The sequence below is a fragment of the Embleya sp. NPDC056575 genome (genome assembly GCF_042793325.1).
Lineage (GTDB): Bacteria > Actinomycetota > Actinomycetes > Streptomycetales > Streptomycetaceae > Embleya.
Genome location: NZ_JBHTVA010000079.1, coordinates 1 through 46,907 on the forward strand (window position 1 = coordinate 1; position 46,907 = coordinate 46,907).

Here is a 46,907-nt window from a genome sequence, read left to right on the forward strand (position 1 = left end):
CCGCCAGGCCGAGCCCGCCGGCCGCCGCCGCCCCCGCCGCGGCGGCGCCGGCGGCCACGGCGGTACCGCTGAGGAAGATCGGCGAGGTGATGCCGATCAGCGCGAGCGCGATCGGCCCGTACCGGTCGCGCACGTCGGCCATCTCCGCGTAGGTGTCGTGACACCTGCTGCACTTCTTCAGGTGCGCGTCGATGCTCTCCCGGCGCCGCTCCGAGTCCATGCGGTTGCGCAGGTGCCGGCCGTAGTGCCGGGTGAACTTCCTGCACTTCTCGTCGTCGACACCGCCGGTGGCGAACGCCACGAAGTAGTTGTCCTTGAGTTCCTGGCGGGCCCGCTCCAGGATCTTGCGCACGTTGTCCGGGTTCTCGCCGACCAACGGGGCGACCTGGACGGCCTGTTCGCCCTCGATGTCCACGTGCCAGAGCACCGTCCGGGAGCGCTCGGGCAACTCCCGGAACGCCTGGTACGCCAGTCGCGTGTCGTCGGCCCTCACCAGGGGATCCTGGTTCTCGCACGCCGATTCGAAGAGGGCGAAGTCCTCGGTGAGCCATTCGCGCCGATTGTTCCGGGTCCAGCTGATCGCCAGGTGGCGCACGGTGGTGAGCAGGTAGGCCCGGAACGCCTCCCGGGGCCCGCCGCCCGCCCGCAGCGCCTCCAGGGTGGCCGCGAAAGCGTCGGCGCACAGGTCGTCGGCGGCCTCGGGGGTGCGGGTGCAGGTGCGGGCGAAGGCCCGTACCGAGCGCACGTGTCGCTGGTACAGCGGACCGTAGGCGTTGCCGTCGCCGGCGCGTACCCGCTCGGCCAACTCCAGGTCCGAGGGCCCCTCGCACACGGGTACCGCCTCGTCGTCCCGCGCTGGGCGCCAGGCACGGTCGACGCCCGATTCGGGCGTGAAGGGGTCGGTCGTTGCGGCGTGGGCCGACCCGGGCTGGGCCGGTTCGGCTGCGGCCGGCTCGGCGGGCCCGAAGTCGCCGTCGTACGTCCGAGGGTGATGCACGCCGCGCTGGCCGGGGACGAAGGGGGCGCCGGATCCGGTCGCCTCCGCGGCGCCGCCACCCATGTCGCCGCCGCTGGGGTCCGGGGTCGCCGAGTCGTCCTCGCGTGCCACCGTTTGCCCCCTTGTGCCCTTGCCGTGCCCGATCGTTCGCACAGCATCGTGACCATCCGGCCACGGTCTGTCCAGAAGCGGTGGGCCCCGGCAAGGCACCCGGAGTGCGCTCCGGCGCAGGTGGTGCGACACGGGCGCGGATGGTCGAGGTCCGCGCCCGTGTCGACGGTGGAACCGCGGCCGGGGTGACGCTGCGTCGTTCGGGTGACGAACGGGGGTGCGAAGAGGTGGTTCGTCACGGTGCTATCGCCCCGTCGTGCCCGGTGCGGTGGTCAGGCGCACGCTCGACCGGGGGATCCGCGGCGCGCCGCCGGGCGCTCCGCCGGGGCCGTCCAGGGGGTCGACGGGGGCGCGGCACAACCGGTCGAGCCGGTCGGGCAGTTCCGGGTCGTCGCCGTCGAGCAGGGCCATCAGCCGGCCGGGCGGCACCGCGTAGGCGAGGTCGCCCAGGGTCCGTTCCAGGTGGCGGGCGGTGAGCAGCAGGTGGCGCAGGTGCCCCCACAGCAGCGACTCGGGCACCTCCAGGCGCACCACGACGATGCGCACGTGTTCGCCGGCGGCGGTGCGCTCGACGAGGCGCTGCTGGAGGAGGGCGGCGGAGGGGAGTTCGGTGATCGGGTCGGTGCCGGGGGGCAGGGTGCCGGGCGGGTTGGCCCGGGCGCGGGTGCTCAGGTAGGCCTGGACGAGCGGGCCGGGGGCGCTGTGCGCGAGGCCGCACAGGAACAGCGCGTCCAGTTCGGCCAGGGCCACGTCCAGCGGGATCTCGGCGGCGGCCCGGTCCCGGGCCAGGGCCAGGCAGGCGGCGTGGACCAGGCCGCCGCGGACGAAGGCGTCCAGGCACTGCTCGACGGCGTCGCTGTGCCAGGCGACCCGGGTGGGCCAACCGGCCCGCAAGGTCACCCGCTGCCACTCGCCTCGGAGCCAGTCGCGGTCGGGTTGGGCGGTGATCGGGGTGTCACACTCGGTACGCATGGCGGTCGAGAGCAGTCTTTGCGACGAACGTGACAAAGTTCGCCGAAGATTTCTTGAATGTGACCCAGGTCACATTCGCGCCTGTGCGCCCGGCGCGTTCCGGAGCGACCCTTTCGAGTGGCCGGCCGCCGTCCTCAGGTGGAGATTTCGGGCATCACCGGCGGGCGGCGAGCACGTCGAGCAGCCGGTGCACCGGCCCGGTGAGGCCCCACTGCCGGCGCAGCGCGTCCAGCGCCTGCGGATCGGCCGGTTCGGTGGGCAGCGGCCGGTCCCACTCGGCCGCCGGCGGCAGCGGGACGTCGCGCACCACGCGCACCACGCCGGGCGCCACGTCGAGGTAGTCGCTCGCCTCGACGATCCGCGCCCGCCGGGCCGGGGTGAGCCTGGCCCGGGGGTCGGCCGCCGCCCGGCGCACCCCCGCCAGGTCGCCGTATTCGACGATCAACTGGGCGGCGGTCTTGTCCCCGATGCCCTTGACCCCCGGCAGCCCGTCGCTGGCGTCGCCGCGCAGCGTGGCGAAGTCGGCGTAGGCCGACGCGGGTACGCCGTAGCGGGCCAGCACCGCCGCCTCGTCGATCACCTCGTGCGCGGCCACACCCTTGACCGTGTAGAGCACCCGGACCGAGCGCGCGTCGTCGACGAGCTGGAACAGGTCCCGGTCGCCGGTGACGACGTCCACCGCCGTCGGCGCCCGGGTGGCCAGCGTGGCGATCACGTCGTCGGCCTCGAAGCCCGCGACCCCCACGCGCGGGATGCCCAGCGCGTCCAACGTCTGTTCGATCACCGGCACCTGCGGGCCGAGCGTGTCCGGGATCTCCTCCTCGTCGGGACCGATCTCCTCGGCGACCCGGTGCGCCTTGTAGGACGGGATCGCGTCGACCCTGAACTGCGGTCGCCAGTCGGCGTCCATGCACGCGACCAGCCGGGTCGGCTCGCGGTCCTCGACCAGGCGGGTGATGAAGTCGAGCAGGCCGCGTACGGCGTTGACGGGCGTGCCGTCGGGGGCCTTGACGGATTCCGGGACGCCGAAGTAGGCGCGGAAGTACAGGGACGCGGTGTCGAGGAGCATCAGACGTTCGGTCACGAGCCCGATCATGCCGCACCGCACCGACGCGGGACCCTATCTTCGTGCGGTCGTGCGTCGTGCGGTCGTGCGGTCGTGCGGGTCGCGCCGGCCCGCCCGCCGGCGCCGGCGTCAGTCGGCGAACTCGTCCAGGACTTCCTGGAGGGTGTCGCGCACCCCGAGGACGTCGATCAGGCCGGTCATCCGCAACGTCGCCCGCACGTTGCGGTCGGGCGCGGCCAGCCGCAGTTCGCCGGAGAACGCGTGCATCGACTTGAACGCGTCTATCAGCACACCCAGGCCGACCGAGTCGCAGAAGTTCAGCCCGGTGGCGTCCACCACCACCCGGCGACACCCGCCGTCGATCAACTCGATCAGGGTGCGGTGCAACAACGGGGCGTTGTGCAGGTCCAGTTCGCCGGCCAGGTGGACGACCGCACAACCGCGCCAGATCGTCACCCCGGTGACGGGATGTTCCTGCCCGAGGGTGCCCAAGCGCGCGATCATGGCTGCGACCTTTCACCGGCCGGACGTACCGCCGCGCCGATACGGCGCCGGCAATGGGCATTGTGGGCCATCCGGAGTGGTGCCGGACAGCCCCTCAACGGGTCGTTTTTTGTGTGGTGGGTCGAACGAGTGGGTCTTGTCCGGGTAATGGCAGGTCGGTTCGGGTGCCGGCGGCCGATCCGAAGGGCCGCGTCGGGTCCGGGTTTCGGGTTCGCGGCCTACAGGAACGTGTGGCCCTCGCCCCGATACGTGGGCACCGTACGCACCACCCGGTCGCCCTCGACCAGATGCAGCGCGTCGAAACGCTCGCACAACTCGCCTGCCTTCGCGTGCCGGAACCACACCGAGTCGCCGATCCGCAGATCGTCGGCCGGCGCGCCGCGCAGCGGGGTCTGCACCTCGCCCGCGGCCTCCTGCGCGTGGTACGTCAGGCCCGCGGGCAGGTACGGCTGGGGCAGCCGGTCGGGCGCGGGTACGCCGGACGCGGGGTAGCCGCCGCCGAGCACGGTCACGCAGCCGTGGCCGGGCCGGCGCACCACCGGCAGGGCGAACAGCGCGGCGGGCCGGCCCCGGAAGGCGCTGTAGTGGTCGAACAGGCGCGGCTGGAACAGCCCGGAGCCGGCTGCGACCTCGGTGATCGAGGTCTCCGCCACGGTGCGCTCCACGCTGCCGGTACCGCCGCCGTTGACGAACTCCAGCGGCGCGACCGCCCGCACCGCGCGCACGATGTCCGCCCGGCGTCGGCGCAGTTCGACGCCCGAGCGCGCCTGCATCACCCGCACCACCCGGCCATACAGCGCGCGGCCCTCGGGCGCGTCGCCGACACCCGCGATGTGCGCCTCGTAGGCCATCAGGCCGACCAGCCGAAAGCCCGGCCGCCGCACGACCGCCTCGGCGACCGCGGCCACCTGCTCCGGGGTGCGCAGCGGCGAGCGGTGCGCGCCGATGTGCACCCGGCCGCCGAGGAGCTGCCAGGAGGTGTCGATGTCCAGGCACACCCGCACCTCGGCCCGGGGCCGCACGTCGGCGAGCGCGCGCTCGATCAGGTCCAGCTGCGCCGGGTCGTCGATCATGACCGTCACCCGCGCGGCGGCCTCGGCGTCGGCCGCCAGCCGGCGATACGCCGCGCGGTCGACGGAGGGGTAGGCCACCAGGATGTCGGTGACGCCCTCGGCGGCCAGCCACAGGCCCTCGGGCAGGGTGAAGGCCATCACGCCGCGGTAGCCGTCCATGGCCAGCACCTCGCGCAGCAGCGGCAGGCAGCGCACCGACTTGCTGGCCACCCGCACCGGCGTGCCGGCCGCGCGGCGCACCAGGTCCGCGGCGTTGGCCCGGAAGGCGTCCAGGTCGACGATCGCGAAGGGGGCGTCCAGGTGCGCGGTGGCCCGGTCGTAGCGGGACCGGTCGGCGCTCGCGGTCGGCGTCGGGGCGGGAGCGGACACGGGGGGCGCGGCGGAGACCATTGCCGCAGCCTGCCAGATCGACGTACCGATCGGTAGCACTCACGGGTAGGACTTGCCGGGAGGAAGTGGGGGTGGGGCTCGTGGTGGCTTGTGGTCACTCGTGATGGCTCGTGATGACTTGTGATGGCTCATGGTGGCTCGTGATTACTTGTGATGGCTCATGGTGGCTCGTGATGACTCGTGATGACTCGTGATGGTTCGTGATGACTCGTGATGGCTCGTGGTGGCTCGTCGGGCGGTCCGGGTCCGGCTGCGCCGAGTCGCGCCGACGGGGCGTTGACGGTGCGTTAGCTTGACCGTATGAGTCACCCCGAGCGGGTGCGGGCGCTCGACCTGATCGACCGGGTCCTGGACCCGGGCAGCTTCCGGGCCTGGAACGACCCGCTGCCGACGCTCGCCGCCCCGGACCCGGACTACGCGGCCGAACTGGCGGCGGCCCGCGAGCGCACCGGCCTGGACGAGGCGCTGGTCACCGGCGAGGGCCGCATCCACGCGCGCCGGGTCGCGGTGGTGGCCTGCGAGTTCGACTTCCTGGCCGGCTCGATCGGCGTCGCCGGGGCGGAACGGCTCACCCTCGCGGTCGAACGCGCCACCGCCGAGCGCCTGCCGCTGGTCGCCTCGCCCACCTCGGGCGGCACCCGCATGCAGGAGGGCACCGTCGCGTTCCTGCAGATGGTCAAGATCTCCGCGGCGGTGGCCGCGCACCGCGCCGCGGGTCTGCCGTACCTGGTCTATCTGCGCCACCCCACCACGGGCGGCGTGTTCGCGTCCTGGGGCTCGCTCGGCCACGTCACCGCCGCCCAGCCCGGCGCGCTGATCGGCTTCCTCGGGCCGCGGGTGTTCCAGGCCCTGCACGATCGCCCGTTCCCCGGCGGGGTCCAGGTCGCGGAGAACCTGTACGAGCACGGGCTGATCGACGCGGTGGTGCCGCCGGAGGAACTGCGCCGGGTGGTGATCCGGGTCTTCGACGTGCTCGGCCCGGGCGCCGCGCCGCCGGGGCCGCCGGGGTCGTCCGTAGCGCCCGTGCCGCCCGTGCCGCGGGGGCCGTCGGGGCCGTCCGGGTCGGCCGCCGAGGTCGTGGCCGAACCGGCGCCCGACGTGCCGGCCTGGACGTCGGTGCGGCGCTCGCGCGATCCGCGCCGGCCGGGCCTGCGCACGCTGCTGCGACACGGCGCGTGCTCGGTCACCCCGCTGCGCGGGACGGGGGAGGGGGAGAGCGAACCGGCGCTGCGCCTGGTGCTGGCCCGGTTCGGGGTCGGGGCCGGCCCCGGGGCGCCGTGCGTGGTGCTGGGCCAGGACCGCACCCGGCAGAGCGAACACGGTCCGTTCGGCCCGGCGGGGCTGCGCCAGGCCCGGCGCGGAATGCGGCTGGCGGCCGAGTTGGGGCTGCCGCTGGTGACCGTGGTGGACACCGCCGGGGCGGCGCTGTCCCCGGAGGCGGAGGAGGGTGGGCTGGCCGGGGAGATCGCCCGGTGCCTGGCCGAGCTGGTGCTGTTGCCCGCGCCGACGGTGTGCCTGCTGCTGGGACAGGGCTCCGGCGGCGGCGCCCTCGCGCTGCTGCCGGCCGACCGGGTCGTCTGCGCCCAACACGGCTGGCTGTCGCCGCTGCCCCCCGAGGGCGCGTCGGCGATCCTGTACCGCACCACCGATCGCGCCGCCGAGATCGCCGGCCGCCAGGGCATCCGGGCCGCCGACCTGCAGCGCAACGCCATCGTCGACCGCGTGGTCCCCGAACACCCGGACGCGGCCACCGAACCTGTGGCGTTCGTACGACGAGTGGCGGAAGCGCTTCGGGAGGAACTCGACAGTCTGCGAACGATGGACACGTCGACTCGGTTGGCGGGCAGGCGATTGCGTTACCGGGGGTTGGGGCTTTGATCACGTGACCAGGGGGGTGGGCGGCCTTGGCCTCGGCTCGGGCTCCGGCCCCGGCTCCGGCCTCGGCCTCGGCTCCGGCCCTGGCCTCGGCTCCGGCCCTGGCCTCGGCCCCGGCCTCGGCTCCGGTCTTGGCCTCGGCTCCGGCCCTGGCCTTGGCCCCGGCCTCGGCTCCGGTCTTGGCCTCGGCCTCGGCTCGGGCTCCGGCTCCGGCCTCGGTTCCGGCCTCGGCTCGGGCTCCGGCTCCGGCTCCGGCCTCGGTTCCGGCCCCGGCTCGGGCTCCGGCCCCGGCCTCGGCTCCGGCTCCGGCCTCGGCTCCGGCCCCGGCTCGGGCTCCGGCCCCGGCCTCGGCTCCGGCTCCGGCCTCCGCCCCGCCCCCATCTCGACGCGGCATACCGGAACGGCCTCCGGCTGCGACTCGGACATGCACGGAAGGCGTGGCGGGGCGCTCCTTGGGGCGCGTCAGCGGCCCCGCGACTTGGGCTGCCTCGCGCATCTGGGGGCGCGGCTTTGTGGTGTGTCAGCGGCCTGCGGCTTGGGCTGCTTCGCGCATCTGGTGGGCACACGTTTGTAGCGCGTGGGCATCCTGCGACTCGGCCGCCCTACACCCGACGTGTATTCCCGTTGGCGCGTCAGCGCCCACGACTCGGGCCGACCCTGGAGATCGACGCGCGGAGCGCGGAGAGCGGCGGAGCCGCGAAGTTCGGGTCGGGTGGCCCGGAGCGAAGCGGAAGGACGCCCGGCCCCGAGCGAGGGGCCGCTTTTTTCTCGGAGGAGCGAAGCGGGGGAGAGAAAAAAGTGGTGCCTCGCGAGCCGGCGCGAAGCGCCCGATAAGAAGCAAGGGCGCGGGATACGAGTTTGGTTGTTTGGGTGGCTTGTGTTGCGGGTGTGGTTGCTTGGGTGGCTTCTCTTGCGAGTTTGGTTGTTTGGGTGGCTTGTGTTGCGGGTGTGGTTGCTTGGATGGCTCTCCTGCGAGTTTGGTTGCTTGGTCGGCTCGTGTCGCGATCCTGGCTTCGCGCCTTGCTCGCCCCGCGACTCCGGCCGGGCCATGGCGGCCTCCGGGGTCCTGTCGGGGTGGTTGTGGAGTGGTTGCTCCTCCGCTGCGCTCCGTCGGGGGCGGAAGCGCGGGGGGCGTTGCCGCTGCGCGGCGCCTTGGGGATTCCGGCTCCGCTTCGCTCCACCGGTGGCGGAGGGGCGCGGCTCCGCTTCGCTCCACCGAGGAGCCTTCGTCCGCCCGCCTTGTGCCCCGGGTGGCCGGGTTGCCTCGTGCCGTCTCGTTGGTGTGTCGAACCCGGTGCCTCGGTGGGCGCCTGTGCACGATGGATGCCTGCGCGGCAGGGGCGGGGCAAGTGGGTGACCTTGGATTCACTCGAATGGGTGAGCGTGGTGGGAGTCCCCAACGGCAAATCCCGTCGGACCTACGCTGAACGCGGTTCGGGATCCGCGCCGGTTTCAGCCCGATCCGTCCGAGCACGGGCCAGGACGGGCCGGCTCGGCCCGGCGCCTCGTCCGGCTTCCCGGGGCCGTGGCGGCTCGATCGCGCCGTCGCGGGTCGGGTGCGGGGCGGGCGGAGCCGGACCTCGATAGGGAGGTCGCGGGTCGGCAAGTGGTCGCCGACCCGCGATGCTCCCGGGGGCCGGTCCGGGGTGGTGGCGGCGGTTGGGCGGTGGCCTACAGTCGACGGGTGGATTTCAGCGGCAAGAGCATTCCCGACACCGGATTCCCCGACGACGACGGCAGCGCGCACCCCGCGCTGGCACAGGCGCTGGCGGCGCCGGAGGTGGACGACGAGGCGGTCTCCCGGGCCCTGTGCGAGGCGCGACTGCTGGTCCCGGTGGTGGCGATCCTGACCGAGGAGGAGGACGTCGCCCCGGGGGAGTTGCGGCGGGAGAAGTCCAGCGACATGGCGGTGCCCACGATCCAGGGTCCGGATGGGCGGCGGGCGCTGCCGGCGTTCACCTCGGTTGCGGCGCTGGCGCGTTGGCGGGCGGACGCCCGGCCGATCCCGGTCGAGGCCGCGCGCGCCGCGCACGCCGCGTACGCGGAGGAGGCGGACACGCTGTTGCTCGACCTGGCCGGGCCTCATCCGTACGAGGTTTCGGGCAGTCGGCTGCGGGCGGTGGCCGAGGGGCGGGCGCATCTGGCTCCGCACCGGGATCCGGAGGTGCTGGGCGCGGTGCGGGAGGCGGTGCACTCCGAGAGCGCTGTGTCGGCGGTGTACCTGACTGAGAGCGGCGGCAACGATCTGACGCTGAGCCTGGTGGCGGCGGCGTCGCCGATCGAGGTGACGGAGGCCGCGCGGCGGATCGTGGGGCGGTTGGCCGAGGATGACGTGATTCGGGCCCGGCTGGATCGTGGGCTCGACCTGGCGATGTTGCCGCCGGGTGCTTCGCTGGAGGTGGAGCCGCTCTTTTCGCGATAGACGCGACCGGGGTTCGTTCTCGAGCGGTGGATGGGCTGGTGGGGTCGGGTTGCCCCCGGGGCTGGGGTGCGGCTTGTTTTTCCTCGAGTGTCGGGTGGGCTGGATTGGGGCTGGGGCGTTTGGTTTTTGGGGGTGGGGTGGGGTGGTGGGGTTGGGGGCCGGGCCGGGTGGGCCGGCCCGGCTTGGGGTTAGTGGACTGGGCCTGTGAGTTTTTCGCCTGGGCCCTTTCCGGGGACGTCCGGGTATGTGGAGGCTTCGCGGAAGGCCAGCTGGAGGGTTTTGAGGCCGTCGCGCAGGGGGGCCGCGTGATGGGAGCCGACTTCCGGGGCCGCGGCGGTGACCAGGCCCGCCAGGGCGGTGATCAGTTTGCGGGCCTCGTCGAGGTCCTTGTGCGCCTCGCCGTCCTCGGCCAGGCCCAGTTTGACCGCCGCCGCGCTCATCAGGTGGACGGTCACCGTGGTGATGACCTCGATGGCCGGTACATCCGCGATGTCGCGGGTCTTCGCGTCGACGTCGCCGGTCGGGCCGGGTGCAATATGGGGGGCGCTCTCGCTCATGGGGACCAGTCTCGGGTATGCCCCCGAATCGGGGAACAACGGGGCCCTTCGGCATGTTCGAGCCAGTGGTAGAGTGGTGTATCGACCGACCGGGCATCTGCATGCCCGGCCTGCAAGCGGAGGCTCCGTCTCCCACCCGATCGACCTCACGGACGACGGGTACCGGTCCGGTGCGACGCACTTCGTGTGCGTCCGTTCCACGTTTGCCGCCCTGTGGGCGGCTTCGTCAGCCGGTGGTGGAGCCTCGCATGCAACCGTGCGAGGCTTTTTCGCGTTGCCTGGATGGCTTTGCGGAGAACCTGGCTCGGGGGGAAGTGACACCGAGACACATGTGACCGCTTCGCCCGCGGTCGCTTCAGGTATGAGGAGGCCCCATCAGCGCCGAGCCCCGCATCAACGACCGGATTCGCGTCCCCGAGGTGCGACTCGTTGGTCCTGGCGGCGAGCAGGTCGGAATCGTCCCGCTGGCCAAGGCCATGGAACTTGCCCAGGAGTACGACCTCGACCTCGTAGAGGTCGCGGCCAACGCCCGGCCGCCGGTCTGCAAGCTCATGGACTACGGCAAGTTCAAGTACGAGTCGGCCATGAAGGCCCGTGAGGCGCGCAAGAACCAGGCGCACACGGTCATCAAGGAGATGAAGCTCCGGCCGAAGATCGACCCGCACGACTACGACACCAAGAAGGGTCACGTCGAGCGGTTCCTGAAGCAGGGCGACAAGGTCAAGATCACGATCATGTTCCGTGGTCGCGAGCAGTCCCGGCCCGAACTGGGTTACCGACTGCTGCAGCGTCTCGCGACGGACGTCCAGGAGCTCGGGTTCATCGAATCGAACCCGAAGCAGGACGGCCGCAACATGATCATGGTTCTCGGCCCGCACAAGAAGAAGACCGAGGCCATGGCCGAGGCTCGCGAGGCCCAGGCGGCGCGCAAGGACGCGCGTCGGGTGGCCGTCGAGTCCGGGGACGAACGCCCCGACGAGTCGGAAGCCGGCAAGGCCGAGGCCGCCGCTCAGGCCGCCGAAGCCCCCGTCGAGTCCGACGCGGAGCCGAAGGCCGAAGAGCAGGTCTGACCCGGAACGGGTCGCCCCGCGCCGATTTGCACACACACCTGTGCCTGCCCGGTGGTACCGGGCGGGTACGGCACGACGAGGAGACTGCGGCGACATGCCGAAGAACAAGACCCACAGCGGTGCCAGCAAGCGCTTTCGTATCACCGGCTCCGGCAAGGTGCTGCGCCAGCGTGCGGGTCGCCGTCACCTTCTCGAACACAAGCCCTCGACCCTGACCCGGCGCCTCGCCGGTGTCGTCGAGGTGGCCCCGGCCGACGCCAAGAAGATCAAGAAGCTGCTCAAGAAGTAGTAGTAGGCAGCAGTCGTCGCACCGGCTGACGAGAACCCACCGGTCGGCGACAGGCGACGGTCCCAGACTTACCCGGGCCGCGGTCGACACACCGCGGTCTGACATCAAGGAGTTCATCAAGTGGCACGCGTCAAGCGGTCGGTCAACGCCCACAAGAAGCGCCGCGTCATCCTCGAGCGGGCGTCCGGCTACCGCGGCCAGCGGTCCCGTCTGTACAGGAAGGCCAAGGAGCAGGTCACCCACTCCATGGTCTACAACTACAACGACCGCAAGAAGCGGAAGGGGGACTTCCGTCAGCTGTGGATCCAGCGCATCAACGCCGCTGCCCGCCTGAACGGGATGACCTACAACCGCTTCGTGCAGGGCCTCAAGGCCGCCGGTGTGGAGATCGACCGCAAGATGCTCGCCGAGCTCGCGGTCAACGACGCCCCGGCGTTCGCCGCCCTCGTCGAGGTAGCGCAGAAGGCCCTCCCGGCCGACGTCAACGCGAAGAAGGAAGACGCCGCGGCCTGATCGTCGACAAACGTCGTCGATGTCGCAGCACTTCCCAGACCGTTGCAGGTCGAGAGCAGAGAACGGTAACGCGATGGCGAGCCCCGAGCTGACGTCCACCCGATCACCACGAGTGGCGGCGGCTCGGCGGCTCGCCAAACGCGCTTTCCGGGCCCGGGAGCGGTTGTTCCTGGCCGAGGGACCGCAGGCGGTGCGCGAGGCGGTGGCCCTGCCGGGCACGCTGCGTGAGATGTACATCACCCCCGAGGTGGCCGAGCGCTATCCCGATCTGGTCGCCGGCGCGCACGAGGCCCGGGTGCCGGTGTTCACCGCCACCGACGAGGTCGTCGCCGCGATCAGCCAGACCGTCACCCCCCAGGGCGTGGTGGCGCTGTGCCGGTTCGTGGACGTGCCCCTGGAACACGCGATGGCCGCGCGGCCGCACCTGGTCGCGGTGTTGGCCAACGTGCGTGACCCCGGCAACGCGGGCACCGTACTGCGCGCGGCGGACGCGGCCGGCGCCGAGGCGGTCGTCCTCACCGACGCCTCCGTGGACCCGTACAACCCCAAGGCCGTGCGCGCCTCGGTGGGCAGCCTCTTTCATCTGCCTGTCGTCACCGGCGCCCGGATCGAGGACACCGTCGCCGCGTTGCGCGCCGCCGGGATGCGGATCCTGGCCGCGGACGGCGCGGGCGAGGCCGATCTGGACGGCGAACTGGACGCGGGCGGGCTCGCCGGACCCACCGCGTGGATATTCGGCAACGAGGCGTGGGGGCTCCCCGAGGAGACCCGCGCGCTGGCCGACGCCGTGGTGCGGGTGCCGATCCACGGACGGGCCGAGAGTCTGAACCTGGCGACCGCCGCGGCCGTTTGTCTGTATGCCTCCGCCCGCGCGCAACGCGGACACGGGGGCTGCCGCTCCGGCGCGCGAAACGCGCGATGACCCCGACGTACTCGGCTTGACCGGCGAGTGCCGGGGAACGAGTCGGTTGCGTCCGGCGCACCCGGACGGCACGCTGCGCCTTGGGATAGTGTGTCCGGCCCGGAACTCCCTCGGGCCCGAAACGGGAAGGGGGCCGATGGACGCCGACATGCTGCCCGACGGCCTGGTGGTCGCCGACGAGAACGGCACGGTGGTCACCTTCAACACCGCCGCCGCCCGGATCACCGGGACGCGTCCCGAGGACGCGCTCGGCAAACACATCGCCGACGCGCTGCCGCTGGAGGACATCGAGGGCCGGCGCTGGTGGGTGTGCACCGACCCGTACGGCGGACTGTCCACCCGGACCCGCCAACCCGAGCGCAACCTGCTGCTCGCCGGACGGGAGATCCTGGTCACCGCGTCCTACGTGCGCGCCGACGGGCCGCGCGGGCCGCTGAGCAAGCTCGTGGTGTCGCTGCGCTGCACCGACGCGCGTAGGCGGATCGAGCGCGGCCACTCCGACCTGATCGCCACCGTCGCGCACGAGTTGCGCTCGCCGCTCACCTCGGTCAAGGGCTTCACCGCGACGCTGCTCGCCAAGTGGGAGCGGTTCACCGACGAGCAGAAGCGGCTGATGCTGGAGACGGTCGACGCCGACGCGGACCGGGTCACCCGCCTGATCACCGAACTCCTGGACATCTCCCGGATCGACGCGGGCCGGCTGCAACTCAACCGCCAGGTCGTCGACATGGAGGAGGCGGTACACCGGCACCTGCGCGCGCTCGAATGCAACGGCCTGCCGGACGAGCGCTTCGTGGTCGTGGTGGACGGGCCGTTGCCCCGCATGTGGCTCGACGCCGACAAACTCGACCAGATTCTCGGCAACCTGCTGGAAAACGCGGTGCGCCACGGCGCGGGAACCGTCACCATCGAGATGCGCGCGGTCTCCATCGGGTCCGCGCCCGGTGCGTACGGGACGGAGATCACGGTGAGCGACGAGGGCCCGGGCATTCCGGACGAACTCCTCGAGCGCGTCTTCACCCGCTTTTGGCGCGGCAACCGCCGCGGTGGCACCGGCCTGGGGCTGTACATCGTCAAGGGCCTGGTCCAGGCGCACGCGGGCACCATCGGCGTGGATCGCGCCGAGTGCGGCGGGGCCCGATTTCGATTCACCCTGCCGGCCGCGATGCCGGACGTCCTCATGTAGCGCTGCCCGCGCGGAGGAGGTCCCACCCACGTCGTCGCGGTCCGGCGGCCGCGGACACGCACGCCCATCGGGCGTCAGTAAACTCGGAGCGCGGACGTCGCAGGACGTCATTGCCGCCTCCACCACCGGCGGATCCCCCACAGGAGCACTGGACACAGATGTCGGCACCGAACAAGTCGTACGACCCGGTCGAGGTCGAGGCGTTGAAACCCGAGGAAGTCGAGCGGGCCAGGGACGCGGCGCTCGCCGCGGTCGCGGCCGCCGCCGACCTGGCCGCGCTGCAGGAGGCGAAGGTCGCGCACACCGGCGACCGCTCGCCGCTGGCGCTGGCCAACCGCGAGATCGGCGCGCTCCCGCCGCAGGCCAAGGCCGAGGCGGGCAAGCGCGTCGGCCAGGCCCGCGGCGCGGTCAAGCAGGCCCTGGAGCGGCGCCTGGTCGAACTGGAGGCGGAGCGTGACGCGCGCGTGCTCGTCGAGGAGGCCGTCGACGTCACGCTGCCGTGGGACCGTGCCCCGCGCGGCGCCCGGCACCCGCTGACCACGCTCTCCGAGCGCATCGAGGACCTGTTCGTGGCGATGGGCTACGAGGTCGCCGAGGGCCCGCAGGTCGAGGCCGAGTGGTACAACTTCGACGCGCTCAACATCCTGCCGGACCACCCCGCGCGGACCATGCAGGACACCTTCTTCGTGCGCGCCGAGGACGGCTCCGCGGACTCCGGCGTGGTGCTGCGCACGCACACCTCGCCCGTGCAGATCCGCACCATGCTCACCCGCACGCCGCCGATCTACGTGATCTGTCCGGGTCGGGTGTACCGCACCGACGAGCTGGACGCCACGCACACCCCGGTGTTCGGCCAGATCGAGGGCCTGGCCGTCGACAAGGGCCTGACCATGGGCGACCTCAAGGGCACGCTCGACCACTTCGTGCAGGCCATGTTCGGCGAGGGCATCGTCACCCGGCTGCGCCCGTCGTACTTCCCGTTCACCGAGCCCTCCGCCGAGCTCGACCTCAAGTGCTTCGTGTGCCGGGGCGCCTCGGTGGGCGACCCCGAGCACCCGTGCCGGACCTGCCGGTCCGAGGGCTGGATCGAGTGGGGCGGCTGCGGCATGGTCAACCCGCGCGTGCTGATCGCGTGCGGCATCGACCCCGAGGTGTACAGCGGCTTCGCGTTCGGTGTGGGTCTGGAGCGCGCGCTGATGTTCCGGCACAACGTCGAGGACATGCGGGACATGGTCGAGGGTGACGTCCGGTTCACCCTCCCGTTCGGGATGGAGATCTGATGCGGGTCCCGCTTTCGTGGTTGCGGGAGTACGTCGACCTCCCCGCCGGCGAGTCCGGGCGCGACGTCGCCGACAAGCTCGTGGCGCTGGGCCTCGAGGTCGAGACGGTCGAACAGCTCGGCGCGGATCTCAAGGGTCCGCTCGTGGTCGGCCGGGTGCTCGAGATCGAGGAGCTGGAGGGCTTCAAGAAGCCGATCCGGTTCTGCAAGGTCGACGTCGGCGACGCCAACGGCACCGGCGAGCCGCAGGAGATCATCTGCGGCGCGCGCAACTTCGAGGTCGACGACAAGGTCGTGGTGATCCTGCCGGGCGGCGTGCTGCCCGGCCCGTTCGAGATCACCGAGCGCAAGACCTACGGGCGCGTGTCGCGCGGGATGATCTGCTCGGCCCGCGAGCTGGGCATGGGCGACGACCACGACGGCATCATCGTGCTGCCGATCGAGGCGCAGATCGGCGCGGACGCGATCGAACTGCTCGGCCTGGTCGACGAGGTGCTCGACATCGCGGTCACCCCGGACCGCGGCTACTGCCTGTCGATGCGCGGTGTGGCCCGCGAGGCGGCGATCGCCTACGGGCAGCCGTTGCGCGACCCGGCGCTGCTGGACGTGCCCGACGCCAACGGGTACGGCTACCCGGTGCGGGTCGAGGACTCGGCCGGCTGCGACCGCTTCGTGGCGCGCACCGTGGTCGGCGTCGACCCCGACGCGCCCTCGCCGCTGTGGGTGCAGCGCCGCGTGCAGATGAGCGGCATGCGGCCGATCTCGCTGGTCGTGGACGTGACCAACTACGTCATGCTCGAACTGGGCCAGCCGCTGCACGCCTACGACCGGGGCCGGCTGCAGGGTCCGATCGTGGTGCGCCGCGCGCAGGCCGGCGAGAAGCTGACCACCCTCGACGACGTCGAGCGCACGCTCGACCCCGAGGACCTGCTGATCTGCGACAACCGCGGGCCGATCGGCCTCGCGGGCGTGATGGGCGGCGAGAGCACCGAGATCGGCGGCGACACGAGCGACATCGTGATCGAGGCCGCGCACTTCGACCCGGTGGCCATCGCGCGCACCGCGCGTCGGCACAGGTTGTCCTCGGAGGCGTCGCGCCGGTTCGAGCGCGGCGTGGACCCGGAGGCGGCCCGCGCCGCGGCGCAGCGCGCGGTCGACCTGCTGGCCGCGCTGGGCGGCGAGCGGGCCCAGGCCGAGGCGGGCGTGACCGAGGTGGACGCGCCGCGCGAGCCGGTGCGGATCACCCTGGCCGCCGACCACGCGGCGAAGGTCGCGGGCGTGCCCTACACCCGCGAGACGGTGGCCCAGCGGCTGCAGGAGGTGGGCTGTTCGGTCGAGGGCATCGACACGCTCACCGTCGGCCCGCCGACCTGGCGTCCCGACCTGACCGACCCCAACGACCTGGCCGAAGAGGTCATCCGGTTGGAGGGCTACGACCGGGTGCCGGCCACGCTGCCGCAGGTGCCGGCCGGGCGCGGGCTGACCGCCGACCAGCGGCGCCGGCGCAGGCTGGGCCGGGCCCTCGCGGGCGCGGGCTACACCGAGGTGCTCAACTACCCGTTCCTGGGGCAGAGCGCGTTCGACGACCTCGGCCTGGCCGAGGACGACGCGCGGCGGCGCACCGTGGTGCTGGTCAACCCGATCTCCGAGGAGGAGCCGGCGCTGCGCACCACGCTGCTGCCGGGCCTGCTGGACACGCTGCGCCGCAACCTCGGGCGCGGCAACACCGATCTCGCGCTGTTCGAGTCGGGTGTGGTCTTCCGGCCGAACGCCTCGACACCGCCCGCGCCCGTGCTCGCCGTGGACCGGCGGCCGAGTGAGGCGGAACTGGCCTCGCTGGCCGCGGCGTTGCCGCACCAGCCGCAACGGATCGCGGTCGTGCTGTCCGGGGAGCGCGAGCGCTCCGGGTGGTGGGGCAAGGGCCGGCCGCAGATCTGGGCGGACGCGATCGAGGCGGCGCGGGTGGTCGCGGACGCCGTCGGGGTCGAGCTGACCGTGCGGGCGGATCGGCACGAGCCGTGGCACCCCGGGCGCTGCGCCGCGCTGGTGGCGACCGCGCCGGACGGGAGCGAGCGGGTCGTCGGGCACGCCGGCGAGCTGCACCCGAGGGTGCTCAAGACGCTGCACCTGCCGGAGCGGGTCGGCGCGATGGAGTTGGACCTGGACCTGCTCACCGCCGACCTGGACGGGGAGCGCCCGGTCCAGGCCGGGCACGTCTCCTCCTACCCGGTGGCCACCCAGGACGTGGCGCTCGTGGTGTCCGACTCGGTGCCGGCCGCCGCGGTGCAGGCCGCGCTGGTCGAGGGGGCCGGGGCGCTGCTCGAATCGGTGCGCCTGTTCGACGTGTACACCGGCTCGCAGGTCGGCGAGGGCAGCAAGTCGCTGGCCTACGCGCTGCGTTTCCGGGCGCGGGACCGCACGCTCACGGTCGAGGAGGCGACGGCCGCGCGGGACGCGGCGGTGGCGCTCGCGGCGGAGCGGACCGGGGCGGTGCTGCGCGGGGCGTGACGCCTCTCGGGCCGGATCGGTCGACGTGGGCCCGCACACCGTGACGGTGTGCGGGCCCATTCGTATGTGCGGGGTGGCCGGTCGGGGGCGGGTGCTCAGGGGTGGGTGGGGGCGGTGGGCAGGACGCCCGGGGCCAGGACGTCGACGCCGCAGATCTGCCTGGCGGCGGCGATCGGGTCGTTGGGGAAACGGAAGGACGTGCGGCGTACGGCGCCGGTGAGATTGGCGACGAAGCGGTGCCGGGTCAGCGGGGCGTGGGTCGAGTCCAGCAGTTCCTTGAGCCGGCCGCGGTTCGTGTCGCCGCAGGTGAGGGTGTAGCGGGCGGCGGCGATGCGGATGGGGTCGATGCCCGGGGGTGGCGGGGCGGCCGGGTCGGCGTACTGGGCGAGCACCCAGGCCGGGTCGATCTGCTTCTCGTGCCCGGGGCGGCCCCGGGTGGACAGCCGTACGTGCGCGGCGAGCGGATAGGCCAGGCCCAGGTCGTCGAGGGCGACGCCGGTGAGCGGGACGGCCGCGCCGAGCATGCCCAGGGAGGGCCACATCGCCACGATCGGCGCGGCGACGTCCGGGCGCAGCGGGGCGTTGAGGGTGTGCGTGGGGGAGCGGTCGACCAGGGTGTGCCGGTATCCCGGGCGGGGGCCGCGGACGACGGTGGGGAAGCCGGGAAAGCCGTCGATGAAGGTGTCGGCGGTGACGGGGTTGGCCACGCCCAGGACGGAGGTGTAGAAGCCGCGTTCGTCGGCGATACCGGCCGGGCCGATGCGGTCGTAGGGGACCCGTAAGGCGGACGCGCACAGCAGGGCCCACGCGGCCAGGGCGGCCACGGCGGGGATCGCGAGTCGGCTCGCCGGGACCATCAGGATCGGCAGGAGCAGGAGGAACAGGCCCGGGAGGAGCATCCGGGCGTGCATGAAGTCGCCGCCGACGCGGACCACGTAGAGCAGCGTGGCGAGACCGCACAGGACGGGGGTGGCGTAGAGGGTGCGGCGCACGCGGGTGCCCGGGGGTGTGGTCGCGGTGGTGGGGGCGGTGCGGCGTCTTGTGGTGAGCACGGCGGTGGCGCCGAGGGCGGTGAGGGTGAGCAGGGGCAGCCACAGGTGGTACGGGTCGGCCAGGTCGCGGACGTAGGCCCAGCCCCGGGTCCAGTCGCTCGCGCCGGCCTCCTTGGTGATCGCGGGCAGGGGGAGCAGGACGCCGTAGTAGCCCATCCGGAAGATCTCGTAGGCCAGCGGGAGCGCGGTCGCGGCGGCGGTGAGGGCCGCCGCGCGGCGGGGGCGTGGGCGGTGGATCAGGGCGAGGGCGGTCAGGAAGCCGAGTGTGGCGATGGCCAGTTCGGGGCGGACCGTCGGGCCCAGGCCCGCCAGGACGGCGAGGCCATACGCGCGGTGGGTGTGCGGGCGCGGGTGTGGGCGGGTGTGCGGGTCGGCGGCGAGGCGGACGAGCAGCCACCAGCAGCCGGCGATCCACAGGGTGGTCAGGCCGGTTTCGAGCCCGGAGGTGGCGAAGTCCCAGGTCGGGGGCAGGGCGAGCAGGATCGCGGCGCCGCAGGGGAGCAGCGGGGTGTGCCCGACGGCGGGCAGGTACAGGCGGCGGCCGGCGTCGGCGGCCAGGAACCAGCCGAGTACGGCGCACAGCAGGCCGAGGCGCACGGCCAGGGGCGCGGGGTCCTGGCCGGTCAGGCGCGTTGCGGCGACCAGGAGCCACTGCCAGAGCGTGCCGGTGGCGGCCTCGGCGCGCTCGCCCGGGTTGAACACGGGGCCGTTGCCGGCCAGGATCTGCCGGACCGGGCGGGTGTAGATCAGGCCGTCGTCGCACAGCCAGCTGCGGCTGCCACCGAGGACGGCGACGAACACGGCGGGCAGCAGGACGGCGGCGATGTTCCACCGGGCGCCGCGTGGTGTGCGCGGGAGAGGGGTGGGGGCGGGGCGGTCGGCGGGCGGTGGGCCGTGGTCGGCCGGGGTGGTGGTCAGGGTCATCGGCGGCCTCCGGGCGGGTCGGACGGCGCCGGTGGGATCGTCCGTTCCGCCGGGCGCGCACCTCGTAGGGTGGCGCCATGAGTACTTACGTGATCACCGGTGCGGGTAGCGGTATCGGCGCGGAGGTGGCCCGGCTGTTGCGGGAGGACGGTCACGATCTGGTCGCGATCGTGCGGTCGGAGGGGCGGGCGGCGGATTTGGCCGGCCCGGGAGTGCGGACGGTGGTGGCCGACCTGGAGCGTCCGGAGACCATCGCGGAGGCGCTGGCGCCGTTGGCGGACGAGACGTTCGCGGGGCTGGTGCACAGTGCGGGCGTCGCGGAGCTGGGCACGGTGGCGTCGACGGCCGTCGCGGTGTGGGCGCACACGCTGACCGTGAACGTGGTCGCGGTGGCGGAGGTGACGCGGGTGTTGTTGCCGGCGTTGCGGCGGGGGCGGGGCGACGTGGTGTTGCTGAACAGCGGGGCGGGGCTGCGTACGAGTGCGGGGTGGACGGCGTATGCGGCGAGCAAGCACGCGTTGAAGGCGTTCGCGGACGGGCTGCGGGAGGAGGAGCCGGGGCTGCGGGTGACCAGTGTGTATCCGGGGCGGACGGCCACGGCGATGCAGCGTGGTGTGCGGGAGCAGGAGGGCGGGGCGTACGAGAGCTCGCGCTACAGCGATCCCGTGACGGTGGCGGGGGTCGTGGTGTCGGCGCTTTCGCTTCCGGGGGATTCGGTGGTCAATGACGTGACGGTGCGCTCGCGGGGTTGACGTGAGGTTGTTGTCCTCAAACGCCGGACGGGCTGGTGTGGTGGGTTCGGTGCCCGGAGTCGGGCTGCGCTTCGTCCTTCGGACGGGCTGATTGGGGCCCGGTTCGGTTCCGGGCTGCGGTCCGCCTTGTCCTCAAGCGCCGGACGGGCTGAATGGGTTCGGTTCCGGTTCCGGGCTGCGGCCCGCTTTGTCCTCAAGCGCCGGACGGGCTGATTGGGTTCGGTTTCGGGGGTGGGCTGCGGCCCTGTTTGTCCTCATGCGTCGGACGGCCGGGGGTTGGGCCGGGTTCGGCTCCGGGGCCGGGCTGCGCCCCGCCTTGTCCTCAAGCGCCGGACGGGCTGAGTGGGGTTTGGCTTTGGGGGCGGGCTGCGGACCCGCGTTGTCTTCAAGTGCCGGTCGGGCTGGTTTGGGCCGGGGTTTGGCTGTGGTTCGTTTGTTTGTCGAGTGTGGGTGTTTGGCTTCAGCGGTCGGTGTTGTCTTTGGGGAGGACGCCCTTTTGGAGGACGTCTACGCCGCAGATTTTCTTGGCTGCTGTTACCGGGTCGTTGGGGAAGCGGAATGAGGTGCGGTCCCAGGCGCCGGTGAAGTTCTTTTTGAAGCGGCTCCAGGTCATGGGTTCTTGGACCGAGTCCTGGAGTTCTTTGATGTTGCCGGTGTTCGTGTTGCCGCAGGTGAGGGCGTAGCGGGCGGCCTTGACGCGGATCGGGTCTATGCCCGGGGGCAGGACGGCGTCCGGGGAGGTGTACTGGGCGAAGACCCAGGCGATGTCGATTTCCTTCTCGTGGCCCGGGCGGCCCCGGGTGGTGAGTTCGACGTGGGCGGCCAGGGGGTAGGCCAGGCCGAGGATGTCGACGGAGACGCCGTCGAGCGGGGTGTTCGCGCCGTTCATGCCGAGGTTGGTCCATACCGTGGCGACCGGCGCGGGCAGCTTCGGGTCGAGGGCGGTGACGTAGAAGCCGTCGTACCAGGGGTAGACGATCACGTGCTTGTGGTCGGCGCGGGCGGCCTCGGCGGCGGCGGGAAAGCGTGGGTAGTTGGCCACGTACGAGTACGCGGTGACCGGGTTGGCGACCTTGAGCGCGCTGATGTAGAAGGCACGTTCGTCGGCGATGCCGCGCGGGCCGATGCCCTCGTAGGGCACCCGGAAGGCGACCGCGCAGACCACGGCCCAGCCGATCAGCACGGTGGCGGCGGGTACCGCGAGCCGGTTCGCGGGGACCACGAGGATGGGCAGCAGCAGGGTGAACAGGCCGGGCAGCAACATCCGGGCGTGCATGAAGTCGCCGCCGACGCGGATCACGTAGAGCAGCATGACCAGGCCGCACGCCACGGGGACGGCGACGACGGTGATCCGGGCCCATCCGGCGCGGTCGATCGTGCGCGGGTCCAGTCGGGCGCGGGCGCGAGCGGGGTCGCGGCGTACCCGCAGTACCGCCTGGGCGAGCACACACGCGGCGAGTACGACGAACGGGATCCACAGGTGGTACGGCCCGGCCAGGTCGCGCACGTAGTTCCAGCCCCGGGACCAGTCGCTCGCCGACGCCTCCTTGGTCACGGCGGGCAGCGGCAGCATGACGCCGTAGTAGCCCATCCGGAAGATCTCGTACAGCAGGGGGAGGGTGAACGCGGTGCCGAACAGGGCGAGGGCGCGGAGCGGGCGCGGGCGGCGGATCACGGCGAGCGCGATCAGGAATCCGAGCGTGGCGATGGCCAGGTCGGGGCGGACCATGGGGCCCAGGCCCGCGACGAAGGCCAGCGCGTAGGTGATGCGGGCGCGCGGGTCGTGCGGGAGGCGGACCAGGAGCCACCAGCAGCCGGCGATCCACAACGTGGTCAGCCCGGTTTCCAGGCCGGAGGTGGCGAAGTCCCACACCGGCGGGAGCGCGAGCAGGGCGATCACGCCGAACGGCACCAGGACGGGGACGCGCGCGGTGCGTTCGTGCAGCCGACGGGTGGCCTGGAGCGCGAGGACGTAGCCGGCGGTGGTGCACAGCAGGCCCAGGTAGACCGCGAGGCGGCCGACGTCGCTCTGGGTGATCCAGGACGCGAGCACCAGGATCCACTGCCACAGCGTGCTCGTGGAGGACTCGGCGCGTTCGCCCACGTTGAACACGGGGCCGTTGCCGGCCAGGATCTGGCGCACGGTGCGGGTGAAGATCAGGCCGTCGTCGCTGATCCAGCGTCGGTGCCAGCCCAGGATCAGCACGATCAGGGCGGGCGTCAGCACCATCGCGAGGTTCCAGCGGTTCGTGCCGCGGGTGGACGGGCCGTCCTGGGGGGGATCGGCCCGTCGCCCGAAGCGCGAGCGCCCGGACAGCACACTCACGAGGCTCATGGTTCGTTGACTCCAGTCGGGGCGGGCGGGCCGACCACACCATAACCACTGATGATCGACCGCCGGACCGATGACGGGCTCAGGAGGGCGAGCAGAATTTCTTCTCGGCCTCGATCGGGTTGGCCGGGATCCGCAGCTTGGTTCGGTCCACGGCACCGGTCAGGTTCTTCCAAAAGCGCGACGCGGACATCGGTTCGTCGACCGAATCGACGAGTTCGGCGAGGTCGCCGCAGCGCAGCGCGGCCCGGGCGGCGCGGATGTCCTCCTGGGTGGCGGCGTCCGGCGGGACCAGCGCGTCGCCGGCCGGGTCGACGTAGAGCGCGACGTTCCAGGCGAACGGCAGCAGCTTCTTGTGGCCGGCGGCGGTGTGCCGGGTCTCGGTGATGTGCGCGCCGACGGTGTTGGACAGCCCCCACACGTCGACCACGATCCCGCCGAGCGGGGTGATCGAGCCGCCGACTCCGAGCCGGCCGATGACCAGGCCCCTGTCGTGGTGGAGGTCGGTGCGCAGCGGCAGCGGCGGCACCTTCATGTAGTTGGGGTCCACGAAGAGCAGACGTTCGCCGCCGGCCTTCTCGTTGCGGAACGCCTCTTCTATCGTCGGCAGCGTCCGGATGTGCGCTTCCTCGGTCGTGGGGTTGTCGGTCCTGGTCCACGCGGCGTAGGTGTCGCGTTCGTTCCAGACCTGGTTGCCGTTGCCGTCGGGGGCCGGCGTGGTGATCACGCCGGAGCGCAGCGTGCTGCCGCAGACCACCGCCCAGACCGCGACCAGCACGATGACGGGGGTCACGAGCCGGTCCAGGGGGGCGAGCAGCAGCGGGAGCAGGACCAGGAGCAGTACGGGCAGCCACATGCGGCCGTGCATGAAGTCGCCGCCGACCTTGAGCACGTACACGGTCTGGCCCAGCGCGGCGACCAGGGGGGTGCCGATGACGATCCAGGTGCGCCGGTCGGCGGGGCGGCGCCGGGTGAGCGCGAGGGCGACCGCGACCACGATCAGGATCATCGGGATCCACAGGTAGTACGGCTTCATGTAGTCGGTGAGGTAGTCCCAGCCGCGGCCCCACAACGATCCCGACGCCTCCTTGGTGAGGGCGGGCATCGGGAAGATCAGGCCGTAGTAGCCCATCCGGAAGATCTCGTAGGCGGCGGGCAGGAACCCCGCGCAGGCGAGCATCGCCAGGGCCCTCGGCCAGCGGGCGCGGATCAGCAGGAACTGGGCGGCGAGCAGGATCACCATGGTCAGGCCCAGGTCGGGGCGGACCAGGGGGCCCAGGCCGAACCAGAAGGACAGGGCGAGGGTGCGCCGGGTGGTGTGGGTGCCGACCGGGCGCAGCCAGGTGCCGATCAGCAGCCACCACGACAGGCCTATCCAGAACAGGATCAGGCCGGTCTCCATGCCGGCGGTGGCGAAGTCCCACACGGAGGGGACGGCGATGAACACGAGCACGCCTGCGGGCAGCAGCAGCCGGGTGACCGCCAGGCCGCGGAAGAGCCGACGGGTGCCGTCCAGGGACAACCACAGGCCGGCGACCGACAGGATCAGGCCGGTGTAGACGGCGGTGGGCGCGTAGTCGAACGGGGTGATGCCGCCGAGCAGCGCGAGCAGCCATTGCCACAGCGTGCTGGTGGAGGTCTCCACACGTTCGCCGGCGCTGTAGACGGGGCCGTTGCCGGCCAGGATCTCGCGGACCGCGCGGGTGAAGATGAGGCCGTCGTCGGTGATCCAGCGCTGGTGCCAGCCCATGATCGCGAAGACCAGCGTGGGCAGGCCCAGGGCGAGCAGGTCCGGCAGTGGGACGCGGGCGCGCCTGCGCTCGGCGGGGGGCCGGGTCGGCGCGGTGGTGGTGTCCGCGGTGCCCGCCTCGGGAGCCGATGGGGGCTCGCCGGTCGGGGACTGTAGGTCCGGGTCGGCGACGCGTGCGGCGTCGGCGGGCCCGGAGGTGCCGGGGGGAGGGGTCACGTGGTCTCGTTCGTTTCCTGGGCGGGGGCGCCCGCCGTCTGCTGCACGTCGCTGCCGTCCCGCCGGCCGTCGACCGCCCGCCGGGGGCGCGTATCCGAAGTCCGCTGATCCTAACGCACCGGCATGCGCCCTATTGGGTGACCCGGGGACGGGGAAGGCTTGCCCGGAGCGGTCTCGGACGGGTCTTCGGGCCCCGGCCGGGCATCACGACGCGCGGCGCCGCACCAGGGCGTACCGGAGAAACGAGCGAATGGGGCAACTATGTGCCTGCTTGTGCCTGCTTCCGCGGTGCGCCGACGCGCGGTATCCGCCGTCGGGCTTCCCGCGGCGCTCACGCCGCGGAGCCCGGCGGCGGCACGGACGGGACACCGGTGGGGGCTCGAAGGCGCGGCCGGGGGTGGGCGGTCACCCAACGTACTTGCATAGTGATTCGGCTATCCGTATAGTCATGCTCCTGACAAGGAGGCGGTAATGGGGGCCAAGGCGGCACTGGCGGGGGCGAGTGGATACGCGGGCGGGGAGATCCTGCGCCTGCTGCTCGCACACCCGGAGATCGAGATCGGCACGCTCACGGCGGGGTCCAACGCGGGCCGACGCCTGGGCGAGCTGCAGCCGCACCTGCTGCCGTTGGCCGACCGCGTCCTCGTCGAGACCACGGCCGAGAACCTGGCGGGCCACGACGTGGTCTTCCTGGCCCTGCCGCACGGACAGTCCGGCGCGCTGGCCGCGCAATTGGGCGCCGACGTGCTCGTGGTGGACTGCGGCGCCGACTACCGGCTGCGCGACGGTGCCGACTGGGAGGAGTTCTACGGATCCCCCCACGCCGGGACGTGGCCGTACGGACTGCCCGAGCTGCCGGGCGGGCGCGCCGCGCTCGCCGGCACCCGGCGGATCGCGGTGCCGGGCTGCTACCCGACCGTCTCGCTGCTGTGCACGGTGCCCGCCACCGCCGCCGACCTGGTCGAGCCCGACTGGGTCGTGGTCGCCGCGTCCGGCACCTCCGGGGCGGGCAAGGCGCCCAAGCCGCACCTGCTGGGCAGCGAGGTGATGGGCTCCGTGAGCGCCTACGGCGTCGGCGGGGTGCACCGGCACACACCGGAGATCCTCCAGGGGCTGCGCGCGGTCACCGACGCGCCGGTCACGGTGTCGTTCACCCCGACGCTGGTGCCCATGTCGCGCGGCATCCTGGCCACCTGCACCGCCCGGCTGCGGCCGGGTGTCACCGCCGAGGCGGTCCGCGCGGCCTACACCGCGGCCTACGCCGACGAGGGCTTCGTCCACCTGCTCGCCGAGGGCCAGTGGCCCGCGACCGCGATGGTTTACGGCGCCAACACGGCCGTCGTACAGGTCACCGTCGACGAGCGCGCGGGCCGCGTCGTGGTGGTCGGCGCGATCGACAACCTCGCCAAGGGCACCGCCGGCGGCGCCATCCAGAGCACCAACATCGCCCTCGGCCTCGCCGAGGACCTGGGACTGAGCAAGACGGGGGTAGCGCCGTGAGCGTCACCGCAGCACAGGGCTTTCGCGCCGCGGGCGTGGCCGCGGGCCTCAAGAGCACGGGCGCGCCCGACGTGGCGCTGATCGTCAACGACGGCCCCTCGATCGCCGGGGCGGCGGTGTTCACCGCCAACCGGATCAAGGCCGCGCCGGTGGTGTGGTCCGAGCAGGTGGTCAAGGCCGGCCTCGTGCAGGCGGTCGTGCTCAACTCCGGCGGCGCCAACGCCTGCACCGGCACCGAGGGCTTTCGCAACACGCACGCCACCGCCGAGAGGGTCGCCGAGGCGCTGGGGCTGAACGCCGGCGAGATCGTGGTGGCCTCCACCGGCCTGATCGGCGTGCAACTGCCGATGGACCGGCTGCTGCCGGGCGTCGACAAGGCGGCCGCGGCACTGAGCGCCGACGGCGGCGAGGCCGCGGCGATCGCGATCAAGACCACCGACACCGTGCACAAGCAGTCCGTGGTCACCGACCCCGCCGGGTGGACCGTCGGCGGCATGGCCAAGGGCGCGGGCATGCTCGCCCCCGGCCTGGCCACCATGCTCGTCGTGCTCACCACCGACGCCGCGGTCGACGCCGAGACGCTGGACGCGGTGCTGCGCGGCGCCACGCACACCACGTTCGACCGGATCGACTCCGACGGCTGCATGTCCACCAACGACACCGTGCTGCTGATGGCCTCCGGCGCCTCCGGCGTCGAGCCCGACCTCGCCGCGTTCGCCGAGGCGGTGCGCACCGTCTGCGGCGACCTCGCCCGGCAGCTGATCGGCGACGCCGAGGGCGCGAGCAAGGACATCCGGATCGACGTGACGGGCGCCGCGACCGAGGCCGACGCGCTGGAGGTGGCCCGCTCGATCGCCCGGAACAACCTGTTCAAGTGCGCCGTGCACGGCGAGGACGCCAACTGGGGCCGCGTGCTCGCCGCGATCGGCACCACCGCCGCGACCTTCGACCCCGACCGGCTCGACGTCGCCTTCAACGGCGTGTGGGTGTGCCGGGACGGTTTCGTCGGCGAGGACCGCGAGCTGGTCGACATGACCCCGCGCGAGACGCACATCGTGGCCGACCTCAACGCCGGCGAGGCCGCCGTGACGGTGTGGACCAACGACCTCACCGCCGAATACGTCCACGAGAACTCGGCCTACTCGTCATGACCGGTATCGACAGCCAGACGAGGGGGAGCGGGATGCGGACGGAATCGGCCGACAAACAGGGGCGCAACAACGCGGCACTGGCCAAGGCGCACACGCTGATCGAGGCGTTGCCGTGGTTGGAGCGCTTCTACGGCAAGACCGTGGTGATCAAGTTCGGCGGCAACGCCATGGTCGACGACGCGCTCAAGCAGGCGTTCGCCCAGGACCTGGTGTTCCTGCGGTTCGCCGGGCTGCGCCCGGTGATCGTGCACGGCGGCGGCCCGCAGATCAGCGCGCAGCTGGACCGGCTCGGCATCGAGTCCTCCTTCGCCGGCGGCCTTCGGGTGACCACGCCCGAGGCGATGGACGTGGTGCGCATGGTCCTCGCCGGCCAGGTGCAGCGCGAGATCGTCGGCCTGATCAACCGGCACGGGCCGTTCGCCGTCGGGATGACCGGCGAGGACGCGCACACGATGACCGCGGAGAAGCGGCTCGCCGTCGTGGACGGCGAGTCGGTCGACATCGGCCTGGTCGGCGACATCGTCGAGGTCGACCCCGGCGCGATCCGGGCGCTGCTCGACGACAACCGGATACCGGTGATCTCCTCGATCGCGCGCGGCGCCGACGGGCACGTCTACAACGTCAACGCCGACACCGCGGCCTCGGCGCTCGCGGTGGCGCTCGGCGCGGAGAAGCTGGTCGTGCTCACCGACGTCGAGGGGCTGTACGCCGACTGGCCCGTCAGCGACGAGGTGATATCGCGCCTGGACGCCGACGAGTTGGCCGCGCTGATGCCGAACCTGTCCACCGGCATGCTGCCCAAGATGGAGGCGTGCCTGCGGGCCGTGCAGGCCGGGGTGCCGGCCGCGCACGTGCTCGACGGGCGTGTCGCGCACTCGCTGCTCCTCGAGGTGTTCACCGACGAGGGCATCGGGACCATGGTCGTGCCCGCCCGGGACAAGTACGCCGCGGCCGCGGCCGACATCGACCACGTGCACAACGACGACGAAGACTCCGAGGGGGCGGCGTGACCATCACCGAGAGCGGTGCCGCCGGTGCGCTGACGCAGCGGTGGAACCAGGCGCTGATGCACAACTACGGCACACCCGCGATCGAGCTGATCAGCGGCTCGGGCGCGCGCGTCGTGGACGGCGCGGGCAACACCTACGTCGACTTCCTCGGCGGCATCGCGGTCAACGCGCTCGGCCACGCGCACCCGGCGATCGCCGCCGCGGTGAGCGCGCAGCTGGGCCGGCTGGGCCACGTGTCCAACCTCTACATCGCCGAACCGCCCGTGACGCTCGCCGAGCGGCTGCTCGGGCTGTTCGGCCGCCCCGGCCGGGTCTACTTCGGCAATTCGGGCGCCGAGGCCAACGAGGCCGCGTTCAAGATCGCGCGGCGCACCGGCCGGCCGCAGATCATCGCCGCCGAGGGCGGGTTCCACGGCCGCACCATGGGTGCGCTGGCGATGACCGGCCAGCCCGCCAAGCGCGAGCCGTTCGCCCCGCTGCCCGGCGGCGTCGACTTCGTGCCCTACGGCGACGTCGACGCGTTGCGCGCCGCCGTCGGTCCGCGGACCGCCGCGGTGATCCTGGAGCCCATCCAGGGCGAGAACGGCGTGGTCATGCCCGGCGAGGGCTACCTGGCCGCGGCCCGGGAGATCACCGCCGCGCACGGCGCGCTGCTGATCCTGGACGAGATCCAGACCGGCATAGCCCGTACCGGTTCCTGGTTCGCCCACCAGCCGCTCGGCATCGAGCCCGACGTGGTCACGCTGGCCAAGGGGCTGGGCGGCGGGTTGCCGATCGGCGCCTGTGTCGCCTTCGGGTCGGCGGCCGAGTTGTTGCGGCCGGGCCAGCACGGCACCACGTTCGGCGGCAACCCGATCTGCTGCGCCGCCGCGCTCGCGGTGCTCGACACGATCGAGAACGACGACCTGTGCACCCGTTCGGCGCAACTCGGCGAGCGGCTGCGGGCGGGAATCGACAAGATCGCCCATCCGCTGGTCGACGAGGTGAGCGGAGCGGGCCTGTTGATCGGTATCGTGCTCACCGCACCGGTGGCGCAGACCGTGCAACAGGCGGCGCAGGACGCGGGTTTCCTCGTCAACGCCGCCGTGCCCACCCGGGTCCGGCTCGCCCCGCCGCTCGTCGTCGACGACGCGGACGTGGACGCGCTGCTCGGGGCGCTGCCCGCAATCCTGGACGCCGGCCTCGCCGCCGCACCCGCCGGAGGAACTTCGTGAACACCGTCCGACGACGACGCGTGCGGCGCTAGGCGGGGTCGGCCCATGAGCAGCGAGCCCGGCGCCGGCGAGCCCGGCGCCGACGCGACCCCGGTCGAGGGCGTATACGCGGTGCCCAGCACCCGGATCGCCCGCCACCGGCGGATCGTCGACATCCTGACCCGGCACCCGGTCCGGTCGCAGAACCAACTCGCCCGGCTGCTCGCCGAGGACGGCCTGGCCGTCACCCAGGCCACGCTGTCCCGGGACCTCGACGAACTCGGCGCGGTGAAGATCCGCGACGCGGAGGGATCGCTGATCTACGCCGTGCCGGCGGAGGGCGGCGATCGCACCCCGCGGGCGCCGCTGGAGGAGTCCGCGGTCGAGGGACGGCTGTCCCGGCTGGCCGGCGAACTGCTGGTGTCGGCCGAGGCGTCGGGCAACCTCGTGGTGGTGCGCACACCGCCCGGGGCGGCCCAGTTCCTGGCCTCCGCGATGGACCACGCCGAGTCCCGGCTGATCCTGGGCACCATCGCCGGCGACGACACCATCCTGATGGTCTCGCGCGACCCGGAGGGCGGCGCGGCGCTCGCCGCGCACCTCCTGGCCCTCGCCGAGCACAAGGGATAGCCGGCCCGGTCCGCCCGCGACCATCGACTTCCACACCGCCAGAGCGCTCGGCTCGGCCCGAACCCGGCACCACATCCGCCGAACCGCTCATTCGTAAGGAGAAATCGCTCGTGACCGAGCGCGTCGTACTCGCCTATTCCGGAGGTCTAGACACCTCCGTCTGTATCCCATGGATCGCCGAGGAGACCGGCGCCGAGGTCATCGCGGTGGCCGTCGACGTCGGCCAGAACGGCGAGGACCTGGACATCATCCGCAAGCGGGCACTGGCCTGCGGCGCGGTCGAGGCCGAGGTCGCGGACGCCCGCGACGAGTTCGCCGACGGCTACTGCCTGCCGGCCATCCGGGCCAACGCGCTCTACATGGACCGCTACCCGCTGGTCTCCGCGCTGTCTCGGCCGGTGATCGTCAAGCACCTGGTCGCCGCCGCGCGAAAGCACGGCGCGACCACGGTCGCGCACGGCTGCACCGGCAAGGGCAACGACCAGGTCCGCTTCGAGGTGGGCATCTCCTCGCTCGCCCCCGACCTGACGTGCATCGCCCCGGTCCGCGACTACGCGATGACCCGGGACAAGGCGATCGCCTTCGCCGAGGCGAAGAACCTGCCGATCGTCACCACGAAGAAGTCGCCGTACTCGATCGACCAGAACGTCTTCGGGCGGGCCGTGGAGACCGGCTTCCTGGAGGACATCTGGAACGCGCCGATCGAGGACGTGTACGAGTACACGCAAAACCCGGCCGACGCGCGGGACGCCGACGAGGTGGTGATCACCTTCGAGCACGGCGCGCCGGTGGCCGTCGACGGCCGCGAGGTCACCGTGCTCCAGGCGATCGAGGAGCTGAACCGGCGGGCGGGCGCGCAGGGCGTGGGCCGGATCGACATGGTCGAGGACCGGCTGGTCGGCATCAAGAGCCGCGAGGTCTACGAGGCCCCGGGCGCGATCGCGCTGATCACCGCGCACCAGGAGCTGGAGAACGTCACCGTCGAGCGCGAGCTGGCCCGCTACAAGCGCACCGTCGAGCAGCGCTGGGCCGAACTGGTCTACGACGGCCTGTGGTTCTCCCCGCTCAAGCGGGCCCTCGACGGCTTCGTCGCCGAGGCCAACCGGAACGTGTCCGGCGACATCCGGATGACCCTGCACGGCGGGCGGGCCGTGGTCACCGGTCGGCGCAGCGACCAGTCGCTGTACGACTTCGACCTCGCCACCTACGACACCGGCGACACGTTCGACCAGTCGCAGGCCAAGGGCTTCATCGAGCTGTTCGGGCTCTCCGGCAAGATCGCGGCGCGTCGGGACGGTCGCTCGTGACCGAGAACACCGACCGGGTGAGCCTGTGGGGCGGCCGTTTCTCCGGCGGCCCCTCCGAGGCTTTGGCCCTGCTCTCCGCCAGCGTGCACTTCGACTGGCGGCTCGCGCCGTACGACATCGCCGGCTCCCGGGCGCACGCCCGGGTCCTGCACGCGGCCGGACTGCTCACCGACGACGAGCTGGCCCGCATGCTGGCCGGCCTGGACACGCTGCACGAGCACGTCGAGTCCGGTGTCCTGGTCGCCACGATCGCCGACGAGGACGTGCACACCGCGCTGGAGCGCGGTCTGCTCGACATCCTCGGCCCCGACCTGGGCGGCAAGCTGCGCGCGGGCCGCTCGCGCAACGACCAGATCGCCACCCTGGGCCGGATGTACCTGCGCGACCACGCGCGGATCCTGGGCCGGCTTCTCGCCGACCTCCAGGAGGCGCTGATCGAGCAGGCCGCCGCGCATCCCGACGCGGTGATGCCGGGCCGCACCCACCTCCAGCACGCCCAGCCGGTGCTGCTCGCGCACCACCTGCTCGCCCACGTGCAGGCCTTCTCGCGCGACGCCGACCGGCTGCGCGACTGGGACCGGCGCGCCGACGTGTCGGCGTACGGGTCCGGCGCGCTCGCCGGGTCCTCCCTCGGGCTCGACCCCGAGTCGGTGGCCCGCGACCTCGGCTTCTCCGCGTCCGCGGCGAACTCGATCGACGGCACCGCCTCGCGCGACTTCGCCGCCGAGTTCGCGTTCGTCACCGCGATGCTCGGGGTGAACCTGTCCCGGCTGGCCGAGGAGATCATCGTGTGGAACACGAAGGAGTTCTCCTTCGTGACGCTGGACGACGCGTTCTCCACCGGGTCCTCGATCATGCCGCAGAAGAAGAACCCCGACATCGCGGAGCTGGCGCGGGGCAAGTCGGGCAGGCTGATCGGCAACCTGACCGGGTTGATGGCCACCCTGAAGGCGCTGCCGCTGGCCTACAACCGCGACCTCCAGGAGGACAAGGAGCCGGTCTTCGACTCGTGCGACACGCTCGAAGTCCTGCTTCCGGCGTTCACCGGGATGATCGCCACGCTCACCTTCCATCGCGAGCGGCTGGCCGAACTGGCGCCGGCCGGCTTCTCGTTGGCCACCGACATCGCCGAGTGGCTGGTCCGCCGCGGCACTCCGTTCCGGGTGGCGCACGAGGTGGCGGGCGCGTGTGTGAAGTACTGCGAGCCGCGCGGGATCGAGCTGTGGGACCTGACCGACGATCAACTCGCGGAGATCTCGCCGGAGTTGACCCCGGAGGTGCGCTCGGTACTGACCGTGTCCGGCTCGGTCGCCTCGCGTGACGGGCGCGGGGGCACCGCCCCGGTCCGGGTCGCCGAGCAACTCGGCGAGCTTCGGGCGGACGTGGCCGGCCAGCGCAAGTGGGCCGGCGTGTAACACCGCACGGCACCGGGATCGACCTGAGACGATGGGCCCGCAACCTCCGGGGGGAGGTGGCGGGCCCATCGTCGTGTCCGCATGCCGTGAGGCGTCCGGTTTCGGGGTGGTTGCACGGGTGTGAGTGGAAGTTGCGATTCCAGTCCCAATTGTGAAATCGCGGTTACCAAAAGCGATCACGTGTGTTCGCTCCGTTTGTTCCGTACTAGGGTCGGCTCACATCGAGGGGAGGGATCGGCATGCTCGATCACCTGCGTCGAATACGTTCCCAGGGCGAGAAGTCCGCCTCCATGCTCACGGATCTCCCGGTCGGCGCGCTGCTGCGCAGTGTTCCGCCCTCGGTGGGCTTCGGGGTGCGCTCCTATGTGCGGTCGTTGCGCGCCGAGCGGCGCCGACATCCCGAGATGCCCACCGTGTTCCCCACCCCGGGGCTGGTCTCCGCGGCCTTCCTGGACGAACTCGTGGTGGCCGTCCTGGCCGGCGGCCGGCTGTCGCCGGACCCCGAGGACGCCCAGCGGATCCGGACCGAGATCGCCGACGCGCTCGCCAAGTTCCGTGCCGAGGGCTACCTCGACGATCCGACCCGATTCCACCCCGAACCGCCCGCCCCGGACGACCCGGTGCTCCGGGACCGGCTCTACGGCACCATCGGCTACGAGCAACTGACCTTCGAGAGCGGGTACATGCCCCGCGCCGGGGTGCCGGGGGCCACCCGGTGGCAGGGGGCGGGCGCGAATCAGCGGGTGTGGGCGTACGTCCTGCGCCACCCCGGCGCGCCCCGGCCGTGGCTGGTGAACCTGCACGGCTTCGGCATGGGCCGACCCGGCGACCTGGCCGCGTTCCGCTCGCCGCGGCTGCACCGCGAACTCGGCGTCAACGTGATCCACCCGGTGCTGCCCATGCACGGGCCGCGCAAGAGCACGCGCACCCACGACGGCACGTTCATCTCGTTCGACTACCTCGGCAACGTGCACGGCCTGGGACAGGCGGTGTGGGACGTGCGCCGCTGCCTGGACTGGGTGCGCGCACAGGGCGACGCCGACACCCCCGTCGCCGTGCACGGGCTCTCGCTGGGCGCCTACGTCGCCGCCCTGGTCGCGGGCCTGGAGGACCTGGACTGCGTGGTCGTGGGCGTGCCCTCGGTCGACATGGCGTGGGTGATGTCGCACCACGTACCCGAGGACATCGAGCGCGAGGTGCGCGCGGCCGGCCTGCTCGGCGCGGACGCCGAGACGGTCCACCGCGTGGTCTCGCCGCTGGCGGTGACGCCCCGGGTGCCGCTGGAGCGGCGCTTCGTCTACGCCGGCCTGGCCGACCGTATGGCCACGCCGCAGCAGGCGTATCGGCTCTGGAAGCACTGGGAGGAACCATCCGTCTGCTGGTACCGCGGCTCGCACATCGGAGCCGTGTGGAACCGGCAGGCGCACCGCTTCATCGAGGATGCCCTGACCTCGTCGGGCATCGGGAGGAGGAATACCTGGTGAAGCTCTCCGGTCTGGATTCGGCATTCCTGGCCCTGGAGTCGCAGGAGTGGCCGGCGCACGTCGTCTGCCTGACCATCGTCGACGCCTCGGACACCGGGGGCCGCGTCGACCGCGCCGCGTTCGCGCGCACGCTGGCCGCCCGGCTGCCCCGACTGCCGCTGCTGCGCCGCAAACTGGTCCGCGGCCCGTGGGGGCTGGCCCGGCCGCACTGGGTCGAGGACCCCGACTTCGACCTGGGCAACCACCTGCGTCGGGCCACCCTGGCGGCTCCCGGCGGCCGGCGTGAACTGACCGCCATGGCCGAGGAGATCTACCGCCACCGCCTGGACCGCGACCGCCCGCTGTGGGAGTGGTGGATCGTCGACGGCCTGGAGAACGGGCGGGTCGCGCACCTGTGGAAGGTGCATCACGCGTGCATCGACGGGCGCTCCGGCGCCGCGATGCAGGAGATCTTCTTCGACGCCGTCCCGAACCCGCCGGCCGAGCAGGTGCCCGCGCAGGTGCCCGCGCCGAGCGAGCCGGGGGCTGTGCCCGAGGGGTGGGAGGCGATCCGCGAGGGCGCACTCTCGCTGGCGGGCACGCCCGTGCGGGTGGGTCGGCAACTCGGCCGCCTGGGACAGGGCGTGCTGCAGGCCGCGCTGACCGGGCGGCTGGGCCGGGCGCTGCCGCTGAACGTGCCCAGGACCCGGTTCAACGCGCCGATCGGCCCGCGGCGGGCGTACGGCTTCTGCAGCGTCTCGCTCTCCGACGTCAAACTGGTCAAGAACGCCTTCGGGGTCAAGGTCAACGACGTGGTGCTCGCGATGGTGGCCGGCGCGCTGCGCGAACACCTGGACGCCCTGGGCGAGTTGCCCGAGCGGGAACTGGTCGCCACGGTGCCGGTGGACGCCACGCACGGCGGCGAGCGGGCCGGCGGCAACCTGATCACCGGGATGCTGGTGGGACTGGCCACCGACGTGGCCGGGCCCGGTGAGCGACTGCTGTGCGTGCACGAGAACTCCGACGCGGCCAAGGCCGTACAGAGCGCGATGGGCGGCGAGTTGCTCACGGGGCTGGCCGAGGCGCCGCCGCCGGCGCTGCTCGGGGCGCTCGGCGGGCTCTACCGCGAGGCCCGACTCGCGGCCGTGCTGCCGGCGTTGTGCAACGTCACGGTCTCCAACGTGCCCGGTCCGCGCAGGCCGCTGTATGCCCACGGGCAGCGGGTGGAGGCGTTTCACTCGATGGGGATCATCGCCGACGGCTTCGGACTGTTCATCGGTGGCATGAGCTACGACGACCGGATCGACATCGGTGTGCTGGCCGACCGGGACGCGCTGCCGGACCCGTTCGCCCTGGCGGACGCCATCGTCGAGCAGTTGAACCACCTGTTGAAGGCGGCGGACGAGGTCGCGCCGCCGCGCCCGACGCGGGACCTGCCGCCCGAGCCCTCCGACGCGGGTGACCCGGAGGGCGAAGCCGGGGCCGCCGGCATGCCCAAGGTGCCCGGTCCGCGACGGGTCGAGGAGGACCGTGCGGTCGACGCCGCCGGGTTCGAGGCGGGTCGCGCGTGAGCAGGACGGCACTGGTCACCGGCGCCAACTCCGGGCTCGGCCTGGCCACCGTGCTGGCGCTGGCCCGGGCGGGCGTGGACACCGTCGGCAGCGTGCGCACGGCGGCCAAGGCCGAGTCGGTCCTGGCCGCGGCGGACGCGGCCGGGGTCGAGGTGCGCACCGTGCTCCTGGACGTCACCGACGCGGCCGGCGGCAAGGACGTGATCGAGCACATCCGTCCCGACATCCTGGTCAACAACGCCGGCGGCACCTCGTTCGCCCCCGTGCTCGACGTGTCGGAGGAGGACGCCCGCCGGCAACTGGAGACCGCGCTGTTCGGCCCGATGCGGCTGGCCCGCTTCGCCGTTCCGCACATGCGCGAGCGCGGGTGGGGCCGGGTGGTGCAGATCTCCTCGCTGGCCGGGCGGATCACGTATCCGCTGCTCGGCTGGTATCAGGCCGGGAAGCACGCGATGGAGGCGGCGTCCGACGCGCTGCGGGTGGAGCTGGCCGGGGCCGGGATCGACGTCGTGGTGGTCTCGCCCGGCGGCTTCCGCAGCGGCGCCACCGAGGAGATGGCCGACGCGGTCGAGCGCCATCGCGGCACCGCGTTCGCGACCGCGTTCCGCCGGATGGACCTGGGCTTTTCGATCATGAAGCCGCTGTGGAGCGATCCGGAGACGATCGCCGACACGATCGCCCTGGCCGCCACCACGAAGTCGCCGAGGTCGCGCTACGTGGTCGGGGCCGACGCACACCTGACGCTGCTCGTGCACCAGGCCACCGAACCGTTCGCGATGGTGCGCGCGCTCAAGGAGGGAGTCGTCCGCCGCGTCACGGGTCTGTAGCCGGCCGGGCCGCGGTCGGCCCGCCGGTGGGCCGGGTCGCCCCGGAACGGGCGTGCGCGCCGCGCGTAGTGGCCACATCGCGCGTTCCGAGACACGCATTTTTCCGGCGATTCACCCTATCGGGCACACTTCGTCGAACACGCTGCCTGAACGCCGGATTGCGCGTAGGTGAGGGCCGGGTAGAAGTCCGGGAAAAGCCGTGTGGAACAGTGACGAACGCAGTGTTCACGCGCGTGTTCGAGAAGGGGACAACCCTCCCCCTTCGCACCGGGCACGGGCTCGACGCTGCGGCACACACATCCGCGCGGTGATCAGGGCGATCAGGGGAGCAATCCGATGGGGCAGAACGTGGGTATCGGCACGGCGGACGTATCCGACGCCGAGCAGATTCTCAAGCTTCAGTACCTCTGTTACCAGGGCGAGGCCGCCCTCTACAACGACTACGGCATCGAGCCGCTGACGCAGAGCCTGGAGAGCCTGCGCACCGAGTTCGAGACGCACACCGTGCTGGTGGCGCGCCTGGGCGAGGAGGTCGTCGGCTCGGTGCGCGGCACCATCGACGACGGCGTGGCCCGGATCGGCAAACTGATCGTGCACCCCCGGCTGCAGCGGCACATGCTCGGCACCCGGCTGCTGCGCGCGATCGAGGCGAAACTCGCCGACGCCGCCGAGTACGAGCTGTTCACCGGCCACCGCAGCGAGAACAACCTGCGGCTGTACGAACGCCTCGGCTACGTCTCCGGTCGGATCGAGAAGGTCAGCCCCCGGCTGAGCCTGGTCTACCTGCGCAAGACCGCCGTCCTCGCGGCCTGATCGACGCCGCGACGCGAGAAGCACCCCCCGAAGCCCCGGCAACCATGGAATCCATGGTCGCCGGGGCTTCGTCGGCTTCGGTCGCAGGCGCTTGGCGGGATGACATTTCCATTGCGAGGCGTGTGTCTGCTTTAATCGGATCATGTTCACGACGGCTCACATCTCCGGCACCGCGGCTACCGCCACGGGTTGTCGTTGCATGTGCCGTTCGTGTCAGATGTGTCGAATGTGTGGCTGTTGAGGATTTGAGGGCCTGATCCCTCTCCCGGGCCGAGCGCTCCGCGCCCCCGGTGCAACCCCTGCCACGCCCCCTGTGTGATCGAGTCGCGCGGCCCTTCGTCGGGCCCGATTCGGCACGCACATCCACCCGAGGACTTCACGGTGATCCGTACCACTGCCCTGAGCAAGGTCTATCGCAGCCGAGAACGGCAGGTGACCGCGCTCGACGGGGTCGACCTGCACGTGCGCGAAGGCGAGATCTTCGGTGTGCTCGGCCGCAGCGGCGCCGGCAAGAGCACCCTGATCCGCTGCGTCAACCTCCTGGAGCGCCCCACGTCGGGCACCGTCGAGGTGGGCGGACGCGAGCTGACCTCGCTGTCGGCGAGCGCGCTGCGCGCCGAGCGGCGCGGCATCGGGATGATCTTCCAGCACTTCAACCTCCTCTCCAGCCGCACCGTCGCCGGGAACGTCGCGGTACCGCTGGAGATCGCGGGGGTGCCGCGCCGGGACCGGGCCCGCCGGGTCGCCGAACTGCTCGACCTGGTCGGCCTCGCCGAGCACGCCAAGGCGTACCCCGCGCAGCTGTCCGGCGGGCAGAAGCAGCGGGTGGGCATCGCCCGCGCGCTCGCCGCCGAACCGCGCGTACTGCTGTCCGACGAGGCCACCTCGGCGCTCGACCCGGAGACCACCCGCTCGATCCTGGCCCTGCTGCGCGACCTGCGCGACCGGCTCGGCCTGACCATCCTGCTGATCACCCACGAGATGGACGTGGTCAAGAACATCTGCGACTCGGCCGCGCTGATGGAGGGCGGCCGGATCGTCGAGTCGGGGACGGTGTCCGAGCTGCTCGGCCGCTCCGACTCGCGGCTGGCCCGGGAGATGTTCCCGCTGGGTACGCCCGCCGTGCTCGCGGGCCGCACGCTGGTCGACATCACCTTCCGCGGCGAGGAGACGGCGCAGCCGTTCATCTCCACCCTCGCGCGCACCTACAACGTCGACGTCAACGTCTTGGGCGCGGCCGTGGAGAGCGTCGGCGGGCGGCAGATCGGCCGGATGCGGATCTCGCTCGACGGCACCTTCGAGCGCAACGTGGTGCCGATCGGCTACCTGCGCGAGCAGGGCCTCCAGGTCGACGTGATCGACGAGGCCGAAGCCGAGTCGGGGACCGACCACACCACATCGGACGCCGACGTCGCCGCCGCCGACGGCGTGGCGCTCGCGGGCAAGGAGCTCTGACGATGACCTGGTCCGAGATGCGGCCACTGGTGGAGACGGCCACCCAGGAGACGTTGTACATGGTCGGCGTCGCGACGCTGATCACCGTGCTGATCGGCCTGCCGATCGGGCTCCTGCTCGTGCTCACCGACCGCGGCGGGCCGTTGTCCTTCGCGCCGGCGAACAAGCTGCTCGGCCTGGTGGTCAACGTGGGGCGGTCGATCCCGTTCCTGATCCTGCTCGTCGCGCTGATCCCGTTCACCCGCTGGGTGACCGGGACCACCATCGGCACCGACGCCGCGATCGTGCCGCTGACCGTGGGCGCCATCCCGTTCTTCGCGCGCCTGGTGGAGACCGCGGTGCGCGAAGTGGACCGGGGCCTGATCGAGGCCGCCCAGTCGATGGGCGCGGGCACGTTCACCGTCGTGCGCAAGGTGCTCGTGCGCGAGGCGGTGCCGTCGATCATCTCCGCGATCACCGTGACCGTCGTCGCGATCGTCGGCTACTCCGCGATGGCGGGTGTGGTCGGCGGCGGCGGGCTCGGCGACCTGGCCATCCGCTACGGCTACCAACGCTTCGAGACGAACCTGATGCTCGTCACCATCGCGGTGCTCGTGGTTCTGGTTCAACTCGTGCAATTCCTCGGCGATCTGCTCTCCCGCAGGCTCGCCCACCGCTAGACACGCGGCACTTCGCCCGCGCCACCGTACGACGCGAGGCATTCCGCCCGCGTACACCGCACCACCAGGAAAGGCACTCTTCGTGCGTATCGACAAGTTCGTCGCCATCTCCGCCGTCGCCGCCCTCGGACTCGGTCTCGCCGCCTGCGGCAGCGACGACAAGAAGGGCTCGTCCGCCTCCGACCCGCTCAAGGTCGCCGCCTCCGCCGTCCCGCACGCGCAGATCCTGAAGTACATCAAGGACAACCTCGCCGCGAAGGAGGGCCTGAAGCTGGAGATCAAGGAGTTCTCGGACTACACCCAGCAGAATCCGGCCCTGGACGAGGGCGCGGTCGACGCCAACTTCTTCCAGCACAAGCCGTATCTGGCGGAGTACAACAAGGAGAAGGGCAAGAGCCTGACCCCGGTGGTGCCGGTGCACCTGGAGCCGCTCGCGCTCTACTCCAAGAACGTCAAGTCGCTCGCCGAGCTCAAGGACGGCGCGACCATCGCGTTCCCGAACGACGCCACCAACGGCGGTCGTGCGCTCAAGCTGCTCGCCGACAACGGTGTGATCAAGCTCAAGGACGGCGCGACCACCACGGCGACCGAGAAGGACATCGCCGACAACCCGAAGAAGCTGAAGTTCAAGGCGATCGAGGCGGCGCAGCTGCCCCGCGCGCTGGACGACGTGGACGGCGCGGTGATCAACGGCAACTACGCGCTGGACGCGGGGCTGACCCCGGGCAAGAACGGCATCGCGGTCGAGAAGGCCGACAACAACCCCTACGCGAACGTCCTGGTGGTCAAGAAGGGCAAGGACACCGACCCGCGCGTGCAGAAGCTGGCGAAGCTGCTGAACTCGCCCGAGGTGAAGAAGTACATCGCCGACGAGTACAAGGGCAACGTGCTCGCCGCGTTCTGATCGCCCGGCGGCGTGACCCCGCCGCCCGCGCCGCGGCACACACCCACCACGGCCCCCGCCCGATTCATCCGGCGGGGGCCGTGGCGTGTTTCGGGGCATGTGAGAGGGTGTGGCCGACAGCAGGGAAGGAATCCGGCGGATCGCGCGGAGCACCTTCGGGCCCGGTGTCGAGGTGTGTTCGCGGCCGTACCGGACGCGGACCACACCTCGATGCCGGTACATCCGGAGGCGACGGTGCGATGCGGCAACCCGGAGCGGTCCCGCCACTGTGAACGCACGCCCTCGGGCGGGCGTGAGCCAGAGACTTGCCGCTGTCCGGGACCCCGAACGCGGGTCCCGCCACCGACCAGGGCGTGGACACCCGAGGGAGGCCGACGGCGCATGCCTGCGTGCTTGATACCGATGTTCCCGGCGATCGTCGTACCGATGGGCACGGTACGGACATCCGACGGCGGATCGACGACGCCGGGCCGGCGCCGATGAGCGCCGCCTACCCGTTCTCCGCCATCGTCGGACTGGCCGACCTGCGCTTGGCCCTGGTGTTGAACGCGGTCTCGCCCGCGGTCGGCGGGGTGCTGGTGCGAGGCGAGAAGGGCACCGCCAAGTCGACCATGGTGCGCGCGCTGGCGAGCCAGCTGCCCGAGGTCGCGGTGGTGCCGGGTTGCCGCTTCTCCTGCGAACCGGTTCGGCCGGACCAGCACTGCCCCGACGGCCCGCACGATCCCGCGGTCGGCGGCGTCTCGCGCGCCGCGCGTCTGGTGGAACTGCCGGTCGGCGCCAGCGAGGACCGGCTGGCCGGCTCGCTGGACATCGAACGTGCGCTCACCGAGGGCGTCAAGGCGTACGAACCCGGGCTGCTGGCCGCCGCGCACCGGGGCGTGTTGTACGTCGACGAGGTCAACCTGCTGCACGACCACCTCGTGGACCTGCTCCTGGACGCGGCGGCGATGGGTACCTCGCACGTGGAGCGCGAGGGGGTGTCCGTGCGGCACGCCGCGCGGTTCCTGCTCGTGGGCACGATGAATCCGGAAGAGGGCGAGCTGCGGCCGCAGTTGCTGGACCGGTTCGGGCTGACCGTGGAGGTGGCGGCGAGCCGGGAGCCGCGCGAGCGGGCCGAGGTGGTGCGCCGCCGGTTGGCCTACGAGGCCGACCCGGACGGGTTCGCGGCGCGGTGGGCGGACGAGGACGCGGCGTTGGCCGGACGGATCCTGGCGGCCCGGAAGGTGCTGGCCGACGTGCGGTTGCCGGACGCCGAGCTGGAGCGGATCGCCCGGGTGTGCGCGTCGTTCGAGGTGGACGGGATGCGGGCGGACCTGGTCACGGCGCGTACCTCGATCGCGCTGGCCGCCTGGCACGGGCGGACGGAGGTCACGGCGCAGGACGTGCGGCAGGCCGCGCTGTTGGCGTTGCCGCACCGGCGGCGACGCAATCCGTTCGACGCGCCCGGATTGGATGAGGCGCTGCTCGACGAGGCGTTGCGGGATCCGGAGGAGCCGGAGCCCGAGCCGGAGCCCGAGGGGGATGGGCCGGGCGGGGGCGGGGAGCCGCCGGCGGGGTCGGACGGGTCGGAGCGGTCGGACGGTGCGGACCGGTCGGATGGCTCGGACGGGGCGGACGGGTCGGGGGGCGGCGGGTCGAAGCCGACCGAGGCGGCGCCGAGTTCGGCGCCCGGTACCGAGGATGCTCCGGTGGCCGGGGCGCCGGCCGGTTCGGACGGTGGGCGGGAGCAGGCCGCGGTGGCGGCGGCCGAGCCGTATCGCACCCGGCTGTTCGCGGTGCCCGGGGTCGGGCAGGGCGCGGCCGGGCGCCGCTCGCGCGCGCGGACCGCGAGTGGGCGTACCACCGGCGCGCAGGTCGCCGCGGGCCGGGTGACCCGGCTGCATGTCGCCGCCACGGTGCGGGCGGCGGCGCTGCACCAGAAGGCGCGCGGACGTACCGGTGCGGGGCTGCTGCTGCGGCGCACCGATCTGCGCGAGGCGGTCCGTGAGGGGCGCGAGGGCAACCTGGTGCTGTTCGTGGTGGACGCGTCGGGGTCGATGGCGGCGCGCAAGCGCATGCAGGCGGTCAAGGGCGCGGTGTTGTCCCTGCTGCTGGACGCCTACCAGCGGCGGGACAAGGTCGGGCTGGTCACCTTCCGGGGTGCGGGTGCGTCGTTGGCGCTGCCGCCGACGTCGTCGGTGGAGATCGGCGCGGCGCGGCTGGCGGCGTTGCCGACCGGGGGGCGGACGCCCGTGGGGGCCGGGTTGTTGCGTGCGCACGAGACGTTGCGGGTGGAGCGGCTGCGTGATCCGCTGCGTCGGCCGCTGCTCGTGGTGGTCACCGACGGGCGGGCCACGGGTGGGCGGGACGCGCTGGGGGAAAGCCGGCGGGCGGCTCGGCTGTTGGCGGCCGGGGGTGTCGCGTCGTTGGTGGTGGACTGCGAGAGCGGTCCGGTGCGGTTGGGCCTGGCGGCCCGGCTTGCCGGGGATCTGGGTGGGCCGGTGGTGACGTTGGACGAACTCGCGGCGGAGGGGCTGGCGGGGCTGGTGCGGGATGTGCGCTCGGTGGCGTGACGTGGTTGGTCCTCACGCGGTCGGGCCCGGCGGCCCGGGCGTGGTTGGCCGGCCCGGACGGGCGGGGACGGGTTGCGTCACGCGGGTCGGGTCGCGGTTTTCGGGCGCCTGCGGCGAGCGTCCTCAAGCGCCCGACGGGCTGAAGTTGGTCGGCTCGGGTCGGGGTTTTGGGTGCTTGCGGTGGATGTTCTCAAGCGCCGGACGGGCCGAGGTGGGTGGTTCGGCGGATCGGGTTGCCGATTCGTTGTGCCTGCCGCGGGTGTTTTCGAGTGTCGGGTGGGTTGAATCGGTTGGCCCGGGGCCTTGCCTTGGGTCTTTGGGTTGACGGAGGTCGTTGTGCCGCAGGGTGTTCCCGTGCATGTGCCTGCTGATGGGCTGACTACGCGTCAGCGGCGGAATCGGGCGTTGGTTGTCGTGCATACCGGCGCCGGCAAGGGGAAGTCGACGGCCGCCTTCGGGCTCGCCCTGCGGGGGTGGAATCAGGGGTGGGCGGTCGGGGTGTTCCAGTTTGTGAAGTCGGCCAAGTGGAAGGTCGGCGAGGAGAGTGTGTTGCGCACCCTCGGGCGCCTGCACGACGAGACCGGGGAGGGCGGGCCGGTCACCTGGCACAAGATGGGTGAGGGCTGGTCCTGGATTCAGCGTGAGGGCACCCAGGAGGACCACGCGGAGGCGGCTCGGCAGGGTTGGGAGCAGATCAAGCGGGACCTGGCCGCGGAGACGTATCGGGTGTACGTGCTCGACGAGTTCACCTATCCGATGAAGTGGGGCTGGGTGGACGTGGACGAGGTGGTCGCGGTGTTGCGGGATCGGCCCGGCAGCCAGCACGTGGTGATCACCGGTCGCGACGCCGATCCGCGCCTGATCGAGGCCGCCGACCTGGTCACCGAGATGACCAAGGTCAAGCACCCGATGGACGCCGGGCAAAAGGGCCAGCGGGGTATCGAGTGGTGAGTGCTCCGCCGCGGGTGGTGATCGCCGCGCCCGCCTCGGGGCACGGGAAGACCACCGTCGCCACCGGGCTGATCGCCGCGTTCACCCGGCGCGGGGATGTCGTGTCGCCGCACAAGGTGGGGCCGGATTACATCGATCCCGGATATCACGCGTTGGCCGCCGGTCGGGTCGGGCGCAATCTCGATCCGTTCCTGGTGGGGGAGGAGCGGATCGGGTCGCTGTTCGCGCATGGCGCGCGCGGTGCCGATCTGGCCGTGATCGAGGGCGTGATGGGGCTGTTCGACGGCGCGGCCGGGCGTGGTGGATACGCCTCCACCGCGCATGTCGCGCGGTTGCTCGGCGCGCCTGTGGTACTGGTCGTGGACGCGCGGGCGCAGAGCCGTTCGGTGGCCGCGCTCGTGCGCGGGTTCGACACTTTCGAGCCGGCCGTGGGCGTGGCCGGGGTGATCTTGAACCGGGTCGGCTCGGACCGGCACGAGAGCATGTTGCGCGAGGCGCTGGACGAGATCGGCATGCCCGTCCTGGGCGTGCTGCGCCGACACGACACGATCGCCAAACCCGCCCGGCACCTGGGCCTGGTCCCGGTCGCCGAGCGGCATGCGGACGCGGTGCGCACGGTGGAGGCGCTTGGCGAACTGATCGCGCGCAGCGTGGACTTGGCCGCCGTACGACGGATCGCGGCGGGTGCGGGGGCGCTGCCGGACGCGCCGTGGGACGCGGCCCGGGAGGTCGGCGGCCCGGTTGCCGGCCGGCCGAGAATCGCCCTCGCGGGCGGCTCGGCGTTCACCTTCGCCTACGCCGAGACCGCCGAACTGCTGAGCGCGGCCGGGGCCGAGGTGGTCACCGTCGATCCGCTGCGCGACGAGCGGTTGCCCGAGCGGACCGCGGGCCTGGTGGTGGGCGGCGGGTTTCCCGAGGTGTACGCGGCCGAGTTGGCGGCGAACGCGACGCTGCGCGCGGACGTGGTGGCGCTGGCCGGGCGCGGCGGGCCGATCGCGGCGGAGTGCGCGGGGCTGCTGTATCTGGCCCGAAGCCTGGACGGGGCGCCGATGTGCGGGGTGTTGCCCGCCGAGGCGCGGATGACCGAGCGGCTGACCCTGGGCTATCGCGAGGCGACGGCGGCGCACGACTCGGTGCTCGCGGTGACCGGACGGGTGGTGCGCGGACACGAGTTCCATCGCACCACGCTCACCCCGAGGGCGGGCGGCCGGCCCGCGTGGAGCCTGGGGGAGACGGGCTTCGAGGGGCATGTCGTGGGGTCGGTGCACGCGTCGTACCTGCATACCCATTGGGCGGGCGCGCCGGATCTGGCCCGGCGGTTCGTCGACGCGTGTGCGGCGGACGCGGGGACGGGTGTGACCTCGGGGACCGGGGAGGGAGTCACTCTCGGTGCGTGATCGGCGCAACCTCGGGTGGGGGAGCCGACGTCGTGTCGGGTACGGGTGCCCGGCCACGGGCGCCGCGGGTCCGTGCGGAACCTCCCCCGGGGTTCGGCGCGGTGAAGGGGGATGGCCATGGCTGATCGGGTGACCGTGATCGGGTACGACGGCGGGCCGCTGTCGGCGCCGGCCGTCGAGGCGCTGCGGGCGGCGACGTTGGTCGCCGGGCCGGAGCGGGTGTTGGCGGCCGTCGAGGTGCCCGACGGGGCCGAGCGGGTGGTGTTGGGCAACGTACACGTGGCCGCGCAGCGGATCGGCGCGCATCGCGGTATCGCGGTGGTGCTCGCGATCGGCGATCCCGGCTTCTTCGGGATCGTGCGGTTGTTGCGCCGGCCCGAGTACGGCCTGGAGTTGGAGATCGTGCCCGCCGTGTCCTCGGTCGCCCTGGCGTTCGCCCGGGCCTCGATGGCGTGGGACGACGCCCGTGTGGTCAGCGCGTTGGGCCGGGACGTGCGTCGGGCGGCGAACCTGTGCCGGGCGTTCGGCAAGGTCGCGGTGCTGACCGGTTCGGGTGCGGGGCCGGCCGAACTGGCCGCGCTGCTCACCGACGTGCCGCGCACGTTCGTGGTCTGCGAGCGGCTGGGCACGGAGGACGAGGAGATCTCGATGGTCTCCGCGGAGCATGCGATCGGGCACGAGTGGTCCGACGTGGACGTGGTGATCGTGATCGGTCCGGCGCCGCGCGCGGGCGCCGCGGCGGGCTGGCTGGCCGGCGAACGGCCGGGGTTTCCGGGGTCGGTGCGCGGCTGGGCGCTGGTCGAGGAGTCGTACGCGCATCGTGCGGGCGCGATCACCCGCGCCGAGGTGCGCGCGCTCGCGGTGGCCCGACTGGGGCCGCGGCTGGGGGATCTGGTCTGGGACGTCGGCGCGGGCAGCGGTTCGGTCGGCGTGGAGTGTGCCCGGCACGGCGCGGCGGTGGTCGCGATCGAGCAGGACGCGTTCCGGTGCGACCTGATCGCGGAGAACGCCTCCCGCTTCGGCGTCGAGGTCCAGGTGGTGCACGGCAAGGCGCCCGAGGTGCTGGCCCGACTGCCGCTGCCCGACGTGGTGTTCGTCGGCGGGGGCGGGCCCTCGACGCTGGCGGCGTGCGCGGCGCGGCGTCCGGAGCGGATCGTCGCCGGACTGTCCGAGGTGGACCGGGTGGCCGAGGCGCGCGCGGTGCTGGAGCGCGCGGGTTACACGGTGGACGGCTGCCTGTTGCAGGCATCGCGGTTGTCGGCGCCGAGCGGTGGGGCGCTGGGGCTGGAGCCGGCGCACCCGGTTTTCGTGGTGTGGGGGGATCGTTCTTGACGGGTGAGCGGCAGACA

37 protein-coding genes are annotated in these 46,907 nt (G+C 72.4%); 28 read left to right on the forward strand and 9 right to left on the reverse strand.

The annotated features are described in order from the left end of the window. The 5 genes from ACFRCG_RS40425 to ACFRCG_RS40445 form a co-directional block, all read right to left on the reverse strand. Positions 1 to 1,108 (reverse strand): RNA polymerase sigma factor (locus ACFRCG_RS40425; protein WP_380040974.1); only part of this gene is annotated, 1,108 nt, incomplete at its 3' end. A gap of 243 nt (positions 1,109 to 1,351) precedes the next feature. Next, the gene (locus ACFRCG_RS40430) at positions 1,352 to 2,080 is read right to left on the reverse strand and encodes a hypothetical protein (RefSeq protein ID WP_380040976.1); all 729 of its coding nucleotides are present in this window, start codon (positions 2,078 to 2,080) and stop codon (positions 1,352 to 1,354) included. A gap of 154 nt (positions 2,081 to 2,234) precedes the next feature. After that, complete coding sequence (locus tag ACFRCG_RS40435; protein ID WP_380040978.1) at positions 2,235 to 3,176, reverse strand: 5'-3' exonuclease H3TH domain-containing protein; 942 nt, start codon at positions 3,174 to 3,176, stop codon at positions 2,235 to 2,237. Between the two features lie 99 nt (positions 3,177 to 3,275). Then, positions 3,276 to 3,650 carry an STAS domain-containing protein gene (locus ACFRCG_RS40440; RefSeq protein ID WP_020552020.1) on the reverse strand — a complete coding sequence of 125 codons (375 nt, stop codon included), beginning with the start codon at positions 3,648 to 3,650 and terminating at the stop codon, positions 3,276 to 3,278. Between the two features lie 218 nt (positions 3,651 to 3,868). Beyond that, positions 3,869 to 5,113 (reverse strand): amino acid deaminase/aldolase, encoded by a 1,245-nt coding sequence (locus ACFRCG_RS40445; protein ID WP_380040980.1) that lies wholly within the window; start codon positions 5,111 to 5,113, stop codon positions 3,869 to 3,871. 300 nt (positions 5,114 to 5,413) lie between these two features. Here ACFRCG_RS40445 and ACFRCG_RS40450 point away from each other — a divergent pair, with 300 nt between their 5' ends. Both ACFRCG_RS40450 and ACFRCG_RS40455 read left to right on the forward strand, forming a co-directional pair. Then, the gene (locus ACFRCG_RS40450; protein ID WP_380040982.1) at positions 5,414 to 6,991 is read left to right on the forward strand and encodes a carboxyl transferase domain-containing protein; all 1,578 of its coding nucleotides are present in this window, start codon (positions 5,414 to 5,416) and stop codon (positions 6,989 to 6,991) included. 1,681 nt (positions 6,992 to 8,672) lie between these two features. After that, a complete protein-coding gene (locus ACFRCG_RS40455; protein ID WP_380040984.1) occupies positions 8,673 to 9,410 on the forward strand; it encodes an SseB family protein in 738 nt (245 codons plus the stop codon). Positions 9,411 to 9,598: 188 nt separating this feature from the next. Here the strand turns inward: ACFRCG_RS40455 and ACFRCG_RS40460 are convergent, their stop codons facing one another. Then, entirely contained in the window at positions 9,599 to 9,967 is a 369-nt protein-coding gene (locus tag ACFRCG_RS40460; RefSeq protein WP_380040986.1) for a DUF1844 domain-containing protein, read from the reverse strand. A gap of 374 nt (positions 9,968 to 10,341) precedes the next feature. Here ACFRCG_RS40460 and infC point away from each other — a divergent pair, with 374 nt between their 5' ends. The 7 genes from infC (at position 10,342) to pheT (ending at position 17,734) form a co-directional block, all read left to right on the forward strand. After that, positions 10,342 to 11,037 carry a translation initiation factor IF-3 gene (infC, locus tag ACFRCG_RS40465; RefSeq protein ID WP_380041029.1) on the forward strand — a complete coding sequence of 232 codons (696 nt, stop codon included), beginning with the start codon at positions 10,342 to 10,344 and terminating at the stop codon, positions 11,035 to 11,037. Between the two features lie 94 nt (positions 11,038 to 11,131). Next, entirely contained in the window at positions 11,132 to 11,326 is a 195-nt protein-coding gene (rpmI, locus tag ACFRCG_RS40470) for a 50S ribosomal protein L35 (protein ID WP_078978620.1), read from the forward strand. A 120-nt stretch (positions 11,327 to 11,446) separates the two neighbouring features. Next, complete coding sequence (gene rplT, locus ACFRCG_RS40475) at positions 11,447 to 11,839, forward strand: 50S ribosomal protein L20 (protein ID WP_020552013.1); 393 nt, start codon at positions 11,447 to 11,449, stop codon at positions 11,837 to 11,839. Between the two features lie 73 nt (positions 11,840 to 11,912). After that, a complete protein-coding gene (locus ACFRCG_RS40480; RefSeq protein ID WP_126636056.1) occupies positions 11,913 to 12,761 on the forward strand; it encodes an RNA methyltransferase in 849 nt (282 codons plus the stop codon). A gap of 136 nt (positions 12,762 to 12,897) precedes the next feature. Then, the gene (locus tag ACFRCG_RS40485) at positions 12,898 to 13,947 is read left to right on the forward strand and encodes an ATP-binding protein (RefSeq protein ID WP_380040988.1); all 1,050 of its coding nucleotides are present in this window, start codon (positions 12,898 to 12,900) and stop codon (positions 13,945 to 13,947) included. 158 nt (positions 13,948 to 14,105) lie between these two features. Next, positions 14,106 to 15,227: a phenylalanine--tRNA ligase subunit alpha gene (gene pheS / locus ACFRCG_RS40490; protein WP_380001047.1), complete on the forward strand. Its 1,122-nt coding sequence runs from the start codon at positions 14,106 to 14,108 to the stop codon at positions 15,225 to 15,227. Continuing rightward, positions 15,227 to 17,734, forward strand: coding sequence for a phenylalanine--tRNA ligase subunit beta (gene pheT / locus ACFRCG_RS40495; protein ID WP_380040990.1), 2,508 nt, complete (start codon positions 15,227 to 15,229; stop codon positions 17,732 to 17,734). Before pheS ends, pheT begins: the two co-directional genes overlap by 1 nt. Positions 17,735 to 17,829: 95 nt before the next feature. On the opposite strand, the gene ACFRCG_RS40500 is transcribed toward pheT, so the two are convergent. Beyond that, entirely contained in the window at positions 17,830 to 19,710 is a 1,881-nt protein-coding gene (locus ACFRCG_RS40500; protein WP_380040992.1) for a hypothetical protein, read from the reverse strand. A gap of 77 nt (positions 19,711 to 19,787) precedes the next feature. Between ACFRCG_RS40500 and ACFRCG_RS40505 the strand changes: the two genes are divergently transcribed. Next, positions 19,788 to 20,462, forward strand: coding sequence for an SDR family oxidoreductase (locus ACFRCG_RS40505; protein ID WP_380040994.1), 675 nt, complete (start codon positions 19,788 to 19,790; stop codon positions 20,460 to 20,462). Between the two features lie 460 nt (positions 20,463 to 20,922). On the opposite strand, the gene ACFRCG_RS40510 is transcribed toward ACFRCG_RS40505, so the two are convergent. Both ACFRCG_RS40510 and ACFRCG_RS40515 read right to left on the reverse strand, forming a co-directional pair. Next, positions 20,923 to 22,797 (reverse strand): hypothetical protein, encoded by a 1,875-nt coding sequence (locus ACFRCG_RS40510; protein WP_380040996.1) that lies wholly within the window; start codon positions 22,795 to 22,797, stop codon positions 20,923 to 20,925. A gap of 79 nt (positions 22,798 to 22,876) precedes the next feature. Then, positions 22,877 to 24,760: a hypothetical protein gene (locus tag ACFRCG_RS40515; protein WP_380040998.1), complete on the reverse strand. Its 1,884-nt coding sequence runs from the start codon at positions 24,758 to 24,760 to the stop codon at positions 22,877 to 22,879. A 471-nt stretch (positions 24,761 to 25,231) separates the two neighbouring features. Here ACFRCG_RS40515 and argC point away from each other — a divergent pair, with 471 nt between their 5' ends. The 18 genes from argC to cbiE all read left to right on the forward strand — a co-directional run bounded on the left by argC (position 25,232) and on the right by cbiE (position 46,890). After that, complete coding sequence (argC, locus tag ACFRCG_RS40520; protein WP_380041000.1) at positions 25,232 to 26,260, forward strand: N-acetyl-gamma-glutamyl-phosphate reductase; 1,029 nt, start codon at positions 25,232 to 25,234, stop codon at positions 26,258 to 26,260. Continuing rightward, positions 26,257 to 27,411 (forward strand): bifunctional glutamate N-acetyltransferase/amino-acid acetyltransferase ArgJ, encoded by a 1,155-nt coding sequence (argJ, locus tag ACFRCG_RS40525; protein ID WP_380041003.1) that lies wholly within the window; start codon positions 26,257 to 26,259, stop codon positions 27,409 to 27,411. Before argC ends, argJ begins: the two co-directional genes overlap by 4 nt. 32 nt (positions 27,412 to 27,443) lie before the next feature. Then, complete coding sequence (gene argB, locus ACFRCG_RS40530) at positions 27,444 to 28,421, forward strand: acetylglutamate kinase (RefSeq protein ID WP_380041005.1); 978 nt, start codon at positions 27,444 to 27,446, stop codon at positions 28,419 to 28,421. Positions 28,422 to 28,423: 2 nt separating this feature from the next. Then, positions 28,424 to 29,635 carry an acetylornithine transaminase gene (locus ACFRCG_RS40535; RefSeq protein WP_380041031.1) on the forward strand — a complete coding sequence of 404 codons (1,212 nt, stop codon included), beginning with the start codon at positions 28,424 to 28,426 and terminating at the stop codon, positions 29,633 to 29,635. Between the two features lie 45 nt (positions 29,636 to 29,680). Continuing rightward, positions 29,681 to 30,244, forward strand: coding sequence for an arginine repressor (locus ACFRCG_RS40540; protein WP_380041007.1), 564 nt, complete (start codon positions 29,681 to 29,683; stop codon positions 30,242 to 30,244). A gap of 110 nt (positions 30,245 to 30,354) precedes the next feature. Further along, positions 30,355 to 31,551 carry an argininosuccinate synthase gene (locus ACFRCG_RS40545; protein ID WP_380041009.1) on the forward strand — a complete coding sequence of 399 codons (1,197 nt, stop codon included), beginning with the start codon at positions 30,355 to 30,357 and terminating at the stop codon, positions 31,549 to 31,551. Continuing rightward, positions 31,548 to 32,966 carry an argininosuccinate lyase gene (gene argH, locus ACFRCG_RS40550; RefSeq protein WP_380041011.1) on the forward strand — a complete coding sequence of 473 codons (1,419 nt, stop codon included), beginning with the start codon at positions 31,548 to 31,550 and terminating at the stop codon, positions 32,964 to 32,966. The genes ACFRCG_RS40545 and argH overlap by 4 nt, the downstream gene beginning before the upstream one ends. Positions 32,967 to 33,205: 239 nt before the next feature. Continuing rightward, entirely contained in the window at positions 33,206 to 34,450 is a 1,245-nt protein-coding gene (locus ACFRCG_RS40555; protein WP_380041013.1) for an alpha/beta hydrolase family protein, read from the forward strand. Further along, the gene (locus tag ACFRCG_RS40560) at positions 34,447 to 36,000 is read left to right on the forward strand and encodes a wax ester/triacylglycerol synthase family O-acyltransferase (RefSeq protein ID WP_380041015.1); all 1,554 of its coding nucleotides are present in this window, start codon (positions 34,447 to 34,449) and stop codon (positions 35,998 to 36,000) included. The genes ACFRCG_RS40555 and ACFRCG_RS40560 overlap by 4 nt, the downstream gene beginning before the upstream one ends. Continuing rightward, positions 35,997 to 36,827, forward strand: coding sequence for an SDR family NAD(P)-dependent oxidoreductase (locus ACFRCG_RS40565; protein ID WP_380041017.1), 831 nt, complete (start codon positions 35,997 to 35,999; stop codon positions 36,825 to 36,827). The genes ACFRCG_RS40560 and ACFRCG_RS40565 overlap by 4 nt, the downstream gene beginning before the upstream one ends. Positions 36,828 to 37,163: 336 nt before the next feature. Continuing rightward, entirely contained in the window at positions 37,164 to 37,640 is a 477-nt protein-coding gene (locus ACFRCG_RS40570; protein WP_380041019.1) for a GNAT family N-acetyltransferase, read from the forward strand. 381 nt (positions 37,641 to 38,021) lie between these two features. Beyond that, complete coding sequence (locus ACFRCG_RS40575; RefSeq protein WP_380041021.1) at positions 38,022 to 39,095, forward strand: methionine ABC transporter ATP-binding protein; 1,074 nt, start codon at positions 38,022 to 38,024, stop codon at positions 39,093 to 39,095. 2 nt (positions 39,096 to 39,097) lie between these two features. Further along, positions 39,098 to 39,754, forward strand: a complete 657-nt coding sequence (locus tag ACFRCG_RS40580) for a methionine ABC transporter permease (RefSeq protein WP_380041023.1) — start codon at positions 39,098 to 39,100, stop codon at positions 39,752 to 39,754. 82 nt (positions 39,755 to 39,836) lie between these two features. Further along, the gene (locus ACFRCG_RS40585) at positions 39,837 to 40,658 is read left to right on the forward strand and encodes a MetQ/NlpA family ABC transporter substrate-binding protein (protein ID WP_078978637.1); all 822 of its coding nucleotides are present in this window, start codon (positions 39,837 to 39,839) and stop codon (positions 40,656 to 40,658) included. Between the two features lie 479 nt (positions 40,659 to 41,137). Further along, on the forward strand, positions 41,138 to 43,210 hold the full coding sequence (locus tag ACFRCG_RS40590; RefSeq protein WP_380041033.1) for a putative cobaltochelatase: 2,073 nt from the start codon (positions 41,138 to 41,140) through the stop codon (positions 43,208 to 43,210). Between the two features lie 336 nt (positions 43,211 to 43,546). Then, positions 43,547 to 44,161 (forward strand): cob(I)yrinic acid a,c-diamide adenosyltransferase, encoded by a 615-nt coding sequence (cobO, locus tag ACFRCG_RS40595; RefSeq protein WP_078978638.1) that lies wholly within the window; start codon positions 43,547 to 43,549, stop codon positions 44,159 to 44,161. After that, positions 44,158 to 45,558, forward strand: coding sequence for a cobyrinate a,c-diamide synthase (locus tag ACFRCG_RS40600; RefSeq protein ID WP_380041025.1), 1,401 nt, complete (start codon positions 44,158 to 44,160; stop codon positions 45,556 to 45,558). The genes cobO and ACFRCG_RS40600 overlap by 4 nt, the downstream gene beginning before the upstream one ends. A gap of 117 nt (positions 45,559 to 45,675) precedes the next feature. Then, positions 45,676 to 46,890 (forward strand): precorrin-6y C5,15-methyltransferase (decarboxylating) subunit CbiE, encoded by a 1,215-nt coding sequence (cbiE, locus tag ACFRCG_RS40605; RefSeq protein ID WP_380041027.1) that lies wholly within the window; start codon positions 45,676 to 45,678, stop codon positions 46,888 to 46,890. Positions 46,891 to 46,907: the final 17 nt, after the last annotated feature.

Bases quoted from the DNA above. Each gene is read 5' to 3' on its own strand.
- ACFRCG_RS40460 (WP_380040986.1), bottom strand. From the start codon at position 9,967: ATGAGCGAGAGCGCCCCCCATATTGCACCCGGCCCGACCGGCGACGTC.
- ACFRCG_RS40445 (WP_380040980.1), bottom strand. From the start codon at position 5,113: ATGGTCTCCGCCGCGCCCCCCGTGTCCGCTCCCGCCCCGACGCCGACC.
- ACFRCG_RS40590 (WP_380041033.1), top strand. From the start codon at position 41,138: ATGAGCGCCGCCTACCCGTTCTCCGCCATCGTCGGACTGGCCGACCTG.
- ACFRCG_RS40485 (WP_380040988.1), top strand. From the start codon at position 12,898: ATGGACGCCGACATGCTGCCCGACGGCCTGGTGGTCGCCGACGAGAAC.
- rpmI (WP_078978620.1), top strand. From the start codon at position 11,132: ATGCCGAAGAACAAGACCCACAGCGGTGCCAGCAAGCGCTTTCGTATC.
- ACFRCG_RS40440 (WP_020552020.1), bottom strand. From the start codon at position 3,650: ATGATCGCGCGCTTGGGCACCCTCGGGCAGGAACATCCCGTCACCGGG.
- ACFRCG_RS40430 (WP_380040976.1), bottom strand. From the start codon at position 2,080: ATGCGTACCGAGTGTGACACCCCGATCACCGCCCAACCCGACCGCGAC.
- ACFRCG_RS40570 (WP_380041019.1), top strand. From the start codon at position 37,164: ATGGGGCAGAACGTGGGTATCGGCACGGCGGACGTATCCGACGCCGAG.
- pheT (WP_380040990.1), top strand. From the start codon at position 15,227: ATGCGGGTCCCGCTTTCGTGGTTGCGGGAGTACGTCGACCTCCCCGCC.
- ACFRCG_RS40500 (WP_380040992.1), bottom strand. From the start codon at position 19,710: ATGACCCTGACCACCACCCCGGCCGACCACGGCCCACCGCCCGCCGAC.
- ACFRCG_RS40450 (WP_380040982.1), top strand. From the start codon at position 5,414: ATGAGTCACCCCGAGCGGGTGCGGGCGCTCGACCTGATCGACCGGGTC.
- ACFRCG_RS40480 (WP_126636056.1), top strand. From the start codon at position 11,913: ATGGCGAGCCCCGAGCTGACGTCCACCCGATCACCACGAGTGGCGGCG.
- ACFRCG_RS40540 (WP_380041007.1), top strand. From the start codon at position 29,681: ATGAGCAGCGAGCCCGGCGCCGGCGAGCCCGGCGCCGACGCGACCCCG.
- ACFRCG_RS40510 (WP_380040996.1), bottom strand. From the start codon at position 22,797: ATGAGCCTCGTGAGTGTGCTGTCCGGGCGCTCGCGCTTCGGGCGACGG.
- pheS (WP_380001047.1), top strand. From the start codon at position 14,106: ATGTCGGCACCGAACAAGTCGTACGACCCGGTCGAGGTCGAGGCGTTG.
- ACFRCG_RS40435 (WP_380040978.1), bottom strand. From the start codon at position 3,176: ATGATCGGGCTCGTGACCGAACGTCTGATGCTCCTCGACACCGCGTCC.
- argB (WP_380041005.1), top strand. From the start codon at position 27,444: ATGCGGACGGAATCGGCCGACAAACAGGGGCGCAACAACGCGGCACTG.
- ACFRCG_RS40505 (WP_380040994.1), top strand. From the start codon at position 19,788: ATGAGTACTTACGTGATCACCGGTGCGGGTAGCGGTATCGGCGCGGAG.
- ACFRCG_RS40580 (WP_380041023.1), top strand. From the start codon at position 39,098: ATGACCTGGTCCGAGATGCGGCCACTGGTGGAGACGGCCACCCAGGAG.
- argC (WP_380041000.1), top strand. From the start codon at position 25,232: ATGGGGGCCAAGGCGGCACTGGCGGGGGCGAGTGGATACGCGGGCGGG.
- cbiE (WP_380041027.1), top strand. From the start codon at position 45,676: ATGGCTGATCGGGTGACCGTGATCGGGTACGACGGCGGGCCGCTGTCG.
- ACFRCG_RS40555 (WP_380041013.1), top strand. From the start codon at position 33,206: ATGCTCGATCACCTGCGTCGAATACGTTCCCAGGGCGAGAAGTCCGCC.